Annotated in this window: 31 protein-coding genes and 2 pseudogenes; 12 read left to right on the top strand and 21 right to left on the bottom strand. The window is 73.8% G+C overall.

The genetic code is table 11. From position 1 onward, the window contains the following. Positions 1–294: 294 nt before the first annotated feature. Together pepN and IE330_RS03645 are read right to left on the bottom strand one after the other, a co-directional pair. Positions 295–2,799 (bottom strand): aminopeptidase N, encoded by a 2,505-nt coding sequence (pepN, locus tag IE330_RS03650; RefSeq protein ID WP_190134362.1) that lies wholly within the window; start codon positions 2,797–2,799, stop codon positions 295–297. Positions 2,800–3,202: 403 nt separating this feature from the next. After that, positions 3,203–3,625: a MarR family winged helix-turn-helix transcriptional regulator gene (locus tag IE330_RS03645; RefSeq protein WP_190134361.1), complete on the bottom strand. Its 423-nt coding sequence runs from the start codon at positions 3,623–3,625 to the stop codon at positions 3,203–3,205. 195 nt (positions 3,626–3,820) lie between these two features. Between IE330_RS03645 and eno the strand changes: the two genes are divergently transcribed. Next, positions 3,821–5,098, top strand: a complete 1,278-nt coding sequence (eno, locus tag IE330_RS03640) for a phosphopyruvate hydratase (RefSeq protein ID WP_190134360.1) — start codon at positions 3,821–3,823, stop codon at positions 5,096–5,098. A gap of 25 nt (positions 5,099–5,123) precedes the next feature. Here the strand turns inward: eno and IE330_RS03635 are convergent, their stop codons facing one another. Beyond that, entirely contained in the window at positions 5,124–5,459 is a 336-nt protein-coding gene (locus IE330_RS03635; protein WP_190134359.1) for a chorismate mutase, read from the bottom strand. Positions 5,460–5,470: 11 nt separating this feature from the next. Further along, the gene (locus IE330_RS03630; protein ID WP_190134358.1) at positions 5,471–6,406 is read right to left on the bottom strand and encodes a helix-turn-helix domain-containing protein; all 936 of its coding nucleotides are present in this window, start codon (positions 6,404–6,406) and stop codon (positions 5,471–5,473) included. 199 nt (positions 6,407–6,605) lie between these two features. Between IE330_RS03630 and IE330_RS03625 the strand changes: the two genes are divergently transcribed. Beyond that, positions 6,606–8,384, top strand: a complete 1,779-nt coding sequence (locus IE330_RS03625) for a glycoside hydrolase family 35 protein (protein ID WP_190134357.1) — start codon at positions 6,606–6,608, stop codon at positions 8,382–8,384. Positions 8,385–8,616: 232 nt separating this feature from the next. On the opposite strand, the gene IE330_RS03620 is transcribed toward IE330_RS03625, so the two are convergent. After that, the gene (locus IE330_RS03620) at positions 8,617–11,709 is read right to left on the bottom strand and encodes an endo-alpha-N-acetylgalactosaminidase family protein (protein WP_190134356.1); all 3,093 of its coding nucleotides are present in this window, start codon (positions 11,707–11,709) and stop codon (positions 8,617–8,619) included. Positions 11,710–12,306: 597 nt separating this feature from the next. Beyond that, positions 12,307–13,107, bottom strand: coding sequence for a S1 family peptidase (locus tag IE330_RS03615; protein ID WP_229925356.1), 801 nt, complete (start codon positions 13,105–13,107; stop codon positions 12,307–12,309). Between the two features lie 279 nt (positions 13,108–13,386). Here IE330_RS03615 and IE330_RS03610 point away from each other — a divergent pair, with 279 nt between their 5' ends. Next, on the top strand, positions 13,387–14,283 hold the full coding sequence (locus IE330_RS03610) for a hypothetical protein (RefSeq protein ID WP_190134354.1): 897 nt from the start codon (positions 13,387–13,389) through the stop codon (positions 14,281–14,283). A 94-nt stretch (positions 14,284–14,377) separates the two neighbouring features. On the opposite strand, the gene IE330_RS03605 is transcribed toward IE330_RS03610, so the two are convergent. Beyond that, positions 14,378–15,820 (bottom strand): MFS transporter, encoded by a 1,443-nt coding sequence (locus IE330_RS03605; RefSeq protein WP_190134353.1) that lies wholly within the window; start codon positions 15,818–15,820, stop codon positions 14,378–14,380. A 256-nt stretch (positions 15,821–16,076) separates the two neighbouring features. Between IE330_RS03605 and IE330_RS03600 the strand changes: the two genes are divergently transcribed. After that, positions 16,077–16,568: a MarR family winged helix-turn-helix transcriptional regulator gene (locus IE330_RS03600; RefSeq protein ID WP_190134352.1), complete on the top strand. Its 492-nt coding sequence runs from the start codon at positions 16,077–16,079 to the stop codon at positions 16,566–16,568. A 54-nt stretch (positions 16,569–16,622) separates the two neighbouring features. Here the strand turns inward: IE330_RS03600 and IE330_RS03595 are convergent, their stop codons facing one another. Together IE330_RS03595 and hsaD are read right to left on the bottom strand one after the other, a co-directional pair. Further along, positions 16,623–17,369 carry a VWA domain-containing protein gene (locus tag IE330_RS03595; protein ID WP_190134351.1) on the bottom strand — a complete coding sequence of 249 codons (747 nt, stop codon included), beginning with the start codon at positions 17,367–17,369 and terminating at the stop codon, positions 16,623–16,625. Continuing rightward, positions 17,366–18,250 (bottom strand): 4,5:9,10-diseco-3-hydroxy-5,9,17-trioxoandrosta-1(10),2-diene-4-oate hydrolase, encoded by an 885-nt coding sequence (gene hsaD, locus IE330_RS03590; RefSeq protein WP_229925355.1) that lies wholly within the window; start codon positions 18,248–18,250, stop codon positions 17,366–17,368. The genes IE330_RS03595 and hsaD overlap by 4 nt, the downstream gene beginning before the upstream one ends. 83 nt (positions 18,251–18,333) lie before the next feature. Between hsaD and IE330_RS03585 the strand changes: the two genes are divergently transcribed. After that, the gene (locus tag IE330_RS03585; RefSeq protein ID WP_190134350.1) at positions 18,334–19,215 is read left to right on the top strand and encodes a chitosanase; all 882 of its coding nucleotides are present in this window, start codon (positions 18,334–18,336) and stop codon (positions 19,213–19,215) included. A 58-nt stretch (positions 19,216–19,273) separates the two neighbouring features. On the opposite strand, the gene IE330_RS03580 is transcribed toward IE330_RS03585, so the two are convergent. The 6 genes from IE330_RS03580 to IE330_RS03555 all read right to left on the bottom strand — a co-directional run bounded on the left by IE330_RS03580 (position 19,274) and on the right by IE330_RS03555 (position 31,853). Continuing rightward, complete coding sequence (locus tag IE330_RS03580; RefSeq protein ID WP_229925353.1) at positions 19,274–20,146, bottom strand: carbohydrate ABC transporter permease; 873 nt, start codon at positions 20,144–20,146, stop codon at positions 19,274–19,276. After that, a complete protein-coding gene (locus IE330_RS03575) occupies positions 20,143–21,141 on the bottom strand; it encodes a carbohydrate ABC transporter permease (protein ID WP_229925351.1) in 999 nt (332 codons plus the stop codon). The genes IE330_RS03580 and IE330_RS03575 overlap by 4 nt, the downstream gene beginning before the upstream one ends. A 19-nt stretch (positions 21,142–21,160) precedes the next feature. Beyond that, a complete protein-coding gene (locus IE330_RS03570) occupies positions 21,161–22,429 on the bottom strand; it encodes a sugar ABC transporter substrate-binding protein (protein ID WP_229925348.1) in 1,269 nt (422 codons plus the stop codon). 2,349 nt (positions 22,430–24,778) lie between these two features. Continuing rightward, on the bottom strand, positions 24,779–26,239 hold the full coding sequence (locus IE330_RS03565) for a glutamate synthase subunit beta (protein WP_190134348.1): 1,461 nt from the start codon (positions 26,237–26,239) through the stop codon (positions 24,779–24,781). Then, complete coding sequence (gltB, locus tag IE330_RS03560; RefSeq protein WP_190134384.1) at positions 26,232–30,746, bottom strand: glutamate synthase large subunit; 4,515 nt, start codon at positions 30,744–30,746, stop codon at positions 26,232–26,234. The genes IE330_RS03565 and gltB overlap by 8 nt, the downstream gene beginning before the upstream one ends. Before the next feature lie 375 nt (positions 30,747–31,121). Further along, positions 31,122–31,853, bottom strand: coding sequence for a VIT1/CCC1 transporter family protein (locus tag IE330_RS03555; protein ID WP_190134347.1), 732 nt, complete (start codon positions 31,851–31,853; stop codon positions 31,122–31,124). Positions 31,854–32,208: 355 nt separating this feature from the next. On the opposite strand from IE330_RS03555, the pseudogene IE330_RS03550 reads away from it, so the two are divergent. The 7 genes and pseudogenes from IE330_RS03550 to IE330_RS03520 all read left to right on the top strand — a co-directional run. Further along, positions 32,209–33,198: pseudogene (locus IE330_RS03550) on the top strand (ADP-ribosylglycohydrolase family protein); the annotation flags it as partial. A 21-nt stretch (positions 33,199–33,219) separates the two neighbouring features. After that, a complete protein-coding gene (locus tag IE330_RS03545) occupies positions 33,220–34,512 on the top strand; it encodes an ADP-ribosylglycohydrolase family protein (RefSeq protein ID WP_373314552.1) in 1,293 nt (430 codons plus the stop codon). 20 nt (positions 34,513–34,532) lie between these two features. Then, entirely contained in the window at positions 34,533–35,696 is a 1,164-nt protein-coding gene (locus tag IE330_RS03540; RefSeq protein WP_190134346.1) for an ADP-ribosylglycohydrolase family protein, read from the top strand. Beyond that, on the top strand, positions 35,696–37,117 hold the full coding sequence (locus tag IE330_RS03535; RefSeq protein ID WP_190134345.1) for an ADP-ribosylglycohydrolase family protein: 1,422 nt from the start codon (positions 35,696–35,698) through the stop codon (positions 37,115–37,117). Before IE330_RS03540 ends, IE330_RS03535 begins: the two co-directional genes overlap by 1 nt. Next, entirely contained in the window at positions 37,114–38,016 is a 903-nt protein-coding gene (rbsK, locus tag IE330_RS03530) for a ribokinase (protein WP_190134344.1), read from the top strand. Before IE330_RS03535 ends, rbsK begins: the two co-directional genes overlap by 4 nt. Continuing rightward, positions 38,013–39,197, top strand: coding sequence for a CaiB/BaiF CoA transferase family protein (locus IE330_RS03525; protein ID WP_229925347.1), 1,185 nt, complete (start codon positions 38,013–38,015; stop codon positions 39,195–39,197). The genes rbsK and IE330_RS03525 overlap by 4 nt, the downstream gene beginning before the upstream one ends. Continuing rightward, on the top strand, positions 39,194–40,027 hold the full coding sequence (locus tag IE330_RS03520; RefSeq protein WP_190134343.1) for an HpcH/HpaI aldolase/citrate lyase family protein: 834 nt from the start codon (positions 39,194–39,196) through the stop codon (positions 40,025–40,027). The genes IE330_RS03525 and IE330_RS03520 overlap by 4 nt, the downstream gene beginning before the upstream one ends. Positions 40,028–40,378: 351 nt before the next feature. Here the strand turns inward: IE330_RS03520 and lgt are convergent. From lgt to trpC, 6 genes and pseudogenes are all read right to left on the bottom strand, one after another. Further along, positions 40,379–41,198: pseudogene (gene lgt / locus IE330_RS03515) on the bottom strand (prolipoprotein diacylglyceryl transferase); the annotation flags it as partial. Positions 41,199–41,309: 111 nt separating this feature from the next. Further along, positions 41,310–42,092, bottom strand: coding sequence for a DsbA family protein (locus IE330_RS03510; RefSeq protein ID WP_190134341.1), 783 nt, complete (start codon positions 42,090–42,092; stop codon positions 41,310–41,312). Between the two features lie 63 nt (positions 42,093–42,155). After that, positions 42,156–43,001 carry a tryptophan synthase subunit alpha gene (gene trpA, locus IE330_RS03505; protein WP_190134340.1) on the bottom strand — a complete coding sequence of 282 codons (846 nt, stop codon included), beginning with the start codon at positions 42,999–43,001 and terminating at the stop codon, positions 42,156–42,158. Continuing rightward, complete coding sequence (trpB, locus tag IE330_RS03500; RefSeq protein ID WP_190134339.1) at positions 42,998–44,281, bottom strand: tryptophan synthase subunit beta; 1,284 nt, start codon at positions 44,279–44,281, stop codon at positions 42,998–43,000. The genes trpA and trpB overlap by 4 nt, the downstream gene beginning before the upstream one ends. Positions 44,282–44,500: 219 nt before the next feature. Beyond that, positions 44,501–44,656: a tryptophan biosynthesis modulator TrpM gene (trpM, locus tag IE330_RS03495; RefSeq protein WP_190134338.1), complete on the bottom strand. Its 156-nt coding sequence runs from the start codon at positions 44,654–44,656 to the stop codon at positions 44,501–44,503. 7 nt (positions 44,657–44,663) lie between these two features. Next, a complete protein-coding gene (gene trpC, locus IE330_RS03490; protein WP_190134337.1) occupies positions 44,664–45,473 on the bottom strand; it encodes an indole-3-glycerol phosphate synthase TrpC in 810 nt (269 codons plus the stop codon). Positions 45,474–45,488 lie beyond the last annotated feature (15 nt).

The following is a 45,488-nucleotide window of genomic DNA, read 5'->3' as shown; positions in this document are numbered from 1 at the left end:
AACGCCGGACGGGCTGGGACTCCTCGGCGCGCCTCGTGGTCGTCCTCAGGCGTCGGACAGGCTGGAATCCCCCTGCCCCGCCACTCGTGTTGTCGCGCAGGCGCGCTCGTCCTCAAACGCCGGACGGGCTGGGACTCCTCGGCGCGCCTCGTGGTCGTCCTCAGGCGTCGGACAGGCTGGAATCCCCCTGCCCCACCGCTCGTGTTGTCGCGCTGGCGCGCTCGTCCCGGGCCTCGGGGCGGGCTCGATGCCGGGCTTCGGGGCGGCGGGAGTGGGGTGGGGGGCGGGGAGGGGTTAGTTGTGTTCGGCCTTGCGGCGTACGCGTAGGGCTCGGGCCAGGTCGTCGAGTTGGTCGGTGAGGCGGCGGCGCAGGGCCGGGGTGAGGTCGGTGCGGGCCAGGCAGGTCTCCCCGAGGTGCAGGGTGTCGTCGTCGACGACGGTCATCGGGAAGGCGAGGCGGCCGGCGGCTTCGGCGATGGCGGGGCCGCGGCGGGCGGCGAGGCCGACGGCGTCGTCGAAGTAGCGGGCGACGTAGGGGCGGACGAGGTCGTCCTGTCCGGCCTGCCAGAAGCCCTGGGCAGTGGCGGTGAACAGGTAGTTGGACAGCTCGTCGGTGGTGAACAGGGCGTCCCAGGCGCGGCGTTTGGCCTCGGGGTCGGGCAGGGCGGCGCGGCAGCGGGCGGCGCCTTCCTGGCCGGTGGCGCTGGGGTCGCGGCGCAGTTCGGCGGCGATGGTGTCCTCGTCGGCCTCGCCGAGGGCGGCGAGGCGGGCGAGGGCGCGCCAGCGCAGTTCGGGGTCGAGTTCGGGGCCGCCGGGCACGGCGCCGAGGGTGAGCCAGGTCTGGAGGGGCTCGGCCTGGGTGGCGGCGTCGATGAGGCCGCGTACGGCGATGAGTCGCAGGCCGGCGTGGGAGCCGTCCTCGGTGCGGCGGACGATGTCCTGGCAGAGGGCGTCGAGGGTGGCGAGGGCGGCGGGCCGTCGCGCGGGCGGGGTGTAGCGGTCGGTGATGACGGCGCCGGCGAAGGTGAGGACGCCGGAGACGACGGCGAGGTCGGTCTCGGCGGGCAGGTGGGTGCGGGCGGTGGCGAGGTAGGTGGCGGGCGGCAGGTCGCCGTCGCGGACCATGTCGCGCAGCGCGTTCCACAGCACGGCGCGGGTGAGGGGGTCGGGGACGCTGGACAGGGAGCGCAGGGTCGTGTCCAGCGAGACGTCGTCGAGGCGGATCTTGGCGTAGGTGAGGTCGTGGTCGTTGGGGACGATGAGCGCGGGGCGGCCGCCGTCGCGGGGGGCGGGCGGGAAGTGTTCGGGGACGTCGGTCTCGTAGCGCTCGCGCAGGACGAGCAGGCGGCCGTCGGACAGGTCGCGGTCGTAGACGCCGATGGCGACGCGGTGCGGGCGGCTGCCGTCGCGGTCGAGGGCGAGGGTCCACTCGCGGCCGCTGTGGGTGACCTTGGGGGTGAAGGTGTCGACGCCGGTGGTGCGCAGCCAGGCCTCGGCCCAGGCGTGGACGTCGCGGTCGGTGGCGGAGGCGAGGGAGTCGATGAAGTCGGCGAGGGTGGCGTTGGCGAACTTGTGGCGGGCGAAGTGGGCGTTGATGCCCGCGAGGAAGTCCTTCTCGCCGAGCCAGGCGACGAGCTGGCGCAGGGCACCGGCGCCCTTGGCGTAGGAGATGCCGTCGAAGTTGAGCAGCGCGGAGGCGGTGTCGGGGACGGCGTCGGGGGCGGGGGCGACGGGGTGGGTGGAGGGGCGCTGGTCGGCGTCGTAGCCCCAGGACTTGCGGGTGACGCCGAAGTCGACCCAGGTGTCGCGGAAGCGGGTGGCTTCGGTGAGGGTCTGGTAGCCCATGTACTCGGCGAAGGACTCGTTGAGCCAGATGTCGTCCCACCAGGCGAGGGTGACGAGGTCGCCGAACCACATGTGGGCCATCTCGTGGGCGACGACCATGGCGCGGGTCTGGCGCTGGGTGTCGGTGACGGCGGAGCGGTAGACGAACTCGTCGCGGAAGGTGACGAGGCCGGGGTTCTCCATGGCTCCGGCGTTGAACTCGGGGACGAAGGCCTGGTCGTAGGAGTCGAAGGGGTAGGGCTCGGCGAACTTCTCGTGGTAGCGGTCGAAGCAGGCGCGGGTGATGTCGAGGAGTTCCTCGGCGTCGGCGTCGAGGTGGGGGGCGAGGGAGCGGCGGCAGTGCAGGCCGAAGGGCAGGCCGCGGTGTTCGGTGCGGACGGAGTGCCAGGGTCCCGCGGCGACGGCGACGAGGTAGGTCGGCAGGAGCGGGGTGGGGGTGGCGCGCCAGGTGCCGTGGCCGTCGTGTTCGGTGACGCCGTTGGCGAGGACGGTCCAGTCCTCGGGGGCGGTGACGGCGACCTCGAAGACGGCCTTCAGGTCGGGCTGGTCGAAGGCGGCGAAGACGCGCTGCACGTCGTCCAGGAAGAGCTGGGTGTAGACGTACGTCTCGCCGTCGGTGGGGTCGGTGAAGCGGTGCATGCCCTCGCCGGTGCGGGAGTAGCGCATGGCGGCGTCGACGGTGAGGCGGTGCGGGCCCGCGGTGAGGGCGGGCAGCGGGAAGCGGTTGCCGGTGAGGTCCTCGGGGTCGAGGGGGGTGCCGTCGAGCGTGAGGGAGCGCAGGTGCGCGGGCTTCAGCTCGACGAAGGTGTCGCCGTCGGCGGCGGCGGTGAAGGTGATCACCGTGCGGGAGTCGAAGGTCTCCTCGCCGGTGGTGAGATCGAGGCTGATCTCGTACCGCTGGATGTCGAGGAGCTGGGCTCGGGTCTGCGCTTCGTCGCGCGTCAGTGCGGGCATCTGGTTATGGTGCCTGATCTGGCGGGGCGCCTGGCAGTGGATATCCCGGGGCGCTGCCACCTCTGCCCGCGGCACGGGCCCGGTTTCCGCGCGGGCGGGGCGCGATGCGGCTGCCGCCGCGGGTGGGGCCGGGGCTCCGGGGGTGGCGTCGGCTTCCGCTGGGGCCGGGGCTGCGGTTTTCCTTACGGTTGCGGGGTCCGGGGGCGGCTTCGGCTGGGGCCCGGGTAGCGGCTGTGGCTTCCCTTGGCTGGTGGGCTCGGCTGCGGCTGCGGGACCCGGCTGTGGCTTCGGCTAAGGGCTCGGCTTCGGCGTGGGGCTCGGCTTCCGCTGCGGGGGACCGGCTTCCGCCGGGGCCGACGTCGGGGCCCCTACGAGGGGGGGCGGGTCCTGGTCCGCCGGGTCCCTAGTGCGCCGCGAGCCGCTCCAGCAGCCCGATGCCCCGCGCCAGCAACTCCCGCTCCTCGCCCGTCAGTTCCGCCTCGATCGCCCGCGCGAGCCAGTCCGCCCTGCGCCCCCGCTCCTCCTCCAGGAGTGCCCGCCCCGCGGCGGAGAGCTCGACCAGGCTCTTGCGGCCGTCGGTCGGGTGGGCCCGGCGTGTGACCAGCCCCTGCTCCATGAGCAGTCCCACGGCCCGGGCCATGGACTGGGGGCGTACCCGCTGGTCGGCCGCCAGGTCGCTGGTCGTCATCGCGCCGCTGCGGTCCAGGGCGCCGAGGACGGCCACCTGGCCGAACGGCATCTGGTCCTCGAGCTTCACGCGCCGCGTGAGCTTGCCGATCGCGGTGCGCAGTTCGGCCGCGACGGCGGCGGATTCCGGAAGGGGCATACCGGATGTTAACGCAGCGCGCCTGCGCAGCAGGACTGAGCAGCCGAGCTGAGCAGCGAACCTGAACAGCAGAACTGCACAGGAGAACTGAACAGAGGAACTGCACAGTTTTGCTGTAGAGTTCCGGTGCCGGAGCCAGCGCCACCGTCGCCGCAGCCGGGCCCCGGCGCGTACGCGACAACGGGAAGGGCTCCCATGACCGCCATCACCTCCGTCACCGGCCGCCGCGTCCTCGACAGCAGGGGCAACCCCACCGTCGAGGTGGACGTCGAGCTGGCGGACGGGTCCCTCGGCCGGGCCGCGGTCCCCTCGGGCGCCTCGACCGGCGCCCGTGAGGCCGTCGAGCTGCGCGACGGCGACCCGGCCCGCTGGCACGGCAAGGGCGTCGACCAGGCGGTACGGCACGTCAACACGGAGCTCGCCGCCGCGGTCACCGGTCGCGAGGCCGAGGACCAGGCGGGCCTGGACGCCGTCCTCGTCGCCACGGACGGCACCCCCGCCAAGTCCAGGCTCGGCGCCAACGCGCTGCTCGGGGTCTCCCTGGCCACCGCCAAGGCCGCGGCCGCCGCCCACCGGCTGCCGCTCTACCGCTACCTCGGCGGTGCCGGTGCCCGGCTGCTGCCCGTACCGATGATGAACATCGTCAACGGGGGCGCCCACGCCGACAATCCGCTGGACTTCCAGGAGTTCATGATCGCGCCGATCGGCGCGGAGACCTTCGCGGAGGCCGTGCGGACGGGGTCCGAGATCTTCCACACCCTGCGGCGCGACCTCCTGGCCGCCGGGCACTCCACCGGCGTGGGCGACGAGGGGGGCTTCGCCCCGGCCCTGCGTACCGCCGAGGAGGCGCTGGACTTCGTGGTGCGGGCGATCGAGCGCGCGGGCTACCGGCCGGGCACGGACGTCGGCCTGGTCATGGACCCGGCGTCGTCCGAGTTCTTCCGCGACGGCGTCTACGACTACACCGGGGAGGGCGTACGGCGTACGCCTGCCGAGCACGCCGCATACCTGGTCAAGCTGATCGACGCCTACCCCGTGGTGTCCGTCGAGGACCCGATGGCCGAGGACGACCTGGCGGGGTGGCGGGACCTGACCGCGCGGGTCGGCGCGCGGTGCCAGCTCACCGGGGACGACGTGTTCTGCACGAACGAGGCCCTCCTGCGGGAGGGCATCGAGTCCGGCGTCGCCAACTCGATCCTGGTCAAGGTCAATCAGATCGGCACCCTCACGGAGTCCCTGGCGACCGTGGACGCCGCTCACCGGGCGGGTTACACCGTCGTCATGTCGCACCGCTCGGGAGAGACGGAGGACACGACGATCGCGGACCTGGCGGTGGCCACGGGCTGCGGCCAGATCAAGACCGGCTCGCTCTCCCGCTCGGACCGTACCGCCAAGTACAACCAACTGATCCGGATCGAGGAGCAGTTGGGCGACAGCGCCCGGTACGCGGGGGCGCGGGCGCTGCGCCGCTAGGCGGGTCCCCCGGCCCGGCCCGGCCTCACGCGGTGCGGCTCTCCTCGCCGCCCGTGGTGTCGGCGATCTGTTCGTGGTGGCGGATCACCTCCGCGATGATGAAGGTGAGGAACTTCTCCGCGAAGGCCGGGTCGAGCTTGGCGTTCTCGGCGAGTTCGCGCAGCCGGGTGATCTGGCGGGACTCGCGGGCCGGGTCGGCGGGGGGCAGGTGGTGCTGGGCCTTGAGGTGGCCGACCTGCTGGGTGCACTTGAAGCGTTCGGCGAGCATGTGGACGACGGCCGCGTCGATGTTGTCGATGCTGTCGCGCAGCCGGGTCAGCTCGGCGAGCACGGCGGGGTCGGCGGGGTGCTTCGTGGTCATGGCACGGAAGCCTACGTTGCCGCGTCCGGGCGCCCCGGGCCGTCCAGGGGGTCCAGGTCTCCCCCGCCTTCCAGGGCGAGCTGCGGCGGATCGTCGGGGTCGGGGACCTGCCGGGACCAGCCGCCGGGCACGGCGCGGCCCTGCTGGGCGCGGAAGCGTACCGGGGCGGTGCCGACGCGGCGGGTGAACAGGCGGGAGAAGTAGGCGGGGTCGTCGTAGCCGACGCGGCGGGCGACGGCGGCGACGGGCAGCTCGGTGGCGGCGAGGAGTTCCTTGGCGCGGCCGAGGCGGACGCCGAGGAGGTAGTCCTTGGGGCTGCATCCGGCGCCGCGGCGTACGGCGGCGCGCAGGGCGGCGGGGCTCATGCCCTGGCGGGCGGCGTGCTCGGCGACGGTCAGGGGGGTGCAGGCGTCGCGGGCCAGGGCCTCGAGGACGGGGTCGCCGCCGGGGGCGAGGTCGGCGCGGGCGCGGCGCAGCGCGACCAGGAGTTCGTGGACGGCGGCGCCGGTCTCGACCTCCAGGAGGGGGTTGCCGCGGCGGGCGGCGCGGGCGATGCGGGCGACGACGGTGCGGGCGGCGGCCGGGTCGGACAGGGGGACGACGGGCCGGGCGGGTTCGATGTAGCCGAGTTCGGTGTAGGTGGCGGTGGCGGGTCCGGTGAAGTCGACGAAGCACTCGTCCCAGCCGTGGCCGGGGTCGGCGCCGTAGTGGTGCGGGACGCCGGGCACGAGCCAGATCAGGGCGGGTGCGGTGACGGGCCGGCGGCGCCCGTCGGGGGTGGCGTACCAGCCGGTGCCCGCGCTGACGACGAGGGCGACGTGGTGGTCGAGGGTGCGGGGGCCGACGGCGGGCAGCGTCCCGTGCTGGAGCCCGACGCCGAGACAGACCAGGCCGAGGCGGTGGTGGACCGGGCCGGGTGTGAAGTACCGCATCCAGGTGTGGTACATCGGCGGCCGCCTCCTTCTTCGTGCCCTTGGCTGTGTCCGTCCCGTGCTCGTGTCCGTGCCTGTCCTTCCGTGGGCCGTCCCCGCCGTGTCGTTGTGTCCAACCCGGCCCGATCTTTGTCCATGGACCGGGCCGTCCGCCAGGGGTGATCGTGGCCGCAGGACGTGACGGGGCGGTACGGGAAGCGAGGCGGGCGGGGCGATGGGCTGCTTCCGGGCGGGTGAGGACGGGTTCGAGCTGGACGGGCGGCCGGTGCGGCTGCTCTCGGGGGCGCTGCACTACTTCCGGGTGCACGAGGCGCAGTGGGACCACCGCCTGGCGATGCTGCGGGCGATGGGCCTGAACTGCGTGGAGACGTACGTACCGTGGAACGTGCACGAGCCGCGGCCGGGAGAGTTCCACGACGTGGGCGCGCTGGGCCGGTTCCTCGACGCGGCGGACGCGGCGGGGCTGTGGGCCATCGTGCGGCCCGGCCCGTACATCTGCGCCGAGTGGGACAACGGCGGGCTTCCGTGGTGGCTGACGGGCGAGCTGGGGGCGCGGGTGCGCAGCCGTGACGAGCGGTACCTGGCGCACGTGGAGCGGTGGTTCGCGCAACTGCTGCCGCAGGTGGTGGCGCGGCAGCACGACCGGGGCGGCCCGGTGGTGCTCGTGCAGGTGGAGAACGAGTACGGCAGCTACGGCTCGGACCGGGTGTACCTGCGGGCGCTGACGGACCTGGTGCGGGGGCTCGGGGTGACGGCGGAGCTGTGTACGTCCGACGGGCCCGAGGACCACATGCTGTCGGGCGGCGGCGTGCCGGGCGTCCTGGCGACGGTGAACTTCGGCTCCCGGGCCCGGGAGGCCTTCGGCGTGCTGCGCCGGCACCGGCCGGCGGGGCCGCTGATGTGCATGGAGTTCTGGTGCGGCTGGTTCGACCACTGGGGCGCGGAGCACGTGGGGCGCGCGCCGCGCGACGCGGCGGACGCGCTGCGGGAGATCCTGGAGTGCGGGGCGTCGGTGAATGTGTACATGGCGCACGGCGGGACGAGCTTCGCCGGGTGGGCGGGGGCGAACCGGGGCGGGGGCGCGCTGCACGACGGGCCCCTGGAGCCGGATGTGACGTCGTACGACTACGACGCGCCGATCGACGAGTACGGGCGGCCCACCGAGAAGTTCTGGCTGTTCCGGGAGGTCCTCGCCGAGTACGCGGACGCGCCGCCGCCCGGGCTGCCGCCCGCTCCGGCGGAGCTGGCGCGGCCCGTGACCGGGCGGCTCGGGGAGTGGGCGCCACTGGACGCGGTGGCCGCGTGCCTGGGCACGCCCGAGGCCGAGCACGCCGTGCCGCCCGCCTTCGAGGACCTGGGCGTCGACCGGGGTCTGGTCCGCTACTCCGTCACGCTGCCCGGGCCGCGCGGGGCGTATCCGCTGAGCGCGCCGGGGCTGCGGGACCGGGCCGTGGTGTACGTCGACGGGGTGCGGGCCGGGGTGCTCACCGAGGACTCCCCCGCGCTGCCCGGGCCCGTGCCGGGGGGCGCGCGGGTCGAGCTGTGGGTGGAGTCGCTGGGGCGGGTCTCCTACGGGCCCCGGCTCGGGGAGGCGAAGGGGCTCACCGGGGGGCTGCTGCACGAGCGGCAGTACGTGCACGGGGTGCGGGCGGCGGGGGTGGAGCTGGGGGCGTTCGAGGCGGCGCACGGGGTGCCTTCGGAGGGGGCCGGGGAGGGGCGGGCCGGGCTGTACCGGGGGGTGGTGGAGGTGGTCGGGGCGGGGGACGCGGTGCTGGAACTTCCCGGGTGGACGCGGGGGTTCGCCTGGGTGAACGGGTTCTGTGTGGGGCGGTACTGGGGGGTGGGGCCGCAGCGGGTGCTGTTCGTGCCGGGGGCTGTGGTGCGGGAGGGGGGTAATGCGGTGTGGGTGCTGGAGGTGGAGGGGGTGGCGGGGGTGGCCGAGGTGCGGCTGGGGGCCCTGCCGGGGGCTCCCCAATCCCGCCCCTTCCCGTAACCAGGGGCTGCCGCCCCTGGGCCCCGCTTTTCGGCGCTCCGCGCCTCGTCCTCAAACGCCGGACGGGCTGGATCTTTCCGCCGAGCGCAACTGAGATCTTGAGCCGTGGGCGCGCTGGAGATCTTGAGCCCGTCCGGCGTTTGAGGACGAGCGCGTCAGCGCGATACGGGGGTCCAGGGGGCGCGGCCCCCTGGTTTCGGGAAGGGGCGGGATGGGGGAGCCCCCGGCCAGGTCAGACCTCGCGGACCTCGAACGTGTCCAGGATGAACTCCGCCTTGCCGTCGCCGCCGACCTTGCGCAGGCCCACCCATGCCTCGCCGTCCTCGGGGGCGGTGAACTCGTAGGTGTGGGTGGTGGGGGTGTGGGCCTCCGGGAGGGGGTCGCGGGAGAGTTCGCGTGGGGCGGGGGTGTCGACGGCCGTCACCCAGGCGTACTGTCCTGCCTTCTCGTTCTCGTAGCGGAAGGACACCCGGTAGCGGCGGCCGGGCGCGAAGCGGACGGTGTGGGGGACGGTGCGGTGGACCAGCCCCTCGTTCTCGCCGCGGGACTTGAGGGACTGGCCGCCGTCGACGACGTCGTCGACGGCCTTGCCGTTCCAGCCGCGCTGGGTGAACGGCGCGTGCCGCTGCGCGATGTGGGTGCGCGGGTCGGTGGCTCCGCCGGCGTCGCCCTTGACGAAGGGCCCCCACCCCTGGGGCACGTGCTCGAAGTCCTCGCGGCACAGGACGCCCCGGGGCAGCCGGGGCGCGGGCGTGGTGGCGACGACGCGGACGTTGTCGAAGCGGACCCGGGCCCGCCCGGCCGCGGCGCGCAGCGTGAGGCGCCCGGGCCCGCCGCCCTCGGGCACGGTGAAGGGGGTGAACAGGCGCTGGAAGCGGGTGCCGTGCTTGGCGTCGGCGGCGACGTGGTTGACCGCGGTGGAGGTGGCGGTCCAGTTCGTGGCGGTGACGCCGTCGGCGGTGCGCACCTCCAGGGCGGCGGTGCGCCGCTCCCCCGCCGTGCTCCCCACCTCCACCTGTACGGAGGCGACGTACGCGCCGGGCTTGAGGCGGCGCAGGCGCTGGCTGACGGTGGCGGCGGCGCCGGGGGCGATCACCAGCTCGTGGTCGCCGAGGGCGCTGCGTTCGACGGCGGCGGGCCCGGTGACCCGCCAGGCGGCCAGGTCACCGGCGTGGAAGCCGGGGTCGCGCAGCGGGGTGCCCTGGCCCCAGTCGGGGTCGGGCAGGGCGCGGGCGCGCGAGCGGTGGATGACGTACGGCTGGTCGGCGCGGGCGTCGACGGTGACCGTGCCGCGGCGGACGGGCAGGGCGCGGACGAGGACGCGGCCCTGGTCGGTGAGCCGGTACAGCCACACCCTGCGGGCGCCCGCCCAGCCACGGGGCAGGGTCCAGGTGCTGGTGCCGCCGCGCGGGTTGTAGTGGTAGAGCTTGGCGGGGTCGGTGGCGGTGCGGGGCTCCCAGGGGAGCAGATAGGTGCCGTCGTCGTAGACGAGGTGGCCGTCGGTGGTGATGCGGCGGGTGCCGCCGGTGTCGGTGACGGAGGTCGCGCCGGCCCCGAAGAAGGTGATCTCGTGCTCGGTCCACGTCTTGACGGGGTGGGCCTGGAGGTACTTGGCGGGCAGGGAGTGCGTCCAGATGAGGCGGTGGAAGGCGGTCCAGTCGGTCTTGCCGACCCAGCCCTCGAAGTTGCCCATGCGGGCGGTGCCGAGGAGGGTGGGCCACTTGTCGGCGAAGACGTCCTTCTGGTGGTGGCGGATGAAGCGGATGAGCTGGGAGTTGATGCCGCGGGAGGTGTCGGGGCCGTAGTCGGGTTCGGTCGCCCAGTGGGACCAGACGGCCGAGCGTTCCAGGCCGTGGCCCCATTCGGTGGTGACGGTCCAGCCCTGCTCGCGCAGGGCGCGCTGGAGGCGGTCGGAGGTCCAGCCGGACTCGCGGAACACGTCGATGTAGAGGGTGTTGAGCGCCTCGTGGGTCTCGCGGCGCAGGTCGGCGAAGCGCCGGACGATGTCGCCGGAGACGAGGTCGCGGCGCTGGTCGATGCGGTAGCTCTGGTCGAGCCAGTCCCACTGCTCGTCCGTCTTGTCGACGAGGGTCTCGGAGAAGGCGTGGGCCACGGGGTAGGACTCGGTGGCGTTGACGTGGACGCCGAAGTCGCTGTTCCACCGGGCGCCCTCGCGGACGAGGGTGTTGAGGTCGTCGAGGCCGCCGGCGCGGGTGTTGTAGTGGCCCGCGTAGTCGGGGTGGGCGGAGTCGTGGCCCTCGGACTGGTAGCCCTTGAGCAGGGTGTACTGGCGCAGGCCGTCGGTGGCCAGGTGGACGCGCTTGACGTGGTCGAGGGTGGTGAGGAACGGGTTGGTGGCCTGTGAGGCGAAGTTGAAGGCGATGTGCGGGACGACGCGCAGGTGCTGCTCGTCGGCGCCGAGCGGGTTCACCATGATGTCGCGGAAGGCGATCGCGGCGTCCTGCCAGTCGACGGTGCCGTCGCCGTTGCGGTCGCCGGTGACGACGACGGTGGCGTACGGCAGCGGCTCGGTGGCGTCGACGGGGGCGGTGGCGGCGCGGTGGGTCCACTGGCCCGGGGCCAGGCGGGCCTCGGTGCGGCCGTCGGCGCGGACGGTCCGCCACCACAGGCGGCCGTTCTCCCAACTGGTGGCCGCGGTGGGCTTGTCGTAGCTGGTGTTGGTCTCGATCGCGCCGCCGAGGGTGTCGTGGGCGAGCACCGCGTACGCGCAGCCCGTGGGCGCCTGGGCGGGGGTGTCGGCCGTGAGGCGTACGAGGGTGTCGCCGCTCCTGGCCCGGTCGAGCTGGACGCGGGCGGCGAGCAGCGCCGCGCCGGGCTGGTCGCTGCGCACGGACAGCAGGGCGAGGCCGGGGACGGCGAGGGTGCCGATGCGCAGGGCCGCGGTGTCCTCGATGCGGGTGACGCGCCAGTGGACCTGGCGGCCCTTCACCGTGATCTCCACCGTGACGCGGGTGCCGCCGTCGAGGGCGAGGACGTAGACGGCACGGTCGTCGTGGGCGACCGCGGTGACGCGCGGGGTGTGCTCCTTGTCGTCGATGAGGAGGGTGGTGACGGGGTCGGGCTGTCCGTGCAGGACGGCGCCGGTGGCGCGGTCGGTGTACGCGATGACGCGCGGGAAGCCGGTGGCGACGCGGACGTCGAGCGCGGCGGAGCGCAGCACGGCCTCGCCGGCGGGTGCCTGGTGGGGCGCGGCGGGGGCCGCGTGCGCGGTGCCCGTGCCGACGGCGGCTCCCAGCGGGGCGAGCGCCCCGGTGGCGACGACGGCTCTGCGGCTCGGCCCGGACGGCTGTGACGACGGCGGCATGGGCGCACCCTCCGTGGGACGGATCGGCGGAGTTGGTGACGGTCACGATGCGCCGCGGGGGGCGGGGGCGCCCATGGACAAAGACGGGGCAGGTGTTGGACTAAGTGCGGTGGGGGGCCTGCGGCGAGGGCCTCGCACGTGGGGGCGCGGGTTGCGTCTCACACCTGGGGGTGCGGGCGGGGTCTCGCGCGTGAGGGTGCGGGCGGCGGTCGCGAGTTCGGCCGGAAGCCGTTCATGAAGGCCGTGTTCCGCCTCAGCCGTCACGGGTGGCCCGGACGCGGCACCGGCGTGGGCGAGCGCCCGCGGTTCGGTGGGCCCCGGCGGGGGCGCCGTGAGCGCCGGTGGGCACAGGGGGCCGCGGCGGGCCGGGGCCCTGGCGCGGGCCGGGACTTGCGGGACAGGGTCTCCCCGGGCCGGGTCCATGGCCTCGCGGGAAGGTGCGCGCCGGGCCGGGGTCGCGCGGGGCCGGGCCGGAACCACGGGCGGCTCGTGCGCACGCGTACACGCGGAAGAGCCGGGCCCCGGTCGGGACCCGGCTCCGTGACGGCACCGGTCACCGCGCGCACCACGTGCGGTGCCGCGGCGGTGCGGGGGACGTCAGAGCTGGCCGGCGGCCTTGGTTATGTCGGCCGCGAAGGTGGACACCTCGGTGTAGACACCGGGGTAGGCCGGGCGGGCGCAGCCGGTGCCCCAGCTCACGATGCCGACCTGGATGTACTGGCCCTTGTCGTCCTTGCGGAACATGGGGCCGCCGGAGTCGCCCTGGCACGTGTCGACGCCGCCGACGCCGAGCTTGCCCGCGCAGAGCTCCTCGCCGGGGATGATGTCGCCGTTGTACGCCTTCTGGCAGTCGGCGTCGCTCACGAACGGGACGGTGGCCTTGAGCAGGTAGCGCTGCTGCGGGCCGCCCTCACGGGCGGCGCCCCAGCCCGCGACGGTGAAGTTGCCGTTGTTGAACTTGGTGTCGGTGGCGATCTTCAGCGTGGGCAGGTTGATGGGCTTGGCGAGCTTGATGAGGGCCCAGTCCTTGCCGCTGCCGTTGTAGCCGGGGGCCTGCAGGACCTTGGTGGACTTGACCTTGATGGCGCTGGAGCTCTGCAGGTCCACGACGCCGGCGGTGGCCGTGATGGACGTGTTGGCGCCGGAGCCGTCCACACAGTGGGCCGCGGTCAGGACGACGTCCTGCTTCAGCAGGGAGCCGCCGCAGCCCATCGACAGGCGCACCATGAACGGGAACTCGCCCTGCGCGGCGCGCACGCCGCCGACGACGCGCTCGCCCGGGTTCGGGCCGGGGTGCGGGGCCGCCTGGGCGGCGAGGGGCTGCAGGCTGAGGCCGGCGAGGGCGATGGACCCGAGGACGGCGGCTCTCTTCACTCCACGGAACTTGTCGGTCTTCACGTGGTGTCCCTTCGTGGGAGTTGTGGGGGGTGGCGCAACGCGACGGGCCCATGCCGCACACGCCGGAGCGCTGCGTGGCATGAGCCCGCCAAAGCGTTGTTGGATTATGAGGAGGCCCGCGCGCGGCCGACAAGGGTTGGTTTTCGGCCAGCCTTCGGGCCCGCGCCCGGGTGCTGGCGCGAACGACCCCCGTACAGTAGGGGCAAGTTGGGATGATCCACGCGGGACCCGGAGCGGGCGTCCGGGAACGGGTCCCGCCACGGCTCGGGGGGTGACGGCGTGGCCGACGGCGGCCCCGTGGAGCACGGCTACCCGCATCTGGAGACGGTCCGCTCGGCGATCACCGCGCTGTACAAGCGGCTCTCGTACGACACCGTCCACACCTTCGACACCAGCGTGGCCCCCGCCGACGTGGCCTTCTGCGACCAGGACGACCTGCACCTGGGCGCCCAGCGCGTGGCCCGCGAGATGGTGCGCCACCTGCGGCTGCCCGACGCCCGGGTGATCGTCTCGTTCCGCGCGATGGAGCACGCGGCGTCCGTCGAACTGGCCGCGGGGCCGGAGTACTTCATCGAGCTGAACGACCGCTTCCGGCACCACCGCAGGGACATCGGCGCGGCGCTCGCGCACGAGGTGATGCACGTCTACCTGCACCGCCTCGGCCTCTCCTTCCCCGGCACCCGCGCCAACGAGATCCTCACCGACACCGCGACGACCTACCTCGGCGCGGGCTGGCTGCTCCTGGACGCCTACCGCGAGGACGGCGCGTCCTCGCAGAAGCTCGGCTACCTCACGCCGGAGGAGTTCGGGTACGTGCTGGCCAAGCGGGCCCTGGTGTTCGGCGAGGCGCCCGAGACGTGGTTCACCAGCGCGCAGGCGTACACCGCGTACACGAAGGGGCTCGCGCGGGCGCGCCACGACGGACAGCAGCCGCCGCTGACGGCCGCGGGCTGGGCGGGGCGGCGGCGCTACGCCAAGGACCGGCGGTACGCCCTCGACCACGGGACGGGCCCTCGGGACGGGGGCCCGTACGCCTTCTCCCGGCCGGACGCGGCGGGGCCGCTCCGGGTCTCCTTCGCCTGCCCCACCTGCCACCAGCGCATCCGGCTCCCGGCCCGGGGCAGGACACGCGCCCGGTGCGCGCTCTGCCGCACCCTCCTGGACTGCGACACGTGAGTCCCGTGCCGGTGGCGGGACTCTCCCCCGGCGTACCTCGCCGGGCAGGGCGAAGGCAGCCGGGGCAGCAACCGGCGTGGAGGGCCGGGTCGTGTCAGGACGGGTGGGTGGCCCGGCGCGGGAGCGCGCCGCAGAGGGCCGCGCAGAGCACGAAGGCGCCCACCACCCACGGCATGGCCGCCCCCAGGGCCTCGGTGAACCCGTCGGCCCCCGACCCAAGACGCTCGAAGAACACCGTGCCGACCACCGCCGCCCCCAACGCCCCGCCGAACTGCTGGGCCGTGGAGAAGATGCCGGACGCCCCGCCCGCGAGGTCCCCGGGTACTGCCGACAGGACGACGTTCACCAGCGGCACGACCAGGAGGCCGAGCCCCGCCCCGGCCACGAGCAGCCCCGGTACCAGCGGCCACGCCCCGGTGTGCTCGGGGCCCGAGCCCTCGACGGCCGCCCACACCCAGGCGAACCCGCCCGCCATCAGCAGCGCCCCGGCGCCGAGCACCAGGCGCCCGTACCGCACCGCGAGCCCGTCCGCGGCGGGCGCGGTCACGAAGCCGCCCACGGAGAAGGCGACCGTGACGAGACCGGCCTGCATCGGCGTGTAGCCCTCGCCGCCCTGGAGCCAGACCGCGAAGACCAGGAAGAACCCCTGCATGCCCACGGAGAACAGGAGTTGCACCAGCACCCCGACGGAGAACGCGGGCAGCCCGAACGCCCGCGCCGGGAGCAGCGGCACCACGGTCCGCGACCGGCGCCGCCCCTCGGCCACGCCGAGCGCGGCGAGCGCGGCCACCCCGGCGGCCAGGCACCCCCAGCCCCACAGGGGCCAGCCGTTCGCGTGCCCCTGCACCAGCGGCAGCACGACGGCGACGAGCGCGGCCGCGAGCACCAGGCCGCCGAGGACGTCGGGCCGCCCTGCGGACCGCTCCCTCGTGGCCGGGACCAGGACGGCCCCGGCCACGAGGGTCGCCGCCGCGACGGGGAGGTTCACCAGGAACACCGACCGCCAGCCCCAGCCGAACAGATCGGCGTCGGTGAGCACCCCGCCCAGCAGCAGCCCGACCGCGGAGGCGAACCCGGCGACGGCCCCGTACATCCCGAAGGCGGCACCGCGCTCCTTGCCCTGGAACAGGGTGCGGAAGGAGCCGAGCACCTGCGGTACGAGGAGGGCCGCCGTCACCCCCTGCACGGCGCGCGCCGCCACGAGCTGCCCCGGTGACTGCGCCGCCCCGCAGGCCAGGCTCGCCAGGCCGAAGCCCGCGGTGCCGGCGAGGAAGAGCGCCTTGCGGCCGTACCGGTCGCCCAGGTGCCCCGCGACGATGAGCGTGGCGGCGAAGCCGAGCAGGTACGCGGAGACGATCCACTGCAAGGCGCTCTCGGAGGCGCCGAGGTCGCGGCCTATCGACGGGATCGCGACGTTCACGATCGTCACGTCCAGCAGGTCCATCAGGGCGGCGACCATCATGACCGCGGCGGCCGCCCAGCGCCGTGGGTACGGGGTGCCGGCGGCCGTGCGCGGCGGGGTGTGCGTGGTGGGCATGCCTCTCCTCCTGGTGTGTCCGGCCGACCGGCTCCCGACTCGGGCACCGGCTCCGGCTCCCCGGCTCTCCCCGGCTCCGGCTGCCGCTCCGGCTCTCTCCGGTTCCAGGCTCCGGCTCTCTCCGGCTTCTTCCGGCTCCGACTCCCGACCCGCTCGGCCTTTTATTTCGTTCGGCCGAACGAAAGACTCGCACCCGCCCCGCCTCCGGCGCAAGTCTTTCGTTAGCCCGAACGAAACTTTTGATAGCCTCTCCGCCATGACCCGCACGCCCGAGCACCCCGGGACCGCCGACGACCCGTCGCGGGACGAGGTGCTGCGCCGCCTGTTCACCGCGGGCCGTGAGAACAGCTCGGTCGCCGTGATGTTCCACTCGGCCGTCGCGGCCCGGCAGGGGCTGAACGCCACGGAGGGCAAGACGCTCGACCTCCTGGAGCGCGACGGGCCGCTCACCGCGAAGGACCTCGCGCAGCGCACCGGCCTGGCCCCCGCCTCCGTGACCGGTCTGGTCGACCGCCTGGAGGCCAAGGGGTTCGTCCGCCGGATCAAGCACCCGAGCGACAAGCGGCGCGTCCTGGTCGAGCTGCGCCGGGAGGCCATCGCCGGGCTCGCGGAGATCTTCGAGGACTGGGGGCGCGACGTGCTGGAGCTCTGCGAGGAGTTCACCACGCGGGAGCTGGAGACGGTCATCCGCTTCCTGGACGGCGCGACGGAGCGCCAGCGCCGGGCCGCGGCCCGGCTCGCGGAGTAACCCCCGTACCGTCCGCGCGCCCGTCCCGGGAAGCGCGAGCGCCCGATGGATGCGTCAGCCGGGGACGGCCGCCGTGCGCGGGGCGACGATCCCGCGAGCCCGTGCCGCCGCGAGCCAGCGCGGGAACTCCGCGACCAGGCGGTCGTACAGGACGGCGTCGGGCACGGTGCCCGGCTGCTCGCCGGCGTGGAAGAAGCCGGCGTTGTCGACGGGCCGCTTCTCGGGGACGGCCAGGTCGTCGAGGCGCCGCAGGTAGTCGAACTGCGTGCTGCCGGGGTCGCCGAAGCCGATGAACTGCCAGAACAGGGGCAGCCTCGCGGCCTTGCACAGGTACCGCTCGGCGGCGAGCCTGTTGACGGGGCCGCCGTCGGTCTGGAAGACGACCAGGGCGGGGGCCGTGGCACCGCTGTCCAGGTAGTGGTCGATGACGGCGTCCATGGCCAGGTGGTAGCTGGTCCGGCCCATGTGGCCGAGGCCGTCGGCGATCTGCTGGATGCGGCCCCGGTGGCGGGCCAGTTCGACGGTGGTGACGGCGTCCACGTCGGTGGAGAAGAACACGGTCGGCACGGTGCCGTCGTCGTCCAGGTGCGCGGACAGGCCGAGCACGCGGTCGGCGAGCGCTTGGACGCTGCCGTCGCGGTAGTACGGCCGCATCGAGCCGGAGTGGTCGAGGACCAGGTACACGGCCGCCCGCTCCCCCGCCAGGCCGTGCTCGCGCAGCCGGTCGCCCGCCGTCTTGTAGAGGCTGACCAGCGCGGGGGCCGTCTCCTCGACCTTGCGCAGGCTGATCGCGGCGCTCACACCGGCTCCGTGAGGAAGTCGACGGCGAGCCGCACGAACGCGTCCGCCCGCTCGACGAAGGCCAGGTGCCCGCAGCGCGGGAAGACGTGCAGGCGGGCGTCGGGCATCGCCTTGAGGGCGACGAACGCGCCGTCGAGCGGGTTGACCCGGTCCTCGCGCCCCCAGGTCAGGAGCGTCGGCCGGGTGACGCGGTGCGCCTCGCGCCACAGCATCGCCTCGTGCGGCCACGCGGCGAACGCGGCACCGACGCGCCGGGCGCCGAGCCGGGCCCCGGGGTCGAGAGCGGCGGCGTACCGCTCCTCGACGAGGTCGTCGGTGACGTACGACGGGTCGTGGACGAGGGTCGTCAGGAACGCCCGCAGGTCCTCCCGCGTCGGCTCGGGCCTGCTGCCGAACTCGATGAGCCGCCGCACGCCCTCCGAGGGTTCGGCCGTGAAGACGTTCAGGGCGAGGCCGCCCGGGGCCATGAGCAGCAGCCGGTCGACCATGCCCGGGTGGTCCAGGGCCAGGCGGACGCAGGCGCCGCCGCCGAGGGAGGCGCCCGCGACGTGCGCGCGCTCCACGCCGAGTGCGTCCAGGAGGGCGGCCACGGCGGCGGCGCTGAAGGAGTAGAAGTCCCGGTCGAGTTCGGGTTTGTCGGAGGCGCCGAAGCCGGGCTGGTCGACGAGCAGCGTACGGAAGTGGCGGGTGAGGGCGGGCAGGAGGGGGCCGAAGGCCGACCAGGCGGAGGCGCCGGGGCCGCCGCCGTGCAGCATCACCAGGACGGGCGCGGCCGGGTCCCGCGGCCCGGCCTCGTGGTACCGGAGCCTCAGGCCTCCGGCCTCGGCGACCCGGGAGGTCGCCGCACGACTGAACTCCGCCCCGCTGTTGGTACTTGTCACTCGATCATCTTCCCTCACGCACGCGCATCGGCGCCGCCCGCCGGACGCGGTGGCTCCGGGGCCACGGCCGTACCCTGAGCCGCATGAAACGCGCTGGTCCGCTCCTCCTCGCGGTCGTCCCCCTCGTCCTCACCGCGGTCGCCTGCTCCGGGGAGCCCGACGGAAAGGCCGGGCCGACCGCCGCGCGCCCCTACGACGAGAGCGGTTCGGCGGCCGACGGGCGCACGGACGACGCGCGGGTGGCCGCGCTGCCGCCGGGCCTCGCGGCGCCCGCGAAGCGGGAGCTGGCCTTCAAGCTCGTGTCCAGCGCGGAGAACTCCACGCTCGACTGGCGCGGCCAGTACGGCTACGTCGAGGACATCGGCGACGGCCGCGGCTACACCGCAGGCCTCATCGGCTTCTGCACCGGCACCCACGACCTGCTGGAGCTCGTCGAGACGTACACCGAGCGCCACCCCGGCAACGGCCTCGCCCGCTATCTGCCCGCCCTGCGCGCGGTCGACGGCAGCGCCTCGCACCGGGGGCTCGGGCGCGGCTTCGTCCGGGCCTGGAAGGCGGAGGCGCGCGAGCCCGCCTTCCGCGCCGCCCAGGACGCGGCGCGCGACCGCCGTTACTTCGACCCGGCGGTCCGGCTCGCCAAGCTCGACGGCCTGGGGACGCTGGGGCAGTTCGTCTACTACGACGCGATGGTCGTGCACGGCCCCGGCAGCGGCCCGAAGTCCTTCCACGGCCTGCGCGGGGCGGCGCTCGCGAAGGCCCGCACCCCGGCGGAGGGCGGCGACGAGACGGCGTACCTCCATGCCTTCCTGGACGTCCGGCGCGAGGTCATGAAGAGCGAGCGGGCCCATCGGGACACCTCGCGCATCGACACGGCCCAGCGCCGCTTCCTGCGCGAGGGCAACCTGGCCCTGCGGACGCCGCTGACGTGGCGGGTGTACGGGGACGCGTACCGGGTCGCGAAATGACGCGGGCCCGGACCCCGCCGAGGGGTCCGGGCCCGCGTGGGCGCGAGGCGAGGGCGGCTCAGCCCTTGACCGCCCCGGCGGCGAGGCCGGAGCCCAGCCTGCGGTGCACGATCACGAAGAAGATCATCACGGGCAGCGTGACCAGCGTGGAGCTGGCCATCACGGGCCCCCAGGCGGTGGAGTTCTCACCGAAGAACTGGAAGATGCCGACGGCCGCCGTGTACTTGTCGCTGCCCTTCATGAAGGTGTACGCGAACACGAACTCGTTCCACGCCGTGATGAAGGCGAAGATCGAGGTGGCCACCAGGCCGGGCCCGACCAGCGGAAGCAGCACCGACCAGAACATCCGGAACCAGGACGCGCCGTCGATGTACGCCGCCTCCTCGACCTCCTTGGGCACCGCGGCGACGAAGCCGCGCAGCGTCCAGATCGCGAACGGCAGCGACAGCGCGATGTACACGATCGACAGGCCGAGCAGCGAGTTGAGCATCTCGTAGTCCCGCATCTGGATGAACAGCGGGATGACCAGGGCCTCCAGCGGCACCATCTGCACGACGAGGACCATGATCAGCACGGAGGTGCGGAACTTGAACTTGAAGCGCGCCACGGCGATCGCCGCGAACAGCGAGAGCAGCGCGGCCGCGAGAATCGTGGAGACCCCGACGATCGCGGAGTTCAGCAGGTAGGTGCCGAAGTTGCCGCGGTCGAAGACGAAGTCGAAGTGGTCGAAGGTCAGTCCGCTCGGCAGCAGGTCCGAGCCGCGCGTGAGCGCCTTCGGATCGAGCGCCGTGGAGACCATCCAGTAGACGGGGAAGAGCGTGAAGGCCAGCAGCGCGGCGACCGCGAGGGGCAGTCCGAAGCGCGCGGCGCGACTGGTGCGGCGGCGGGACTTGCCCTGCCCGAGCGCGGCCGGGACCTTGGCGGTGCTCACAGGTCCTCCTCCCCCTGCCGGAACAGCGTACGGATGTAGACGATGGTGATGACGAGCAGCAGCAGCGTGAGCAGCACCGCGGCCGCGGCGCCCGCACCGTAGTCGTTCTTGGCGAACGCCTCGATGTACGAGTACACGCCGAGGTTGTAGACGTCGGGGTTGTCGCCGCTGCCGCCCGGCATCAGGAAGACCTGGGTGAAGACCTTGAAGTCCCAGATGGTGGAGAGGATGGTCACCACCAGGAAGACGGGCTTGATGGTCGGCACGGTGATCTTCCAGAACCGCTGCCAGGCGTTGGCGCCGTCGATCTCGCCCGCCTCGTAGAGCTCCTTGGGGATGGTCAGCAGCCCGGCGAGGACGGTGATCGCCACGAACGGGAAGCCGTGGTGCACCACGTTGATGGTGGCGATGACGTAGAACGGCAGGCGCTCGGTGAACCAGTTGGTCGTCTCGGCGTCGATCAGGCCGAGGGAGTCCGCGAGCTGGCTGACCATGCCGTCCTGCGGCTGGAAGAGCCAGATCCACACGTACGTGCCGGTGACCGCGGGCATCGCCCAGGCGGCCAGGATGGACACCGAGCAGATCAGCTTCCACGTCGGGCCGAGGCGGTTGAGCAGCAGCGCCACGGCGGTGCCGAGCGCGACGGTCAGGCCGACGCAGGCGAAGGCGAAGAACACCGTGTTCGGCAGGACGGTCTTCCACAGCAGGTCGCTGCTGAGCAGGTCCTGGTAGTGGTCGAGTCCGGTGAACGTGCTCTCGCCGCCGCCGAACTTGACCTTGTAGTCCTCCAGGGACAGCTTGCCGACCTGGATCAGCGGCCACAGGAGCAGGCCCGCGAGCACGACGAGCGAGGGCGCGAGCAGCAGCCAGGGCCGGGTGAGGGTGATCAGCTTCTTGCGGCGGCGGGCGGCCTCCGCCGCGCCGTCGGCGGGGCGGGAGCCGCGGGCCGAAGGGATGGTGGCCTTCGGCTCGCCGCTGACGAGCGTGTCTTTCACGGCAGTGACTCGTCTCTGACTACTTGTCCTTGGCGAAGATCTCGTCCATGTCCTTCGCCGCCTGGTCCGCGGCCTCCTGGACGGACGACTTGCCGGTGAGGATCGACTGCACCATACGGGGGATGACCTTGGAGGCCTGGATCTCGCCGTACGCCTTGGTCTTCGGCACGGTCGCGCCCGCCTCCAGCATCTGCTTGGCGAACGGCTCGACCAGCGGGTCCTTCTGCTGCTCGATCTTCTTCAGCTCGGAGTTCTGGCCGGGGAAGTAGTTGGTCTGCTTGGCCCACTTCGCGGCGAACTCACCCGTCGTCATGAGCTTGACCAGCTCCCAGCCGAGGTCCTTCTTGTCGGTGTCGAACACCGACAGGTAGGAGCCGCCGAGGAAGGACTTGCTCATGCCGCCCTTCTCGCCGGGGATCGGCACGGCGCCGAGCTTGCCCTTCAGCTTCGGGTTGGCGTCGGTGATGGCCTTCGGGGTCCAGTTGCCGCCGACCGCCATGGAGATCTGGCCCTTGTTCCAGGCGTCGCCGACCTCCTTCTCCGTCCAGGTGTTGACCTTGGCCGGGGACACCTTGTCCTTCGTCGCGAGGTCCGTGTAGTACTTGATGCCCTTCACGGCCTCGGGCGAGTTGATGGCGGACTTCCACGTGTCGCCGTCCTGGGTGGCGAGTTCGCCGCCCGCGCCCCAGACGAAGGGGGCCGCGAACATCTCCGCGCCGCCCGCCACCGGGAAGGCGACCATGCCCGGCTCCTTCTCCTTCAGCTTCTTCGCCGTCTCCTGGAGCTCCTTCCAGGTCGTCGGCGGCTTCAGGTCGTGCTTCTCGAAGATGTCCTTGCGGTACACGATGGACCGCACGCCCGCGTACCACGGCATGCCGTACTGCTTGCCGTCCAGCGTGCCGGCGTCCTTCAGGCCCTCGACGAGGTCGCCCGCGAGGTCCGCCTTCTTCACGTCGTCGGTCACGTCGACCAGGGCGTCGGTCTCGGCGAACTGCGGTACCCAGGTGGTGCCGACCTCGGCGACGTCGGGGACCTGGTCGGGGCCGCCCTCGATCGCCGTGGTGAACTTCTTCTGGGCCGTGGCCCACTGCTGGTACTCGACCTTGATCTTGGCGCCGGTCTTCTTCTCGAAGGCCGCGCCGACCTCCTTGAAGAAGGGCCGGGGGTCGGGGTTGGTCCCCTCCATGATCCAGACGGTGAGGGTCTTGCCCTTGCCGTCGGCCTTGTCGCCCTTGTCGCCGTCGCCGCCGTCATCGCCGCACGCCGTTGCGGTCAGACCGAGCGTCAAGGCGATACAACCCGCCGCGATGACACGTCGCTTCATGCCGGCCCCCTTCTGGTTCCTATGGTGGGAGCGATTCTGGTCACACAGGGTGTGGGCGGTCTAGACCCTTTCGGGGAAGCGGCCGAACCGTAATGACCGTTGCGCGGGGCGCTATCGCTGTGCTTGGGCGGTTCCCTACGCCGCCGCTGCGCGGCGGATTGCCTTCGTGGTGCCACCCGTTTGTCCTACACGTGGGGGTTGGTGGGGGGTGTTCCCCTCCCACCCGCCCACCCGTACCGCCCCGGCTTTCGCCTGCCCGGCCCCGACGCCGGCGCTCACTCACCGTCGTTACGCTTCCCCTCCCGCCCGCCCACCCGTGCCACCCCGGCTCTCGCCAGCCGGGCCCCGACGCCAGCGCTGGCCCGCCGCCGTCGCGTTGCCTCTCCCACCCACCCACCCGCCACACCCCGGCTTCGCCCGCTCAGCCCCGACGCCAGCGCTGGCCCGCCGCCGTCACGTTCCTCCTCCCACCCGCCCACCCGTACCGCCCCGGCTTTCGCCAGCCCGACCCCGACGCGGAGCGCTGACCCACCGTCGTCACGTTCCTCCTCCCACCCGCCCACCCGTACCGCCCCGGCTCTCGCCGGCCCACCCCCGACGCGGAGCGCTCACCCGCCGCCGTCACCTTCCTTCTCCCACTGCCCACCCGTGCCACCCCGGCTCTCGCCAGCCCAACCCCGACGCGGAGCGCTGACCCGCCGTCGACGCCCTCCTTCTCCCACCCTGCCCACCCGTGCCACTCCAACTTCAGCAACCCGGCTCGAAGCCAGCGCTCACCCACCCTCGACAAACCGGCCCCGACACGCAGCACTCACCCACCGCCGTCGCCCTCCTTCTCCCACCCCGCCCACCCGCGCCACTCCGGCCTCCAGCAACCCAACCCCGACGCCAGCGCACACCCGCCGTCGACGCGTTCCTTCTCCCATCCACCCACGCGTCACACCCCGGCTCTCGACAAACCGGACCCGACGCACAGCGCTCACCCGCTGCCGACACCCTCCTTCTCCTCCCACCCCGTCACACCCCAGCTCTCGACAAACCGGCCCCAACACGCAGCACTCACCCACCGTCCACGCCCCCTTCTCCCACCCCACTCACCTGCGCCACTCCGGCCTCCAGCAACCCAGCCTCGACATCAGCGCACACCCTGCGTCGTCGCCTTCCTTCTTCCATCCGCCCACGCGTCACACCCCAGCTCTCGACAAACCGGACCCGACGCACAGCGCTCACCCGCTGCCGACACCTTCCTCCTCCCACCCCGTCACACCCCAGCTCTCGACAAACCGGCCCCAACACGCAGCACTCACCCACCGCCGACGCCCTCCTTCTCCCACCCCACTCACCCGTGCCACTCCGGCCTCCAGCAATCCGGCCCCGACGCCAGCGCACACCCGCCGCCGTCGCGTTCCTTCTCCCATCCGCCCACGCGTCACACCCCAGCTCTCGACAGCTCGGCCCCGATACGCAGCGCTCATCCCCCGTCGTCACGCGCTCTCCCCCGTCAGGCTCCGGCATTCGCCACCCGCACGCCGACGCAGAGCGCTCGCTCACCGTCGAGGCCCTCCTTCTGCCACCCCCGTCACACCCGGCATTCACCAAACCAGCCCTGGTGTACAGCGCTCACCCGCGTCGTCATGCCCCTTCTGCACCACCCCGCCTCTCGCCGCCCCAACCCCGACGCACAGCACTCGCGCAATGTCATCGCGTCGTACGCGCACACAGGCCGCGCCCGCCTTGGCCGTGTTGTGGGGGGCGGGTGGGTGGGAGCGCCTCGGTGCGGGCGGTGGGGTTGAGGGGTGGGCCGGCACTCCGCCGCTGTGGGCGGGTGTCCCGCGGGGCGCGAGTAGGGTCGCCTCTGCTTGGGCGAAGCCGGGGCTCGCAGGAGGGCAGGCGCGCATGCCACGGGCCGGGTGTCCGAGGTGGCGGAACGAGCGCCGGGCGGGGGCGGGTGGGCGGGAGTGCCCCGTCGCGTGCGGCGGGCCCCGGGAGCACCGGGGCGCCACGGGCACGCGGGCGGGTCGGCCCGGGCACCGAAGCAACCGCCGGGCCAAGGGCGGGCGGGTGGGACCGGCCCCGCACGGTCAACCACCGCCCGGCCACGCGCAGTCAAGCGCAGCCCACCCCCGCACGGCCAGCCACAGCCCACCCCCGCGCGGTCAAGCGCAGCCCGCCCCCGCACGGCCAAGCGCAGCCCGGCCCAGGCCCCCGTACACGGAAACACGCGGCGCCTGCCGGTGGATCCGGTCGGGGACCCGGCAGGCGCCGCGCTCAGTTCCGTACGCCGTTGTACGGGACAGTCGAGGGGGTGAGAGGTCAGACCGTCAGGGCCCGGTCCGTGGGGCGGATGGGGGCGGGGAGGTCGCTGGCGCCGGTGAGGTAGCGGTCGACGCCGCGGGCGGCCGAGCGGCCCTCGGCGATGGCCCAGACGATGAGGGACTGCCCGCGGCCGGCGTCGCCGGCGACGAAGACGCCGGGGACGTTGGTCTGGAAGTCGGCGTCGCGGGCGATGTTGCCGCGCTCGTCGAGGTCGAGGCCGAACTGGTCGACCAGGCCGTTCTCCCGGTCCGTGCCGGTGAAACCCATGGCGAGGGTGACGAGCTGCGCCGGGATGCGGCGCTCGGTGCCCGGCTTCTGGGTGAGCTTTCCGTCGACGAAGGCGACCTCGACGAGGTGCAGCCACTGCACGTTGCCGTCCTCGTCGCCCTCGAAGTGGGTCGTCGAGACGGAGTAGACGCGCTCGCCGCCCTCCTCGTGCGCGGAGGTGACCTTGTACAGCATGGGGAACGTCGGCCACGGCTGGTGCGGCGCCCGGTCCTCGCCCGGCCGGGGCATGATCTCGAGCTGGGTGACCGAGGCCGCGCCCTGGCGGTGGGCCGTGCCCACGCAGTCCGCGCCGGTGTCGCCGCCGCCGATGACGACGACGTGCTTGCCCTCGGCGGAGACGGGCGTGGTGACGTAGTCGCCCTCCTGGACCTTGTTGGCCAGGGGCAGGTACTCCATCGCCTGGTAGACGCCCTTGAGCTCACGGCCGGGGACGGGCAGGTCACGGGCCGTGGTGGCGCCCGCCGCGATGACCACGGCGTCGTAGCGCTTGCGCAGCTTCGCCGCGTCGATGTCGCGGCCGATCTCCACCCCCGTACGGAACTTGGTGCCCTCGGCGCGCATCTGCTCGATGCGCCGGTTGATGTGCCGCTTCTCCATCTTGAACTCGGGGATGCCGTAGCGGAGGAGACCGCCGACGCGGTCGGCGCGCTCGTAGACGGCGACGGTGTGCCCGGCGCGGGTGAGCTGCTGGGCGGCGGCCAGGCCCGCGGGGCCCGAGCCGATGACCGCGACGGTCTTGCCGGAGAGGCGCTCGGGGGCCTGCGGGGCCACGTCCCCGGTCTCCCAGGCCTTGTCGATGATGGAGACCTCGACGTTCTTGATGGTGACGGGCGGCTGGTTGATGCCGAGCACGCACGCCGCCTCGCAGGGCGCCGGGCACAGCCGCCCGGTGAACTCCGGGAAGTTGTTGGTGGCGTGCAGCCGCTCCGAGGCCGCCGACCAGTCCTCGCGGTACGCGTAGTCGTTCCACTCGGGGATCAGGTTCCCGAGCGGGCAGCCGTTGTGGCAGAACGGGATGCCGCAGTCCATGCAGCGCGAGGCCTGCTTGGAGATGATCGGGAGCAGCGAGCCGGGGACGTAGACCTCGTTCCAGTCGCGCACCCGCTCCGCGACCGGGCGGGTCTCGGCGACCTCGCGGCCGTGCGTGAGAAAGCCCTTGGGATCAGCCATTGGTCGCCGCCTCCATCATCTTCTCGGTGATCTCGGACTCGGAGAGCCCGGCTCGCTCGGCGGCGTCCTTGGCGGCGAGCACTGCCTTGTACGTGCTGGGGATGATCTTGCTGAAGCGGGTCACGGAGGTCTCCCAGTCACCGAGCAGCTTCTCGGCGACGGTCGAGCCGGTCTCCTCCTGGTGGCGGCGCACGACGTCGTGCAGCCACTGCTTGTCGGAGTCGGTGAGCTCCTCGATCGCCGTGAGGTTCCCGGCGTTGACGTGGTCGCGGTCGAGGTCGACGACGTACGCGACGCCGCCGGACATGCCCGCCGCGAAGTTCCGGCCGGTCTCGCCGAGGACGACGGCGTGGCCGCCGGTCATGTACTCGCAGCCGTGGTCGCCCACTCCCTCGGCGACCACGGTGGCGCCGGAGTTGCGCACGCAGAACCGCTCGCCGGTGCGGCCGCGCAGGAACATCTCGCCGCCGGTCGCGCCGTACGCGATGGTGTTGCCCGCGATGGTGGAGTACTCGGCGAGGTGGTCGGCGCCCCGGTCCGGGCGCACGATGATCCGGCCGCCGGACAGGCCCTTGCCGACGTAGTCGTTGGCGTCGCCCTCCAGGCGCAGCGTGATGCCGCGCGGCACGAACGCGCCGAAGGACTGGCCCGCGGAGCCGGTGAAGGTGATGTCGATGGTGTCGTCGGGCAGGCCCGCGCCGCCGAACTTCTTCGTCACCTCGTGGCCGAGCATGGTGCCGACGGTGCGGTTGATGTTGCGGATGGCGACCTGGGCGCGCACCGGCTGGGCGTCCTCGAGACGGTCCGCGGCGAGCGCGTCGGCGGCGAGCCTGATCAGCTCGTTGTCGAGCGCCTTCTCCAGGCCGTGGTCCTGGGCGGTGAGCTGGTGGCGCACCGCGCCCTCGGGCAGGTCCGGGACGTGCAGCAGCGGTTCCAGGTCGAGGCCCTGGGCCTTCCAGTGGTCGACGGCCCGGGTGGTGTCGAGGAGCTCGGCGTGGCCGACGGCCTCCTCCAGGGTGCGGAAGCCAAGCTCGGCGAGGAGTTCGCGGACCTCCTCGGCGATGAACTCGAAGAAGTTGACGACGAACTCGGCCTTGCCGGCGAAGCGTTCGCGCAGGACCGGGTTCTGCGTGGCGATGCCGACCGGGCAGGTGTCCAGGTGGCAGACGCGCATCATGACGCAGCCGGAGACGACGAGCGGCGCGGTGGCGAAGCCGAACTCCTCGGCGCCGAGCAGCGCGGCGATGACCACGTCGCGGCCGGTCTTGAGCTGGCCGTCGGTCTGTACGACGATGCGGTCGCGCAGGCCGTTGAGGAGCAGGGTCTGCTGGGTCTCGGCGAGGCCCAGCTCCCAGGGGCCGCCCGCGTGCTTGAGCGAGGTGAGCGGGGACGCGCCGGTGCCGCCGTCGTGGCCGGAGATGAGGACGACGTCCGCGTGGGCCTTGGAGACGCCCGCGGCGACCGTGCCGACGCCGACCTCGGAGACCAGCTTCACGTGGATGCGGGCCCGCGGGTTGGCGTTCTTCAGGTCGTGGATGAGCTGGGCGAGGTCCTCGATGGAGTAGATGTCGTGGTGCGGCGGCGGTGAGATGAGGCCCACGCCCGGCGTGGAGTGCCGGGTCTTCGCCACCCACGGGTAGACCTTGTGGCCGGGGAGCTGGCCGCCCTCGCCGGGCTTGGCGCCCTGGGCCATCTTGATCTGGATGTCGTCGGCGTTGACCAGGTACTCGGAGGTGACGCCGAAGCGGCCGGAGGCGACCTGCTTGATCGAGGAGCGCCGCGCCGGGTCGTAGAGGCGCTCGGGGTCCTCGCCGCCCTCGCCGGTGTTGGACTTGCCGCCGAGCTGGTTCATGGCGACGGCGAGCGTCTCGTGCGCCTCGCGGGAGATGGAGCCGTACGACATGGCGCCGGTGGAGAAGCGCTTGACGATCTCGGAGACCGGCTCGACCTCGTCCAGGGGGATGGACGGGCGGTCGCTCCTGAAGCCGAAGAGGCCGCGCAGGGTCATCAGCCGCTCGGACTGCTCGTTCACGCGGCTCGTGTACTGCTTGAAGATGTCGTAGCGGCGGGTGCGGGTGGAGTGCTGGAGGCGGAAGACCGTCTCGGGGTCGAACAGGTGCGGCTCGCCCTCGCGGCGCCACTGGTACTCGCCGCCGATGTCGAGGGCGCGGTGCGCGGACGGCACGCCGGAGGCCGGGTAGGCCTTGGCGTGGCGGGCGGCGACCTCCTGGGCGACGACGTCGATGCCGACGCCGCCGATCTTGGAGGCGGTGCCGTTGAAGTACTTCTCGACGAAGGACTGCTCCAGGCCGACGGCCTCGAAGACCTGGGCGCCGCGGTAGGAGGCGACGGTGGAGATGCCCATCTTGGACATCACCTTCAGCACGCCCTTGCCGAGGGCGTGGATGAGGTTGCGGATGGCCTGCTCGGCCCCGCCGTCGGTGGCCTCGAGGAAGGTGCCCGCGCGGACCAGGTCCTCGACGGACTCCATGGCCAGGTACGGGTTGACGGCGGCGGCGCCGTAGCCGATGAGCAGCGCGACGTGGTGGACCTCGCGCACGTCGCCGGCCTCGACGAGCAGGCCGACCTGGGTGCGCTGCTTGGTGCGGATGAGGTGGTGGTGGACGGCCGCGGTGAGCAGCAGCGAGGGGATCGGCGCGTGCTCGGCGTCGGAGTGCCGGTCGGACAGGACGATCAGGCGGGCCCCGGCCTCGATGGCGGCGTCGGCCTCGGCGCAGATCTCCTCGATGCGGGCGGCGAGGGCGTCGCCGCCGCCGTGCACGCGGTACAGGCCGGAGAGCGTGGCGGCCTTCATGCCGGGCATGTCGCCGTCGGCGTTGATGTGGATGAGCTTGGCCAGCTCGTCGTTGTCGATGACCGGGAAGGGCAGCGTCACGGAGCGGCAGGAGGCCGCGGTGGGCTCCAGGAGGTTGCCCTGGGGGCCCAGCGAGGAGCGCAGGCTCGTCACCAGCTCCTCGCGGATGGCGTCCAGCGGCGGGTTGGTGACCTGCGCGAAGAGCTGGGTGAAGTAGTCGAAGATGAGCCGCGGCCGCTCGGAGAGGGCGGCGATGGGCGTGTCCGTGCCCATGGAGCCGATCGGCTCGGCGCCGGTCCTCGCCATCGGCGCGAGCAGGATGCGCAGCTCCTCCTCGGTGTAGCCGAAGGTCTGCTGGCGGCGGGTGACGGAGGCGTGCGTGTGCACGATGTGCTCGCGCTCGGGCAGGTCGCCCAGCTCGATGATCCCGGCCTGGAGCCACTCCTCGTACGGGTGCTCCGCGGCGAGGGCGGCCTTGATCTCGTCGTCCTCGACGATGCGGTGCTCGGCGGTGTCGACGAGGAACATCCGGCCGGGCTGGAGGCGGCCCTTGCGGACCACCTTGGCGGGGTCGATGTCGAGGACGCCGACCTCGGAGCCGAGGACGACGAGGCCGTCGTCGGTGACCCAGTAGCGGCCGGGGCGCAGGCCGTTGCGGTCGAGGACGGCGCCGACCTGGGTGCCGTCGGTGAAGGTGACGCAGGCGGGGCCGTCCCAGGGCTCCATCATCGTGGCGTGGTACTGGTAGAAGGCGCGCCGGGCCGGGTCCATGGAGGCGTGGTTCTCCCAGGCCTCCGGGATCATCATGAGCACGCTGTGCGGCAGGGAGCGCCCGCCGAGGTGCAGGAGTTCCAGGACCTCGTCGAAGGAGGCGGAGTCGGAGGCGCCGGGCGTGCACACCGGGAAGACCCGCTCCAGCTCGCCGTTGCCGAACAGGTCGCTGACGAGCTGCGACTCGCGGGCGCGCATCCAGTTGCGGTTGCCCTGCACGGTGTTGATCTCGCCGTTGTGGGCGACGAAGCGGTAGGGGTGCGCGAGCGGCCAGCTCGGGAAGGTGTTCGTGGAGAAGCGGGAGTGGACGAGCGCGATCGCGGTGGCGAAGCGGCGGTCGGACAGGTCCGGGAAGAAGGGTTCGAGCTGGCCGGTGGTCAGCATGCCCTTGTAGACGATGGTGCGGGCCGACAGGGACGGGAAGTACGTGGCGGCCTCGTGCTCGGCGCGCTTGCGCAGCACGAACGCCTTGCGGTCCAGGTCCAGGCCGGTGCTGGCGCCGTCGGTGACGAAGAGCTGGCGGAAGACGGGCATCGTGGCGCGGGCGGTGGCGCCGAGCAGCGACGGGGCGACGGGCACGTCGCGCCAGCCGAGGACGGTCAGGCCCTCCTCGGCGGCGAGCGTCTCGATGCGTGAGACGGCCTCGTCCGTGCCGGTGGGCGGCAGGAAGGCGATGCCGACGGCGTAGCCGCCCGCGGCGGGCAGTTCGAAGCCGGCGGCCGCGCGCAGGAAGGCGTCGGGGACCTGGAGCAGGATGCCCGCGCCGTCGCCGGAGTCCGGCTCGGAGCCGGTGGCGCCGCGGTGTTCGAGGTTGCGCAGTACGGTCAGCGCCTGCTCGACGAGCTCATGGCTCGCCTCACCGGTGAGGGTGGCCACGAACCCGACACCACAGGCGTCGTGCTCGTTGCGGGGGTCGTACATGCCCTGCGGGGCGGGGCGACCGTCCATGGGCGACCAGGCGTCGAGACGCATCGGCACTCCCGTCGTCGTGGTGGGGCACCTCCCAGGCTCTGGGGGCGCGGGCGGCGAGGGACGACGTTGGCCCTGGCGAAATTTCGTGCAGGTTACATGATGGGCCGCTTCTCGAAAAGCGGATACTCCATTCCAGTATCTGGACATCGCTCAGGGGGTGGAGAGCGGTGGGAGGGGACCGGAACGGGCAGGTCCGTGACCGTGGGTCCGAAGCGTCACAGGCCTCATCGCCCGCAGCGCTTACGGCTCATGCCCGGCGGTAAAGGAATCGAAACCGCCGTTTTACGGCTACCTATACGGATGCCCGCATATCCCTGCGACGGCTCATCCTACGGCCGTCCCGAACAGGCTGCCCAGGGCGTACGTCACACCCGCCGCGGCCCCGCCGAGCGCGAGCTGCCGAAGACCGCTGAACCACCACGAGCGCGCGGTCACCTTGGCGACCACGGCGCCGCAGGCGAACAGGCCGAGCAGCGCGAGCAGCACGGCGGGCCACAGGGCGCTCGCCCCGAGCAGGTACGGCGCCACGGGGAGCAGCGCGCCGAGCGCGAACGAGCCGAAGGAGGAGACCGCGGCGACGGCCGGCGAGGGCAGGTCGCCCGGGTCGATGCCCAGCTCCTCGCGGGCGTGGATCTCCAGGGCCTGCTCGGGGTCCGCCGAGAGCTGCCGCGCCACCTCGCGGGCGAGGGCGGGCTCGACGCCGCGGGAGACGTACAGGGCGGCCAGCTCCCGCTCCTCGTCCTTGGGGTGCTTGCGCAACTCCCGGCGCTCGATGTCCAGTTCGGCCTGGACCAGCTCGCGCTGCGAGGCGACGGAGGTGTACTCGCCCGCGGCCATGGAGAACGCGCCGGCCGCGAGTCCGGCGAGCCCGGTGATGACGATGGTCTGGTGCGCCACGGAGCCGCCCGCGACGCCGGTCATCAGGGCCAGGTTGGAGACGAGCCCGTCCATGGCCCCGAAGACGGCCGGGCGCAGCCAGCCACCGTTCACGTCACGGTGCGTGTGGTTGTCGCGGTGCGCCTCGTGCAGCGCGGCCTCGGTCTCGATGATCGCCATGGCGAGCCCCCTCGTCGGTCGGAAATCCCGGTAGCGATCTCGAAAGTACGCGCGAAAAATCGTGCTCGCCAGCAAGGAAGGCCGTACTTACCTGCGAAAACGCGCCTCAGGCGGGGGCTCGGGAAGCCTGGCGTGCCGGGGTCCGCGGAGCGCCCGGGAGCCCCGCGGGACCGGGTCCGCAGAGGGCCGGGAAACCCCGTGCGCGGGGCTCCCGGGCGGCCCCGACCGGCTCGCGAGCATGCCAACGGAGTGACACTGAGCAACCACATGCTCACCTGAGTGGCGCGGCGTGGCAGGGATGGTGCAGGACAGCCACGGCACTGCGAACGGCAGTCGGCGCGATGGGAGGCACGGCATGGCGTCCGTCGCCTGCGTTCCCCCGGCCCCGGCGCCCGACGGCGCGGGCGGCCCGCGCGAGCGGGCCCGCGGGGCGATGCTCGGCCTCGCCGTCGGCGACGCCCTCGGCGCGCCCGCGGAGAACCTGAAGCCGTCGGAGATCCGCCGCCGTTGGGGCCGGATCACCGGGTACGTCGTCGAGCACCCCGCGGGCACTGACGACACCGAGTACGCGATCTTCTCGGGCCTGCTGCTCGCCCGCCACGGGTCGGCGCTGACCGTCTCCCACGTCGAGACGGCCTGGCACGAGTGGATCGCCGACCTGGACGAAGGGCCGTTCCGGGGCGCCGGGTTCAGCGAGCGCGGCACCCTGGAGAACCTCCGCCGGGGCCTCGCGGCGCCCATCTCGGCCCAGCACCGGCACGCCTGGAGCGACGGCCTGGCCATGCGCGCCGCGCCGTTCGGCGTCTTCGCCGCGGGCCACCCGGCCGAGGCGGCCCGCCTGGTCGCCGTCGACGGCACCGTCAGCCACGACGGCGAGGGCATCTACGGCGGCCAGGCCGTCGCGGCGGGTGTCGCGGCGGCGATGGCCGGGGCCCCGGTGGCGACGGTGGTCGCGGCCGCCCTCGCCGTCGTCCCGTACGACTCCTGGACCTCCCGCTCCCTGCGCCGCGCCGTCGCCGCCGCGCACCGGGGCGAGCGCGCGGTGCGCTCGGCGGTCGTCGTCGGCGGCTACCCCTGGACGGACCTGGCGCCGGAGGCGGTGGGGCTGGCCTTCGGCGCGTACGCGGCCGCCGGGGGCGACTTCGCGACGGCGGTCCTCATGGCGGTGAACATGGGCCGCGACGCCGACACCACGGCGGCGGTGGCGGGCGCCCTGGCCGGCGCCACCTGCGGCGCCACCGCGATCCCCCCGGAGTGGACCCGCCCCCTCGGCCCGGCACGCGGCACCTGCCTCCCCACCATGAGAGGCCACCACGTCCTGGACATCGCGGACCTGCTGACCCCGGAAACCGCCCCCGCGACCGCTGTGGGCAGTCGTCCCGCAGAGACATTCCTAGCCGTGGGCAGCCGTCCCGCAGGGCGCGTGGGGTCTCCCCTGCTCGAGCGGAGCCGAGAGCTCGGGGAAGGGTGGGCACAGCCCGAGGTGCCGGGCAACTGTGCACAGGCGCCGAGCCCGTCAGGGGCCCCGGGGCGCAGCCCCGTGAGCCTGGACCGGGCTCAGGTCGAAGGCCTCCTGCTCGGCCTCGCCGCGGGCGACGCCGCCGGCTGGCCCGCGGCCCGCCACAGAGCGGCCCGCATGCCCGACTGGACCCGCCGCCTCACCCGCGAACTGGACACCTTCGCCGAGCACAACGCCACCACCACCCTCCCCGTCCCCATCGCCCTCAACCAGCCCCCGGAACCCCTGCGCCTCGGCCCCTCGGACGACGCCGAGTGGGCCGCCTTCACCGCCGAGTCCGTCCTGACCGCCGCGGACGGCACCCTCGACCCGGCCCTCGGCCGGGACCGCCGCACCCGCGCCGCCCTCGCCGTGTCCTGGCACACCCTGGCCGGTGAGATCGCCGCCGCCGCGGCCCGCGCGCCGGAGGTGGAGTCCGCCGTACTCCCCCTGCGCGCCCGGATCTCCGTCCGCGCGGGCCTCGGCAACCTGGCCGCCGGCCTCGCCCCGCCCGCCACCGGCCACGACAACCCGCACTACTTCGACGACGCCGCGTGCGTACGCGCCTGCGTCCTCGCCCTGGTCCACCCCGGCGACCCCGAACGCGCCGCGGCCCTCGCGGAGTTCGACGCCCGCTACACCCAGGACGGCGACGGCGTGCACGGGGCCCGCGCCATGGCCGCGGCGGTCGCGGCCGCGCTCGGCGGGGCCGGGCCGGACGACGCCGTCGACACCGCCCTCGCCCAGTTGCCCGAGCACACCGAGATCGGCCGCAACGCCCGCCACGCGGTGAAGCTGGCCCGTGCCTGCGCGCCCGCGCCCGACGCCACGTTCGCGCTGGTCCCGCTCCTGGAGCACGAGATCGTCGACCACGTCTACAGCTACGGCATCGCGGCGGCCGAGACCGTCCCCGTCGCCCTCGCCCTGGCGGCCGCGGCCCGCGGCCGGGTGCGCGAGGCGGTGCCCGCCGCCGTGTGCCTGTCGCGCGTCGCGGACTCCGCGCCCGCCCTCGCCGGCGCCCTCACCGGCGTCCTCGGCACGGCCGCCGCGCTCCCCGACACCTGGCGCGCCTCCTGCCGCACCCTCTCCGGCTGCGCCCTGCCCCGCCTCGCGGGCACCGACCTGGTGGAGCTCGCCGCACACCTGACCCGTACGACCTGACCCAGGAGGGCGAACCGGACATGCACGCACCGCCAAGGACGCCGTTGGAGGACCGCGTCACCGGCAGCCTCGTCGGCGCGGCCGTGGGCGACGCGCTCGGCGGGCCCGTGGAGGGCTACTCCCCCGAGCAGATCGCCGACCGCCACGGCGGCCACGTCCACGGGATCGTCGGCCCCTGGCACGGCGACGCGTGGCGCACCGCCCGCCCCGTCGCCCCGTACCACAAGGGCGACGGCCACGTCACCGACGACACGTTGATGACGCACGCGCTCGTGCGCGTCTACACCGCCGTCCGCGACCACCTGGACGCGTACGCGATCGCCGACCACCTGGTCCCGGACCTGATCACCACGCCCCGCTGGATCCCGGAGCTGGAGGCCGAGGCGCTGCCCCTGCACCGGATCTTCCTGGCCGAGAAGTGGCTCGTGGCCCGGCTGCACCACGGCCACGTCGACCCGCGCGAGGCGGGCACCGGCAACATCGTCAACTGCGGCGCGGCGATGTACATGGCGCCGGTCGGCCTGGTCAACGCCGGGCACCCCGAGGCCGCGTACGCCGAGGCCCTGGACGTCGCGGGCGCGCACCAGTCGTCGTACGGGCGCGAGGCGGCGGGCGTCTTCGCGGCGGCGGTCGCGGCGGCCTGCACGCCCGGCGCCACCCCGGCGTCCGTGGTCGAGACGTGCCTGCGCCTGGCGAAGGACGGCACGCGGGCGGCCGTCGAGGCGGTGGCCGAGGCCGCGGACGGGCACCGCACCTTCGAGACGGCGCTGCGGCCGCTGCGCGCCGCCGTCGCCCCGTTCGACACCGTCGGCCCCGACTACCGCGCCCCGTCCCTCGGCGCCCGCCGCCCCTCCCGGCTGCACGCCGTGGAGGAGCTCCCCGTCGCGCTCGGCATGGTGCTGGTCGGGGACGGCGACTACCGCGCCACGGTGCTCGGTTCGGTGAACTACGGCCGCGACTGCGACTCGATCGCGACGATGAGCGGCGCCATCGCGGGCGCGCTGGGCGGCGAGGCCGCCGTGCCGCCCGACTGGGCGAAGCGGGTGGCCGAGGCCAGCCGCCTGGACCTGCACGCCCCGGCCCGCGCCCTGACCGCGGTGGCCGAGGAGGTCTTCGCCGCGGACCTGGCCCGCCGCCGCGCCCACGAGCGGGCGTTCGCGGCCCTGACGGACGGACCCGCGTGATGCGCCTGACCTGGCTCCAGCCCGAGGACCTCCTCGCCCACGAACTCCACCAGGCCGAGCAGGAGGGCCGGGACGTCACCGCGGTACGGGCCCGCTGGCTGGCGGCGGGCGGCCCGCCCGACCCCCCGCGCACGGGCGCCTCCCCGACCCCGGCGGCACCGCACCTCAGGGCCTTGGCCGAGCAGCTCCTGGACGAGCTGGAGGAGTCGTTGTGGGCGGCCCGCACCGGCGAGGATCCAGCCCGTCCGGCGTTTGAGGGCGAGGCCGAAGGCCGATCGAGCGGGGTCCAGGGGCGGCAGCCCCCGGTTCCGGGAAGGGGCGGGTCTGGGGAGCCCCCGGCAGGGCACCGCCACCGCGTCCACGCCGCCTGGCTCGGCCGCGCCGCGGGCTGCCTCCTCGGCAAACCCGTGGAGAAGCTCCCCCTGCGCGGCATCCGCGCCCTCGCCCGGGCCACCGGCAACTGGCCCCTGCGGACCTGGTTCACCGCCGAGGGCCTCCCCCCGGAGCTGGCGGAGGCCTACCCCTGGAACCGCCGCTCGGCCGCCACCTCCCTCGCCGAGAACATCGACGGCATGCCGGAGGACGACGACCTCAACTACCCCCTGCTCAACCTGCTGCTGCTCCGGCGCCACGGCCCCGCCTTCACCACCGCGGACGTGGCCGCCCTCTGGCTGGAGGAGCTGCCCGCGGCCCGTACGTTCACCGCCGAGCGGGTCGCGTACCGCAACCTCCTCAACGGTGTCGCCCCGCACCGCACGGCCCGCCACCGCAACCCGTTCCGCGAGTGGATCGGCGCCCTGATCCGCGCCGACGTCCACGGCTGGACGAACCCCGGCGACCCCGCGGCGGCGGCCGCCCAGGCCCGCAGGGACGCCTGCCTGACCCACACCGGCAACGGCGTGTACGGCGCGATGTTCGCGGCGGCCACGATCGCGGAGGCCGCGGCCGGCGGCGGCGACGTCCACCACTGCCTGGCCACGGGCCTGACCGTGGTGCCGACCGACTCGCGCCTGGCGCGGGCCGTCCGGCACGGCGTCCACCTCGCCCGCAGGACCCGCGACTTCGACACCGTGGCCGACCGGCTGCACGCCGCGTACGGCGGTCACCACTGGGTCCACGTCGTGCCCAACGCGGCCCTGCTCGCGGCCGCCCTCACGCACGCCGACGGCGACTTCACCGGCTCGATCACCCGTGTCGTCGCCGGCGGCTGGGACACCGACTCCAACGGCGCGACGGCCGGTTCGATCGCGGGCCTGCTGGCCGGCCACCCGGACGCGCTCCCGTCCCGCTGGACGGCGCCGCTGAAGAACCGCCTCGCCACCTCCGTCGGCACCTTCCACGGCATCGGCTTCGACGAACTGGCGGACCTGACGGCCGAGCTGACGCACCATCCCCTACCGCAGGAGGCACCTCGCCGATGACCCCCCACATCGTCGTGCTGGGCAGCACCAACATGGACCTGGTCGCGTACGTGGAGCGGGCGCCGCGGCGCGGCGAGACCGTCACCGGCCGCGCGTTCCGCACCTTCCCCGGCGGCAAGGGCGCCAACCAGGCCGTCGCCGCCGCCCGCGCGGGCGCCACCGTCTCGATGATCGGCGCCGTCGGGACCGACGGCTTCGGCGGCCGGCTCCGCGCCGCGCTCGAACACTCGGGCGTGGACACCGACCTGCTGCGCACCGTGGAGGGCGCGAGCGGCACCGCGCACATCGTCGTCGACGACGAGGGCGGCAACGCGATCGTCGTCGTGCCCGGCGCGAACGCCGCCCTGACCGGCCTGACCCACGGCGACGAGGCCCTCATCACCTGCGCCGACCTGCTCCTGCTGCAACTGGAGACCCCCCTCGACGGCGTCCTCGCCGCCGCCCGGTACGCCCGCGACCACGGGGTGCGCACCGTCCTCACCCCGGCGCCCGCCCAGTCACTGCCGCCCGAACTCCTCGACGCCGTGGACCTGTTGGTGGCCAACGAGCACGAGGCGGCCGCCCTCACCGGCGCCACCGACCCGCGCACCGCCGCCCACAAGCTCCTGGACCAGGTGCCCGACGTCGTCGTCACCCTCGGCGCCGAGGGCTGCCTGTACGCGACGCGCGGCGCCGAGCCGGTCACCGTGCCCGCGCCCCGGGTCACGGCCGTGGACACCACGGGCGCGGGCGACACGTTCGTGGGCGCGCTCGCGGCGGCCCTCGGCGAGGGCCGCCCCCTGCCGTCCGCGCTGGCCTGGGCGTCCTCGGCCGCCGCGCTCTCCGTGGGGCGGCCGGGCGCGGCGGCCTCCATGCCGTACCGCACGGAGATCGACGCCGAAGCCGAGGCCCGCGCGTGAGGCCGCTCCAGGGGCTGCGCGTCCTGGACCTCGCCACCCTCTTCGCGGGCCCCCTCGCCGCCACCCTGCTCGGCGACTTCGGCGCGGACGTCGTCAAGGTCGAGCACCCCCGGCGCCCCGACCCGTCCCGCGGCCACGGCCCCGCCAAGGACGGCGTCGGCCTGTGGTGGAAGCTCCTCGGCCGCAACAAGCGCACGATGACGCTGGACCTGTCCACGCCCGGCGGCCGGACCACCCTGCTGCGCCTGGCCGCCGGCGCGGACGTGATCGTCGAGAACTTCCGCCCCGGCACCCTGGAGAAGTGGGACCTCGGCTGGGACGAGCTGAGCGCCGCCAACCCGCGCCTGGTGCTCGCCCGCGTCACGGGCTTCGGCCAGTTCGGGCCGTACGCGCGCCGCCCCGGCTTCGGCACGCTCGCCGAGGCGATGAGCGGCTTCGCGGCGGTGACCGGCGAGCCCGACGGGCCGCCCACGCTGCCGCCCTTCGGGCTCGCGGACTCCGTGGCGGGCCTGACCACGGCGTACGCGGTCCTCACCGCGCTCGCGGCACGCGACCGCACCGGCCGGGGCCAGGTCGTCGACATGGCCATCATCGAACCGATCCTCACGGTCCTTGGCCCGCAGCCCCTCTGGTACGACCAGGTGGGCCACGTGCAGCCGCGTACCGGCAACCGCTCCACGAACAACGCGCCCCGCAACACCTACCGGACGGCCGACGGCGGCTGGGTCGCCGTGTCCACGTCGGCCCAGTCGATCGCGGAGCGGGTCATGCGCCTGGTCGGCCGCCCGGAGCTGACCGCCGAGCCCTGGTTCACCACCGGTGCCGGGCGCGCGGCCCACGCCGACGTCCTGGACGAGGCGGTCGGCGCCTGGATCGGGTGCCGCACCCGCGCCGAGGTCGTCGAGGCCTTCGAGAAGGCGGAGGCGGCGGTGGCCCCGGTGCAGGACGTGGTGGACGTCATGGCGGACCCGCAGTACACGGCCCTGGGCACGATCACCACGGTCCCCGACCCGGAGCTGGGGCCGCTGCGCATGCAGAACGTCCTGTTCCGCCTCTCCGAGACGCCCGGCGCGATCCGCTGGGCGGGCCGTCCGCACGGCGCCGACACCGACGAGATCCTGACCGGCATCGGCCTGACCACCGCCGAGATCGACGCGCTGCGCACGGCGGGGGCCGTATGAGGCCGTGCCCGCTGACCTGGCTGTACGTCCCCGGCGACCGCCCCGAGGTGGTGGCGAAGGCGCTGGTGGCGGGGGCCGACGTGGTGATCGTGGACCTGGAGGACGCGGTGGCGCCCGACCGCAAGGCGTACGCCCGCGCGGCCACCGCCGAACTCCTCGCCGAGCCGCGGCCGGTGCCGGTCCACGTCCGCGTCAACGCCCTCGGCACACCCCCGTCCGACGCCGACCTGGAGGCGCTGGCCCCGCTTCCCGGGCTCGCCGGGCTGCGGCTGCCCAAGGTCACCGCACCGGCGGACGTGGTCCGCACCGCCGAGCGGGCCGCTCCCCGCGAGGGCGGGGCCCCCGCCCTGTACGCGCTGCTCGAATCGGCCCTCGGCGTGGAGCACGCCTTCGCCGTCGCGACCGCCCACCCGGCGCTGCGCGGTGTGTCCCTCGGCGAGGCCGACCTCCGCGCCGACCTCGGCGTCCGGGACGAGGCGGGCCTCGACTGGTGCCGCTCGCGCCTCGTCGTGGCGGCCCGGGCGGCCGGGCTGCCGCCGCCCGCCCAGTCGGTCCACCCCGACGTCCGCGACACCGACGGCCTCGCCGCCTCCTGCGCCCGCGGCCGGGCCCTCGGCTTCCTGGGCCGCGCGGCCATCCACCCCCGGCAGTTGCCGGTGATCGAGCGCGCCTACCTGCCGACCCCGCGGGAGGTCGAACAGGCGCGGGCAGTCATCGAGGCGGCGGCCACGGAACAGGGAGCGCAAGCACTCCCCGACGGCCGCTTCGTGGACCGCGCGGTGGTGGAGGAGGCCCACAGAACCCTGGCCCTGTCCCGCCGCTCGCTCTGACGCCCAGCCCGCCCCGGTCCGGAAGCACGCCATGGTGCGGCCACACGCCGCGGTCCGGACGCACGCCATGGTTCGGCCACTGTGACGCGCGACAACCGTTGCGCCCCGCGCTCATCTCCGCCGCAACGGCGAGCAACCACACCACAACGATCCCGGCGGTGCCGAACCCACCTCAGCCCTTGGACGCGGACTCCGCGCCACCGTCCGAGGCGGCCTTCTCCAGCGAGGTCTCTCCCCCGGCAGCGGCACCCTCGCCGGGCGAGGCGGCCTTCTCCAGCGAAGCCTTCTCCCCGGCGGAGCCGTCCGAGGACCCTCCCTCGGCCTCACCCCCGCCACCGCCGAGGGCGCCCCCGCCAGCGGAAGGTTCGACGACCTCCTCGCGCCCCGGCCGCCTCCGCGCCGAGAGCACCAGGTAGACCACCGCGAGCACGAAGACGGCGAGCGCCGTCCAGTTGTTCAGGCGCAGGCCGAGGAATTCGTGCGCGTCGTCGACCCGCATGTACTCGATCCAGAAGCGCCCGGCGCAGTACGAGGCGACGTACAGGGCGAAGGCCCGCCCGTGGCCGAGCTTGAAGCGCCGGTCCGCCCAGATGACGAGGACCGCGACGCCGACGCACCACAGCGACTCGTACAGGAACGTCGGGTGGTACGTGCCGGGGATGCGGCCGTCGTCGGAGCTGGTGATCTTCAACGCCCAAGGGACGTCGGTCTCCCTGCCGTACAGCTCCTGGTTGAACCAGTTGCCCCAGCGGCCGACGGCCTGGGCCAGGGCGATGCCCGGCGCCAGCGCGTCGGCCCAGGCGGGCAGCGGGATGCCGCGCCTGCGACAGCCGATCCAGGCGCCGACCGCGCCGAAGGCGATCGCCCCCCAGATGCCGAGCCCGCCCTCCCAGATCTTGAAGGCGTCCACCCAGTCACGGCCGTCACCGAAGTAGAGCTGGTAGTCCGTGATCACGTGGTAGAGGCGGCCGCCGACCAGGCCGAACGGCACCGCCCACACGGAGATGTCGGCCACCGTGCCGGGTTGGCCGCCGCGCGCGATCCAGCGCTTGTTGCCGAGCCACACGGCGACGAACACACCGACGATGATGCACAACGCGTAGCCGCGCAGCGGAAACGGGCCGAGCTCGATCGCTCCGCGCGAGGGGCTGGGGATGTAGGCAAGTTCCATGGCAGGGTCGACGCTACCCTGCCGGGCCGGGCGGACGGCAACCAACCCCGCAACGGGTCCATAACAGGGGCCCGGCGGCGGGTCAAGATCCGCCCGCCGCACGGGAACCGGTCAGCCGTTCGCCTTCTCCACGGCGGCCTTGAGCTTGGCGGGCGTCAGCGGGTTCTTCTGGTCCGCGAAGATGTCCTTGCCGTCGAGCAGGACCGTCGGGGTGCCGCGCAGCTTGGCGTCCTCGAAGGCCCGGTCGGACTTGGCGACCCAACTGTTGTGCGTGCCGTCGTCCACGCACTTCTTGAAGGCGGCGCCGTCGAGGCCGTCGACCTTGCCCGCCAGCTCGATCAGCTTGTCGTTGTCCGCGAAGGCGTCGTCGGTCTCCTCGGGCTGGTTCTGGAACAGCACGTCGTGGTACGGCGCGAACTTGCCCGCGTCCTGGGAGCAGGCGGCGGCGTTGGCGGCGCGCAGGGAGCCGGAGCCGCCCATGTTGTCGTCGATGAGGGTCGCGAGGTGGTACTCGACCTTGAGCTGCCCCTTCTTGGTGAGGTCGTTGACCGTGGAGCGGTAGGCGTCCTCGAACTGCTTGCACGCCGGGCAGCGGAAGTCCTCCCAGACGGTGAGGGTGGACCGGGCGCCCTCCTCGCCGACGCGGATCGCGAGGCCGTCCTTGCCCGCGGCGCCCTCGGGCGCGACGACCGGGCCCGAGGTGTCCTTCTTCTTGTCGTCGTCCCCGGCGTTCGCCGCCAGCAGGCCGCCGACCGCGGCCAGGGCGAGCACGCCGACGACGGCGGCGCTCACCAGGACCGCCCGGCGCCGCCGGTCACGGGCCTTCTGCCGCTCACGCTCCTCCGCAAGCCGCTCCCGGGCCGTGCGCTTACCGTCAGGGTTGTTCTCGCTCATACCGGACCAAACGAACCGGGGAGGTGCGAGCGCGCCTCCCCGGTCCAGGTCCACCCGTACGAGCTACCGCGTGGTCGCGGCGCCCGTGCGCACGCCCCGCGCCAGGTCGCCGGCGAGGGTCCGCACCGCTTCCAGGCCCGCGGCCTCGTCCGGCGCGTCGAGCATCCGCCGGACGAACGCCGAGCCGACGATGACGCCGTCGGCGAAGCCCGCGACCTCGGCCGCCTGGTCGGCGTCGGAGACGCCGAGGCCGACGCAGACCGGCAGGTCGGTGGTGGCGCGGGTGCGCTCCACCAGGGTCCGCGCCTGGGCGCCCACGGAGGCCCGGGTGCCGGTGACGCCCATCAGCGAGGCGGCGTACACGAAGCCCGAGCCGGCCGCCGTGATCGTCGCGAGCCGCTCGTCCTTGCTGCTCGGCGCGACGACGAAGACGGTGGCCAGGTCGTGCTTGGCCGCGTGCTCGCGCCACAGCGCGGACTCCTGCACGGGCAGGTCGGGCAGGATGCAGCCCGCGCCGCCCGCCTCGGCCAGCTCGGCGGTGAACCGCTCCACGCCGTAGCGGTCGATGGGGTTCCAGTACGTCATGACGAGCACCGGCTTGCCGGTGGCCGCGTGGGCCTCGCGCACCGTGCGCAGCACGTCGGCGATCTTCACGCCGCCGCGCAGAGCGATGTCGTCGGCGGTCTGGATGACGGGGCCGTCGAGGACGGGGTCGCTGTGCGGCAGGCCCACCTCCACGATGTCGGCGCCGCCGTCGAAGACGGCCTTCACGGCCTCGATGCCGCCGTCGACGGTCGGGAACCCCGCGGGCAGGTACGCGATGAGCGCGGCCCTGCCCTCGGCCCTGGCGGCGGCGATGGTGTCGGTCAGCAGGCGGATCTGTCCGCCGGTGGCTGCGGTCCCGGTCACTTGGCGTCCCCCTCGATCTCGGCGGTGCCGGAGGCGTCCTCGGCGACCTCGGCGTCGGTGTCGTAGAGCCCGAAGTAGCGGGCGGCCGTGTCCATGTCCTTGTCGCCGCGCCCGGAGAGGTTGACGACGATCAGGCCGTCCTCGCCGAGCTCCCGGCCGACCTCCAGGGCGCCGGCCAGCGCGTGCGCGCTCTCGATGGCCGGGATGATGCCCTCGGTGCGGGAGAGCAGGCGCAGCGCCCGCATGGCGTCGTCGTCGGTGACGGCGCGGTACTCGCCGCGGCCGCTGTCCTTGAGGTAGGCGTGCTCGGGTCCGATGCCCGGGTAGTCGAGTCCGGCCGAGATGGAGTACGGCTCGGTGATCTGGCCCTCCTCGTCCTGCAGGACGTAGGAGCGGGAGCCGTGCAGGATGCCGGGCTCGCCCGCGGTGAGCGTGGCGGCGTGCTCGCCGGTCTCCACGCCGTGGCCGGCGGGCTCGCAGCCGATGAGCCGGACCCCGGCGTCGGGGATGAAGGCGTGGAAGAGGCCGATGGCGTTGGAGCCGCCGCCGACGCAGGCGATCGCGGCGTCGGGCAGCCGCCCGGCGCGCTGAAGGATCTGCCGCCGCGCCTCCACGCCGATGACGCGGTGGAAGTCGCGCACCATGGCCGGGAAGGGGTGCGGCCCGGCGACGGTGCCGAACAGGTAGTGGGTGTGGTCGACGTTGGCGACCCAGTCGCGGAAGGCCTCGTTGATGGCGTCCTTCAGCGTGCGGGAGCCGGACTTCACGGCGATGACCTCGGCGCCGAGCATGCGCATGCGGGCGACGTTGAGGGCCTGGCGCTCCGTGTCGACCTCGCCCATGTAGATGGTGCAGTCGAGGCCGAAGAGGGCGCAGGCGGTGGCGGTGGCCACGCCGTGCTGGCCCGCGCCGGTCTCGGCGATGACGCGGGTCTTGCCCATGCGCCGGGTGAGCAGGGCCTGCCCGAGCACGTTGTTGATCTTGTGGGAGCCGGTGTGGTTGAGGTCCTCCCGCTTGAGGAAGACCCGGGCGCCCCCGGCGTGTCCGGCGAACCGGGGCACCTCGGTGAGGGCGCTGGGCCGTCCGGTGTAGTGGGTCAGGAGGTCGTCGAGCTCGCGCGCGAACGCGGGGTCGGCCTTGGCCTTCTCGTACTCGACGGCCACCTCGTCGACGGCCGCGACGAGGGCCTCCGGGATGAACGTGCCGCCGAACGCGCCGAAGTAGCCGTTGGCGTCGGGCGTGCGGCCCTCGGGGTCGGGGACGAAGAACTCGCTGGGCATGGGGACACCTCATGTGTCTGCTCGGGCGGACGTGGTCACCGTCTGCGCGCCCGCGCACCGCCGCGGTCCCCCGTCCACCCGCCCGTCACCGCCCCGGGTCAGGGGCGCGCGGGGCGGACCCCCGGGGTGGGCCGGGGGTGGGCGGAGCAGGAGGGTCGGCCGCGACGGCGGGCCGCCCCGGCGTACCGGCCCGGGCGTGCGGGGCCGGTCGCGACGGGGTCAGGGGCGCGCGCCGCCCCGGCGCCATCGCATGCCGTTGACCTGTCCGGGCTCGTCCCCGACGACGTAGCGCACCCGCCGTCCGTGCACGCGCCGCGCGGGCGCCCGGCAGCCGCGGGGGCGGCAGCCGGGGGCGAGGCGGGCGGCGAGGGGCACGGCGGGGTCAGTTCCTTCCGTGCCGCAGCGCCGGGTGCTCGCCGGCGGCCACGAGGTCGGAGACGGCGGTCCTCGGGTCGCGGCCGGTGACGAGGGACTCGCCCACGAGCACGGCGTCGGCGCCCGCGTTGGCGTACGCGATGAGGTCGTGCGGGCCGCGCACGCCGGACTCGGCGATCTTGACGACGGAGTCCGGCAGCTCGGGCGCGACACGCTCGAAGGTGTTCCGGTCGACCTTGAGGGTCCGCAGGTCGCGGGCGTTCACGCCGATGACCCGGGCGCCCGCGTCGAGGGCGCGCTCGGCCTCGTCCTCGTCGTGGACCTCCACGAGCGGGGTGAGGCCGATGGACTCGGCGCGCTCGATCAGCGACTCCAGGGCGGGCTGGTCGAGGGCGGCGACGATCAGCAGGGCGAGGTCGGCGCCGTAGGCGCGGGCCTCCCAGAGCTGGTACGAGGTGACGATGAAGTCCTTGCGCAGGACCGGGATGTCGACCTTGGCGCGCACGGCCTCCAGGTCGGCGAGCGAGCCGCCGAAGCGGCGCTGCTCGGTCAGCACGGAGATGACGGCGGCGCCGCCCGCCTCGTAGTCGGCGGCGAGTCCGGCCGGGTCGGCGATCGCGGCGAGCGCGCCCTTGGACGGGCTGGACCGCTTGACCTCGCAGATGACCTTGACGCCGTCGCCGCGCAGCGCGGCCGCGCCGTCCTTGGCCGCGGGGGCCTTCGCCGCGCGCTCCTTGAGCTCGTCGAGGCCGACGCGCGCCTGCCGCTCCGCGAGGTCGGCACGGACTCCGTCGATGATCTCGTCGAGCACACTCACGCGAGCGGAACCTTT

This window comes from Streptomyces longispororuber, from assembly GCF_014656095.1.
GTDB lineage: Bacteria > Actinomycetota > Actinomycetes > Streptomycetales > Streptomycetaceae > Streptomyces > Streptomyces longispororuber.
Note: the sequence above shows the minus strand (reverse complement) of the source record. Positions and strands in the feature narration are given on the sequence as shown.

Bases quoted from the DNA above. Each gene is read 5' to 3' on its own strand.
- IE330_RS03625 (WP_190134357.1), top strand. From the start codon at position 6,606: ATGGGCTGCTTCCGGGCGGGTGAGGACGGGTTCGAGCTGGACGGGCGG.
- IE330_RS03585 (WP_190134350.1), top strand. From the start codon at position 18,334: ATGAAACGCGCTGGTCCGCTCCTCCTCGCGGTCGTCCCCCTCGTCCTC.
- trpB (WP_190134339.1), bottom strand. From the start codon at position 44,281: ATGCCCAGCGAGTTCTTCGTCCCCGACCCCGAGGGCCGCACGCCCGAC.
- IE330_RS03635 (WP_190134359.1), bottom strand. From the start codon at position 5,459: ATGACCACGAAGCACCCCGCCGACCCCGCCGTGCTCGCCGAGCTGACC.
- IE330_RS03620 (WP_190134356.1), bottom strand. From the start codon at position 11,709: ATGCCGCCGTCGTCACAGCCGTCCGGGCCGAGCCGCAGAGCCGTCGTC.
- IE330_RS03600 (WP_190134352.1), top strand. From the start codon at position 16,077: ATGACCCGCACGCCCGAGCACCCCGGGACCGCCGACGACCCGTCGCGG.
- IE330_RS03565 (WP_190134348.1), bottom strand. From the start codon at position 26,239: ATGGCTGATCCCAAGGGCTTTCTCACGCACGGCCGCGAGGTCGCCGAG.
- IE330_RS03510 (WP_190134341.1), bottom strand. From the start codon at position 42,092: ATGAGCGAGAACAACCCTGACGGTAAGCGCACGGCCCGGGAGCGGCTT.
- gltB (WP_190134384.1), bottom strand. From the start codon at position 30,746: ATGTACGACCCCCGCAACGAGCACGACGCCTGTGGTGTCGGGTTCGTG.
- IE330_RS03520 (WP_190134343.1), top strand. From the start codon at position 39,194: ATGAGGCCGTGCCCGCTGACCTGGCTGTACGTCCCCGGCGACCGCCCC.
- IE330_RS03645 (WP_190134361.1), bottom strand. From the start codon at position 3,625: ATGCCCCTTCCGGAATCCGCCGCCGTCGCGGCCGAACTGCGCACCGCG.
- IE330_RS03630 (WP_190134358.1), bottom strand. From the start codon at position 6,406: ATGTACCACACCTGGATGCGGTACTTCACACCCGGCCCGGTCCACCAC.
- IE330_RS03540 (WP_190134346.1), top strand. From the start codon at position 34,533: ATGCACGCACCGCCAAGGACGCCGTTGGAGGACCGCGTCACCGGCAGC.
- eno (WP_190134360.1), top strand. From the start codon at position 3,821: ATGACCGCCATCACCTCCGTCACCGGCCGCCGCGTCCTCGACAGCAGG.
- IE330_RS03535 (WP_190134345.1), top strand. From the start codon at position 35,696: ATGCGCCTGACCTGGCTCCAGCCCGAGGACCTCCTCGCCCACGAACTC.
- pepN (WP_190134362.1), bottom strand. From the start codon at position 2,799: ATGCCCGCACTGACGCGCGACGAAGCGCAGACCCGAGCCCAGCTCCTC.
- rbsK (WP_190134344.1), top strand. From the start codon at position 37,114: ATGACCCCCCACATCGTCGTGCTGGGCAGCACCAACATGGACCTGGTC.
- IE330_RS03605 (WP_190134353.1), bottom strand. From the start codon at position 15,820: ATGCCCACCACGCACACCCCGCCGCGCACGGCCGCCGGCACCCCGTAC.
- IE330_RS03555 (WP_190134347.1), bottom strand. From the start codon at position 31,853: ATGGCGATCATCGAGACCGAGGCCGCGCTGCACGAGGCGCACCGCGAC.